Here is a 57,671-nt window from a genome sequence, read left to right on the forward strand (position 1 = left end):
CCGGCAGCTTCGTGGTGACCTGTTCGGCGAGCGGCACCCGGCCCCGGGCGGTCAGCTTCTCGAACACGGTCGCGAACCACACCGTCACGATCCGCCAGATGTCCTTGGCGAAGAACAACAACACCGCCGCCTCGGTACCGAGCTGGGTGACCGCGGTGAACGACGCGCCCGCGTCCTCACCGAAGAACACCGAGGACACGATTCGTAAGTGCCCCGACGACGAAACCGGCAGGAACTCCGTCAATCCCTGCACCAACCCGAGTACCAACGCCTGCACCCAGGTCATCGACTCGCCGATCACACATCCTCCTGAATCACGCCGAAAACCCCGCTCTTCCTTCACTCGACCGCGCCGCGGCCGCTGCACGATCCCCGGCGATCGACCGCAGCGACCCTACAGTGCCCTGTCCCGGGCGCGCGCGGCGACCGGCGACCGGCCGGGGCGATATCGGCGGCGGCAAAGTCGATACCACCGGCGGCGGACACGCCGCGCCCACCGTTCACCGCGAACGGTCACCGGCCGGTCACGCTCTAGGCTGGGCGCCGTGAGGAAACGTCGAACCGTGCTGTGTCTTCTGCGCATGAGCGAGAGCCCTACTCGGTTACGCTGCGCTACCGCTTCCGGGCCCGACCCGCGCGTACTGCCTCATCCGGGCCCGGAGACCCGGTGATGGAGCAGCGCACCGTCGGACGCAGCGGGCTGCGGGTCTCCCGTATCGGGCTGGCCACCCACACCTGGGGTAGCCGCACCGATACCGAGACCGCCGCAGCGCAACTGATCGCGTTCACCGAAGCGGGCGGCACCCTCGTCGACACCTCCCCCTCCTACAGTGGCGGCGCCGCCCAGCGGATTCTCGCCGACCTCCTCGGCGACCTGGTGTCACGCGACGAACTCGTACTGTGCGTGGGGGCCGGTCAGGTGCCCTACCTACCGGCCGTCCCCGCCGGAGGCGAACCGCCGATGCCCGAGCAGGCGCGGGTCACCGTCGACTGCTCACGCCGCACCCTGCTGCGCCAACTCGACCGCACTCTGCTCGAACTGGGCACCGACCACCTCGATCTGTGGCAGGTCACCGCCTGGGATACCGCCACACCTCTCGACGAGATCGCCGAAACCCTGCAGTACGCGATCCGTTCCGGGCGCGTTCGCTACGCGGGGGTCCGCGGGTTCACTGCCTGGCAGCTGGCGAGCCTGGCCGCCCGCACCCCCGTCACCGCCGTGCAGACGCCGTACTCGCTGCTCAGCCGCGGCGCCGAAGACGATACGGTCCCGGCCGCCACCCACCACGGGGCGGGAATCGTCGCCACCGCTCCACTGGCCGCCGGAATACTCACGGGCAAGTACCGCGACGGCGTACCAGCGGACTCCCGCGCCGCCGACGAAGCCACCGCCGCCGAGATCCGCGGCCGCCTCGACGACGATCGCGCCACCGCCGTGGTCGATGCCCTCGTCACCGCCGCCGACGGGCTGGCGACCTCACCGCTGGCGGTCGCGCTGGCCTGGGTACGCGACCGGCCCGGAGTGGCGAGCATGTTCGTAGGCGCCCGCGATATGGGCCAGCTCACCGGGGTGCTGGCCGCCGAGACACTGGAACTGCCGCGCGCGATCGCCGCCGCCCTCGACGATGTGAGCTCCACCCCGTAGCCGGGGCGGGGGCGATCACCACACCGCGGTACGGATTAGCCTTGCCTACATGAGCGAGTCGGGTCCGGAGGCGGCAGCGGAACGTAACCACGGAGGGACCGCGCTCGTGCGCAGCAGACACCGTTCGGGCGCGCCGCGGCCCCGTACGCGGCGGGCACGGGCGTTGCTGGCCGGAATCGCTGCCGGTCTGCTCGCGCTCACGGCCGCCTGCGGTGGTACCGAACCGGCTGCCGCGCCCGGTCAGCGGGGGCCTGCCACCGCGGTCCTGGACAACCTGGATCCGGTAGCGCTCACCCCGCCCCCTGCGCCGGCGTTACCCGCGACCGTCCGGTCCTTCGACGGCGCCGAGGTCACGGTCACCGACGCGAGCCGGATCGTCGCCGCCGACCGGTACGGCACTCTCGCTCAGATCGTGTACGGGCTCGGGCTCGGCGACAACCTGGTCGGCCGCAGCACCTCCGCCTCGTTTCCCGCCGTGGCGGATCTGCCGAATGTCACCGGCGGTAACGGTTCGTTGAATGTGGAGTCGATTCTCGCGTTGCGGCCCAGCGTTTTCCTCACCGATACCACCAGCGCTTCGCCGGCCGTGCGCGAACAGTTGCGGGCGACCGGGGTCACCGTCGTCTACTTCGACCCTGAACGCACCTTGGAGGGCGTTGTCCCGCAGATCGAGGCCGTTGCCGGTGCTCTCGGCGTCCCGCAACGCGGGCAGCAGCTGGCGCAGCGGACCCAGGACGAGATCGCGGCCGCGTCGGCCGCGGTGCCCGCCCAGGATCCGCCGCTGCGGATCGCGTTCCTTTACCTGCGCTCCAGTGCCATCACGATGCTCGCCGGCCCCGGGTCCGGCGCGGACGCGCTCATCACTGCACTCGGTGCCCGCGACGCCGGAGTCGAATCCGGGGTGAGCGAACCGTTCACCGCGATCACCAGCGAGGCGATGATCGCCGCGGCGCCCGATGTGCTGTTGGTCATGACCGACGGGATGAAATCGCTCGGCGGCGTGGACGGTATCTCGCAGATACCCGGTATCTCGCAGACACCCGCGGGCCGAAACAAGCGGATCGTCGATATGTCGGATTCGGTGCTGCTGTCCTTCGGTCCGAACACCGGCCGCGTGATCACCGCCCTGTCCGACGCAATCTATGGTCATCCCGCCGCATGAGCGCACCGGGCCGGGTGGCAATGACATGACCGTAGATCTGGACAAATCACCGCAGTCCGTCACCCCGGACCTCGGTCGCCGCCATCGAAGGCGGGCGGTGCTCGCATTCACCGTCGCCGTTCTCGCGCTGCTCGCACTCGCGCTCGCCTCCGCCGCCATCGGCCAGGTCCCCACCGGCCCCGCGGAGGTGGCGGGCAGTATTGCCCACCGGATCGGGCTGGACTGGGGGCCGTTACCCGCCCACCCGGCCGGTGAGGTCACTCTGTGGGAGGTGCGCTTCCCACGGGTGTTGCTCGCGATCCTGGTCGGTGCCGCCCTCGCCACCGCCGGTGCGCTGCTCCAGGGTGTTTTCGCCAACCCACTCGCCGAACCGGGGGTGATCGGAGTGTCGTCCGGGGCCGCGGTCGGTGCGGGCGCGGTGATCGTGTTCGGCGGTGCTTTCGTCGCCGCCTGGTCGGTAGCGGCTGCGGCGTTCGTCGCCGGATTGATCACCACCATGCTGGTATATGTGCTGTCCCGGTCGGGGGGTCGCACCGAAGTGGTGACCCTTGTCCTCACCGGTGTCGCGATCAACGCATTCGCCGGCGGGCTCATCGCCTTCCTGCTGTTCGTCGCCTCCCCCGCCGCCCGCGACCAGATCGTGTTCTGGCAGCTGGGCAGCCTCAACGGCGCCACCTGGGATGCGGTCGCGGTGGTCGCGGTACTCACCGCGATCGGGATCACGGCGGCGGTCTTCGTGGCGTCCCGGCTGGATTTGCTGGCACTCGGCGAATCCGCTGCCCGCCACCTCGGTGTGGATGTGGAAAGGTTGCGGCGCACAGTGATCGTCATCGTCGCCGTACTCACCACCGCCGGGGTCGCGTTCACCGGGATCATCCTGTTCGTCGGGCTGATCGTTCCGCATGTCGTGCGCATGATCGTCGGGCCGGGACATCGCGCCCTGATCCCGGTCAGTGCCGTCACCGGCGCCGTCGTCCTGCTCGCCGCCGATGTCGCCGCCCGCTCGCTGGTCGACAACGCCGACCTCCCGCTCGGCATGCTCACCTCGCTGATCGGCGGGCCGTTCTTCTTCTGGCTGTTGCGGCGCACCCGCGCCCGCGCGGGAGGGTGGGCATGAACGAGCCGCCGCGTCGCCGCACCACCGGATTGCTTCAGCGAACGCACCGGGTACCCGGGCCCACCGAACCGGGCACCGTCACCCTGCGCGCCCGCGGTGTCACTCTGGACCGGCACGGCGGCGGTGGCGGTACCCGCCGCGTCCTCGACGACGTCGACCTGGATGTCTGCGCCGGGCAGGTACTGGCCCTGGTCGGGCCGAACGGCGCCGGTAAATCGACCCTCCTCGCCGTCCTGGCCGGGGAACTCGTCCCGGCGCAGGGCAAGGTCGAGCTCGACGGCCGACCACTCGATCACTGGACCACGATCGATATGGCCCGCCGCCGCGCCGTTCTCCCGCAATCCCACACCGTCGGGTTTCCGTTCACCGCGGCCGAGGTGATCGCCATGGGCCGCGCGCCCTGGCAGCGCACTCCCCGCGCCGACCGGAACGACGCGGTGATCACCGACGCCATGATCGCGACCGATTGTGCGCATCTGGCCGGGCGCTCGTTTCCGAGCCTCTCCGGCGGTGAACGAGCCCGGGTCGCCCTGGCCCGGGTGCTGGCCCAGGACACCGCCACGCTGCTGCTCGACGAACCCACGGCGGCCCTCGACCTCGGCCATCAGGAGGCCGTGCTGACCTTGGCGGCCGAGCGGGCCGCCGCCGGTGCCGCGGTGGTCGTGGTACTCCATGACCTGGCTTCCGCCGCCGCCTACGCCGACCGCATCGCCGTCCTCGACAACGGGCAGCTCGCCGCCACCGGTACACCGCGTGAAGTCCTCACCGGGGAACTGCTCAGCCGCGTCTACCGCTATCCGATCGAGGTCCTCGACCATCCGGAGACCGGCGCGCAACTGGTGCTGCCGGCCCGGCCGAACCGCGCCTCCGGTCTGTCGGCGCATCGCCGAATATGAACACGCCGACCAGGTGCCGGCCGTCGAACGCTGCCAGGCGATGGCCGGGGCCGGCGCCGAGACCGATTTCGGCCACCGGGAGGCCCCGAGACCGACAGATCCGACGATCGGTCGGCTACGCCTTCTCGGCTGTCTGCGCCACGGAGACCGCGGTGTCCGGCTCCGCGACGACACCGGATGTTGCGCGCGGCGATTTCGGCCGCCAGATCAGTTTCAGCACCGCGGGGGTGAGCAGCATCCGGATCACCGTGGCGTCCAGGACAAGCGCGGCGATCATGCCGTAGGCGATGTATTTCATCATCACCAGTTCCGAGAACCCGAACGCACCGGTCACCACGATCAGGATCGCCGCCGCCGAGGTGATCACCCCGCCGGTGTGCGCGAGACCGTGCCGGATCGCTTCCGGCGGGTCGGCACCGTTCGCGCGCGCCTCGGCGACCCGGGACAGCAGGAACACCTCGTAGTCGGTGGACAGCCCGAACAACACGGTCACGATCAGCACCAGTACCGCGAACATCAGCGGCCCGGGTGTGAAATCGAACAGCTCCGCGCCGTGGCCCTCCACGAAGATCCAGGTGAGTATGCCGAGGGTGGCGCCGAGACTCAGCGCCGACATCGCGACCGCCTTCACCGCCAGGATCAGCGACCGGAATGCCGCGTACATCAATGCCACCGCGGCCGCCACCAGCAGCAGCGCCAGCAGTGGCAACCCCTCCAGCAGCCCATGGATACTGTCACGTTCCAGCGCCGGCACCCCGGCCACCATCACCCGCACACCGTCCGGTTCCTCGATACCGCGCAACACCGCGATCGCGGTATCGACGGCCCGATCGTCCACCAGACCGGCTTCCAGCACATTGATCCCGTCCCGGGTGGGTGCCGCCGGTTCGAACGGGCCTGTCAGACCGGGGGTCACATTCGCCTGCACACGGATATCGCTCAACTGTGCCGCGTCCGCACCCGTCACCACCAGCCGCAGCGGTTCGGTGCGGAAACCGGGGAACAGGGCGTCGAATTTCTCTTGTGCCACCCGCGCCGGATTGTCCTGCGCCAGGTATTTTTCGCTCAACCCACCGAATTCGATATGCCGGAACGGCACCATCAGTAACAGCAGTCCCAACACCACCGGCACGATCACCACCCACGGCCGCGCCATCGACCGGACCGCCAGCCGGGAGAAGATCCCGCGATCGATTTCGGCCTCGGTACCGGCGCGGGCGAATCGGCGCCACCGCCACAGATCGATTCGCTGCCCCACGATCGCCAGCATGGCCGGCAGCGCGGTCACCGACAGCACCGCGGCCAGCAGCACCGAACTGATCCCGCCGTAGGGCACCGACCGCAGCACACCGTTCGGGTAGATGAACAGCGCTCCCAGGCTCACCGCGATGATCGCCGCCGAGAACACCACCGTGCGACCCGCCGTCGCCACCGTCCGCGATACCGCGTCCTCCACGCTGCGGCCTGCCGCGAGCTCCTCCCGGAACCGGGTCACGGTGAACAGGCCGTAGTCGATGGCCAGCCCCAGACTCACCAGGGTCACCACTGCGCTGGCGAACACGTTCACCTCGATATGGCCGGTGATCAGCCGCATCATGCCCTGGGTGCCCAGGATCGTCATACCGCCGACGAGCACCGGTAGCAGCGCCGCCACCACGCCGCCGAAAACGAAATACAGCAGCAGCGCCACCAGCGGTAGCGCAATCATCTCCGCGCGCTGGATATCGTCCTGCATCCCGGTGTTGATGCCCTCCACCACCGGCTGCAACCCGGCCAGCTCCACGGTCGTCCCGGCCGGGCCCGCGCCGGGAGCGCCGGCATCCAGATCGCCGGTGATCGCCAGGTAGTTGTCGACGGTCGCCGACCCTTCCCCGTGCAACCCGATACTTGCGAACGCGTACGTCCGGGAATCATCGGCGAACTGTCCCGACAGGGCGCTGTCCCAATAGCTGTCGATGCGCAGTACCCGGTCCGGATGGTCGTGCAGCAGACCCGCCAGCTGCGCGGTCACCGCCGCCCGCACCTGTGGATCGTCCACCGTCTTCCCCGCCGGCGCGGTATAGAGAGCGATCACGTCGCTGTCGGTATCGCGGCCGAAGGTGGTATCGGCCAGTTTCGAGGCCGCCACCGACTCACTGGATTCGTCGAACCAGCCCTCCTGGGTGAGCCGATCCGCCAGATCCCGGCCGTACAGTCCGGACAGCGCGACCACGAGCAGCGAAATCGCCAGGACCGCGACCCGGTGCCGGTAAACGAAGCGACCCCACCGTTGGGTTCCTGCCGTCGACATTGCGCCGGCCCGTTACTAACCGCAGGCGGGCGTGCGGTAGTCCGCCGACCGCAGGATCCCGCACAGATCGGTCCGCGAGAGCTTCCACGCGCCGTCCAGATAGATGAAATGCACCACCGTCGTCCGGACCGCCTTGCCCGAACCATCTTTGTCCAGTCGCAGCGTCGCCGTCACAGTGCCGTCGTGATTGTCGAACACCGGGTCGGTGACCCCGTAGACGGCCCGCGGATTGTCCTGCAACGCCTTGTACATATCCGGAATCGCGTCCCGGAACGCTTCCCCGTCCTCGATCAGCTCCGTACGTTCCGAATCGGGCAGCGCCGGATCCAGCGCCCGCTTGATCCGGTTGTCCAGCTCCGCCGCGGTCGGCAGCGTACGCGATGCCAGCTCCCGCGAGGTCGCCACCGCCGAGGACGACAACGCCGCCTTCGCCGACGACCGGGCCGCCGCCACCGAATCCTCGTCGACACCGGTTCCGCAGCCGGTGAGCAGCACCATCGCGGCCGTAGCCGCCACGGCGACGCACGCACGCACCACGCGCATCGACCGGGAAACAGCTGTGTACCGCATCACGTCCTGCATATCACTCTCACTGCCTGCCTTCGATCACCGAGCCGATACGCGCCAGCAGGGCCCGTACTGTCGGAACAGTACGGGCCCCAGGAGGGGAAGTCGCCCGCGGCAGCAGATCCCGCACCAAGGCGATCACGCTGCGAGTGTCGTCGAGATCGATATCGGTCACCCGGGCTTCGGCCACGGCCACCACATCCTCCGGACCCGGCACCTCCGAATCCAGGTCCGGACGGTAGATCTCCACCTGCAGTGTCGCCCGGACCGTGCGGAACGCGAACGTCCGCCCGTCCCCGGTACAGCCGAACCCGTGCGCGAACGGGCCCGTCGTCACTTCCTCGGCGGAAAACCCCGGCACCTCGTGCATCGTCGACTCCTGAACTCCGCACTGTCTGATCCGTACGTTAACGCGCCCCGCGGACGACCGGCCGCCGACACCCCACACCCCGCCGATACAGGTGATCACCCGGTCGTGATCAGATAATCCCATGCAGTATCGGTCGTTTCCGGGCACAGCGAGACGAGCGCGACACCGGCAACCCCGCGGTACCGTCGTTGTCGTGCTACTCGCCGCTGCCCTGCTGGTGGGTTGCTCCGGCGATTCCGATTCCGGTGCGGGCGATGCACCCACCCGGGAACCCGCGGTCCCGGCGGTATCGCCACCGGTGGCCGCTGCCCCGGCCGGGGCCGTGTACCCGGCGCCCGCTCCACTCACTGCCCTCGCCGCCGATCCCGGTAGCGGTTTCCTCGCCGGCCTCGATCCGGCAGGCACCGGTCTGGTGGTGTTCGATCCAGCAACCACGCCACCCACCAGCCATGAAGTACGTCTGCCCACCCCGGCCCGCGGTCTCGCCGCCGGTACCCCGGGCGAATTCCTCGCCGCGGGCGACGGTGTGATCCTGCGGATCGACGCCGCCGCTCGTACGGTCACCGAGGTTGCGGTCGACGGCGATCTGCAGACTGTCCGCGCCCGCCCGGACGGCACCCTGATCGCCGGGACCGCCGACGGCCGCGTCCTCGTCGTGGACGGCACGGGCAAGGTCGCGCACACCATCACCGGACTGGCCTCTGCCGATGGAATCGCGCTCACCGGCGATACCCTCGCCGTCCTCGACCGTCGCCAGACACTGCTCACCGAGATCGAACCCGGCGACGAGAGTTTGGGACTGGCGCTGCGCGCGGGAACCGGCGCCGCGAATTTGATCGAAGCCCCCGACAACCGGGTCGTCGTCACCGACCCCGACAGCGGTCAGTTGCTGGTGTTCACCACCGAACCACTCGTCCTCCGGCAGCGCTACCCGGTAGGATCGTCGCCTTACGCACTCTCCTATGACCGGGGTTCTGACACCGTATGGGTGACGTGCACGCAGAGCAACGAGATCGTCGGCTACGACCTGTCGGCGGGAGCACCGCGAGAGGTGGGCCGCTACCCCACCGTCCGGCAGCCGAACGCGGTGACCGTCGACGCCGATACCGGCGACCTCTACATCGGCTCGGCCACCGAACCGGGTCTGCAACAGATATCCGCGGACCAGCGCGAGAGAGGGCAGTGATGGGATCCACTCACCGTGGCGCGGCGACGCGGGCAAAACTCCCCGCCGAGTGGGAGACCACCGGCGACGACTACGAATACGTCCCCCTGCGGCTTCCACCGGACGTCACCCGCGTGACCGCATCGATGCGGCTGGCTATCCAGGCCGAATTCGGCGGCTGGGAACTGTCCCGGGTCCGCGCCTACACCGACGGCAGCCGCCGCGTTCTGCTGCGCCGCCGCAAAACCGCGCTCTCCAGCCCGGCGGGGCATACCGCGGAGCTATGAGCGTGCTGTACCGATTACTGCTCCGCCTGATGTTCCTGGTACCGCCGGAACGGATCCACCGGCTCGTGTTCGGGGTGATGCGCGCGGCCACCGCGTTCGCGCCCACCCGCGCCGCGCTGTACCGCCTCTTCGCCGTGCCCGATCCCATCCTGCGCACCCGCGTGTTCGGGGTCGATTTCCCGGCGCCGCTCGGGCTGGCCGCCGGTTTCGACAAGGACGCCACCGGAGTGAACGCCTGGGGTGCGCTCGGCTTCGGCTTCGCCGAGGTCGGCACCGTCACCGCCGCCGCGCAGCCGGGTAATCCGCAACCCCGGTTGTTCCGGCTGCCCGCCGATCGTGCATTGATCAACCGGATGGGTTTCAACAACCACGGTGCGGCCGCCGCGGCCGCCCGGCTGCACGGTCGGGTGCCGTCGGTGCCCATCGGCGCCAATATCGGCAAAACCAAGGCCGTGGCCGCCGAGCGCGCCGCCGACGATTACGCGACCAGCGCACGCCTGCTCGGACCGCATGCCGATTTCGTGGTAGTCAACGTCAGTTCCCCGAACACTCCCGGTCTCCGGGACCTGCAGGCGGTCGAGTCGTTGCGCCCCGTCCTGACCGCGGTACTCGACAGTGTGCGGGTGCCGGTACTGGTGAAGATCGCACCGGATCTGTCCGACGAGGATGTGGACGCGGTGGCCGACCTTGCCGTGGAACTAGGCCTGGCCGGAATCGTCGCCACCAACACCACCATCGGGCGCGACGGACTGAACAGCGATCCCGCCGCGGTCGAAGCCATCGGTGCCGGTGGGTTGTCCGGTCCGCCGGTGGCCGACCGCTCGCTGGATGTCCTGCGACGGCTGTACGCCCGCGTGGGCGGGCAGCTCGTGCTGATCTCGGTGGGCGGTATCGAAACCCCCGACCAGGCGTGGGAACGGGTCCTGGCGGGGGCGTCCCTGCTTCAGGGGTACACCGGTTTCATCTACGGCGGTCCGTTGTGGACGCGGCGGATACACCGCGGGATCGCCGACCGGCTCCGCGCCGGCGGATACCGCAGCCTGGCCGACGCCGTAGGCGCCGGCCACACCGCAAACCGCTGACCGAGCGGGGTCAGGCGGCCGAACCGCTACGGATTGCGCCGGGGTCGGCTCGATATCCGGTGGGCAGGGTCACCAGTTCGTCCTGCATGATCTGCGCCTCCGCCAGTCTGGCTTCGACACGAGTGGCGAGCAGGACCACGACCTGGTCGAACACCAGCCCGAGCAGCTCCGCCTGGTGCCGGGCCCAGGCCAGCGCAGCGTCGTCGTACACCAGCTCGGGATCGGACAGAATTTCGTCGAGCTCCATTGCCGCATAAGCATGTTCGAACGACAGGGCCCGGCCCGGCAACCAGCTCAACAGCCACGACGATCCGTGACGGGTCTGCACGCGCTCGGCGAATTCGAGGGAAATACCGCTGGTCATCAACCAGTCGGTGATATGGATGCTCACAGCTGCCTCCTCAGGGGCTCGGCACCGATACCGGGCCGGAACCACAGCCGGCGCGGCATCGCTGCCGTCGGATAAGGGCGGACTACCGGGCGCGCTCAGCGCGCCGTCGCGGAGGGTGCCTCCGGATCCGTCCCGGCGCAGGCGGCGGGCCGACATTCGGCCGGATAACGGTGTCCACGGAACCGGGCTGTCGTCATTGTCATCACCAGGCCCTCCCGTACCTCTGATCGAGGGAAACGCTTCTTCCAGTGTGTCATTTGACTGGCCCGCGGGTCAATGTTTATGTCAAACGCCGTCCTGCATTATGGTTATTGCCAGATGTGACCGGGTCGAAACCCCTCGGCGACGGCGAAATACGAGAAAGGCCCGCGGTATGTCCCCCACCGACGACACCGCAATCGTCGCTATCCGCAACATCCTGACCCGGCTCTGCAAACGCTCCGGACTCAGCCCCGACCGCCTGGCGACCACCGAAATCGATACCAGTCCCCTCCTCGACCTCCCGGTCATCCGGCGATACGCCGCCACCCACGGCATCACCCGCACCGCCGCCGTACTCCCCGTCGTCCGCGAACACGCCCGCCGCCTCCCGCCGACCCACCGCGTCATCACCGACGCCGAACTGTCCCTCGGCCTGCTACGCGAAACCGAAACCGCCGGAATCGACCCTGACGACCTCTACTCGCAGGACCTCGGCGACCGCCGCGAATACCTCTCGGCACACTGGAGCCGGCTGCACGAGATCGCCGACGCCGAGGCAATCCCCCCGGCGCCCACCGTGCGCTCGCTGCGTGCCACCCCCGAACGGCGCGCCTTCACCGCACTGGCCGCGCTGCTGGTCACCGGGAACGTCTACACCGACGCCCAGCCCCTCCACAGCGTCGCCCGCCACGGCAACGCCGGCCGTATCGGCACGCTCACCGTCGTGGGCGACGCCGTGATCGACCACATCTACCGAGTCGACGCAATACCCGATGCGCGCGGGTTCGCCCGCGGCCGTTTCAGCGACAACCCGGGCGGTAAAGGACTCGATCGCGCCGTCGCCGCCGCCCGCCTCGGTATCGATGTCCGGCTGATCAGCGCGGTCGGCGACGACGAGGCCGGGCGCCGGATCCTCGACTACCTCGGTTCCGAGAATGTCGATACATCGCTGGTCAGGGTCGTTCCCGACGCCACCACCCCGATCACCGCACTCATCGTCGGCAAGACGGGCATCGCCGGCACCATCTTCTGCGAGGACGATCGCATCCGGCTCACCACTGCCGAGCTCACCGGACCGGCAGTCCGCGCCGCACTCACCGAAACCGACGCCGTCCTGGTCACGCTCGAACCACCGCTACCGGTGATCGAACGGGTCCTGGCGATACTGCAGAAACTTCCGGAACGGCCCACCCTGGTGCTCACCGCGGCCGATGTCGAAACCCCCCAGGTGCTGTACCGCTACTTGTCCACCGTCGACTATCTGATCGGGTCCACCCAGGAGCTCGACAGTATGGTTCCCGAGATACCCGCCCAGTCCGGGGCCCATATCGCTCAGCAGCTCCAGATGCTGGGCACCCGCGTTGTCTGCGTCGTCGAGGATTTCGGCTGTACCGTCCGCTCCGACCGGCTCGCCCTCGATATCCCGCGCTTCCAGGCCGCGGCACTCACCGACGTACCGGGTTCGCGCGGCGCATTCTCCGCGGCACTGGTGTACCGGCTGCTGTCGCGTCCCGCGGTCGCCGACGCCGAGGGCGGGCCCGTCCGCCGGGTGGCCGACGAACATGACTACACCTGGGCGACCGCCGCCATGGTGGCGACCCAGTCGTTCGCCGGTGACGTACCCGGCGCCATGCCCACCGCCGACGAGGTGGACCGCATCCTCCGGCTCACCGCCGAAAGGCACTGACCGGCGCCCGGTCCGCGCGCTCCCGGCCCGGCCACCGTCCCCACCGCCGCGCCGCGCACCGAGTACGTATTTTGTAACGGCAGGCGTCAAGTCACGTATCGGCCCGCCATCGCACGGGAACCGTGTCCCCGATCGGCGGGCCGATCGCTGCGGTAGCCCGGCCTCATCCATACTTTGCGGTACCGAATATTCATCGAAGGAGTATCGACCTTGACCGCAGCCGCGGAGCCCTCCGCTGTCGCCACCACCGAGCACCGGTTCACCCGCAACGGCCACGAATCCCCGCTGCAGGTATTACCCGTGGTCGACGGCGAACCCCAGTTCGGTCATGTGCTGGTCTTCGGCCGGCCCGTCGACGATTGCCTGGTGCGGATCCACTCCCGATGCCTATACGGCGAAGCGCTCGACTCCCAGGACTGCGATTGCGGGCCGGAACTGCGCACATCCCTCGATCTCATCCAAGAAGCCGGCCACGGAGTACTGGTCTATCTGGAACAGGAAGGGCGTGGCCTCGGGCTCATCGCGAAAGCTCAGGGCTATGGGGTGGCCGACCGCACCGGCGCGGATACCTTCGCCGCGTACCGCAGCCTCGGCTTCCCCGAAGACAGTCGCGACTACGCGCACGCCGCGAACAGCCTGCGCAATCTCGGGCTCACCCGGGTCCGGCTGCTCACCAACAGTCCCGACAAGGTCGAGGCCGTCCGCGCGGCCGGTATCGACGTCATGATCGAGGCGCTGTGGACACCGCCGCTCAGCGAACGAGCGGCTGCCTACCTGGAAGCCAAACGTCGTCGGCGCGGGCACTGGATTCCGGCGAGCGAACCGGGACCGGAGCGTCCGGTGGACGAGCCGATCGCCGCCGTTCGCTGACCCAGACAGAACGCGCCCATCGGCGCCGTTCCCCGGCTACCATTGGTGATCCGCGTCACTCGCCGGTCGCCGACTGCTCCTACAGCCTCTGGCGGTAACCACGGCGAGTGTTCCGGAACCCCAGCACCTCGGGAACGGACCCATGACCACAGATATCGTCTACACTCACCGCACCGGCGTCACTGCCCGCACAGTGCCCGCGGCCTTCCAGCAGACCCTCACTCTCCGCCCCGGCGCGGTCGCCCTGCGCACCGTCGGCGGCACCCAGGAAATCACCTGGCGGGACTACGGGCAACGCGTCCGCGTCCTCGCCGCGGGTCTGGCCGCCCTCGGCCTCACCCGCGGCGACACGGTGGGCATCATGCTCACCAACCGGCCGGAGTTCAACCTCCTCGACACCGCCGCCCTGCATGTGGGCGCCACCCCGTTCTCCGTCTACAACACCTGCTCACCCGAGCAGATCGCACATGTCTTCGGCAACGCCGGCAACAAGATAGTCGTCACCGAGCAGCAGTTCCTGGACACCATCCGCGCCGCAGGCGTACCTATCGACCACCTCATCGTCGTCGACGGGCCGGCCGAGGGCGCGACCACACTCGCCGACCTCGAGGCGAATCCCGATCCGGATTTCGATTTCGACGCCGCCTGGCAGGCCGTGGAACCCGGTGATCTCGCCACCCTGATCTACACCTCCGGCACCACCGGGCCCTCCAAGGGCGTCGAACTCACCCACCGCAATGTGCTGGCCCAGATCCTCGCCCTCACCAGCGGTCCGCTCGATGTGGGTCTCGAGGACCGCGCATTGTCCTACCTGCCCGCCGCCCATGTCGCGGACCGGATTTCCGGCCATGCCATCAACCTGGTCACCGGTATCCAGATCACCACCGTTCCCGATCCCCGCGAGATCGCCGCGGCACTCCCCGACGCCCGGCCGACCGTCTTCTTCGGTGTCCCGCGTGTCTGGCAGAAGATCAAAGGCGGTGTCGAGGCCAAACTGGCCGCCGAAACCGGGGCGAAGAAAGCCATCGCCGATTGGGCGGTCAGCACCGGAATCGCGGCCGCCAAAGCCGATCTGGCCGGCACCGGTCGCGGACCGCTGCTGAGTATGCAGCACCGGATCGCCGAGAAGCTGCTGCTGTCCAAAGTACGGGCGGCACTCGGTCTGGGTGAACTCCGGGTCGCCTCCTCCGGTGCGGCACCGATCCCCGCGGAAACTCTCGAATTCTTCCTGGGGCTCGGTTTCTGCGTCTCCGAGGTGTGGGGTATGTCGGAAACCAGCGGCGTGGCCACCTACACCGAACTCGACAAACCTCGGCCGGGAACCGTCGGCCGCGCCGTCGACGGACTCGAACTACGATTGGCCGACGACGGTGAAGTACTGGTCCGTGGTCCGATCATCACCCACGGCTACCGCGCCATGCCCGAGAAAACCGCCGAGGCGCTGGACGCCGACGGCTGGTTGCACACCGGCGATGTCGGCACTCTCGATACCGATGGCTACCTGCGGATCATCGACCGCAAGAAAGAGCTCATCATCAACGAAGGGGGAAAGAACATCGCCCCGAGCAATATCGAGAACGCCGTCAAGGCCGCCTCCTCGCTCGTCGGGCAGGCCGTGGCGCTCGGCGACGCCAAACCCTATATCACCGCGCTCATCGTGCTCGACCCTGATATGGCGGCCATCCGCGCCAAGGAAATCGATGCCACCGACGCCGATATCGCCACACTGGCCCGGCACCCCGGCATCATCGAAGATATCCGCGCCGCGATCCAGGCCGGGAATGCAAAATTGGCCCGGGTCGAACAGATCAAACGGTTTACAGTCGTCGATACCGTCTGGGAACCCGGCGGCGACGAACTCACCCCGAAGATGTCGCTCAAACGCGCGCCGATCGCCGAAAAGTACGCCGAGCAGATCACCGCGCTCTATGCCGACGAGAAACCCGGGACCGTGATCGACGTACGCGGCTGAGCCGAACCCGGCTCCGACAGGACTGTGGCCCCGGTGAGCCCGGGGCCACAGTGCTGTTCACGATTCACTTCTGTTCGTAGGTACCCACCAGCGTCGCCCGCGCCAGCGTATGCGAGAACAGGTTGAAGCCGAGGAAGGCCGGGGTGGCTTCCGGTGGTACACCCAGCGATTCGACATCCACCGCGTGCACCACGATGAAGTACCGGTGCGGACCGTGCCCGGCCGGCGGGGCCGCGCCCACGTATCCGGCGAAACCGCCGTCGTTGCGCAGCATCACCGCGCCCGCGGGCAGTGTGCCGCCCTCACTGCCCGCTCCGGACGCCAGCTCGGTGACCGACGCGGGGATATCGGCCACCGCCCAATGCCAGAAACCGGAAGCGGTCGGCGCGTCCGGATCGTACACCGTCACTGCGAAACTCTTCGTCTCCGCCGGGAAACCCGACCAGCCGAGCTGCGGCGACACATCCTTACCGCCGGCGCCGAACACACCGCTGACCTGATCGTTGCCGAGCGGCGCACCGTCGGACACATCGGCGGACGTCACGGTGAACGATGGCACCGAGGGCAGGGCGTCATAAGGGTTGTAGGTCATGGAAACCTCTCTCGAATCGGATCAGCTGTGCAACAGAAAGTGTTCCAGGACATCGGTGCCGAATTCGAGGGCGTCGACAGGCACCCGTTCGTCGACGCCGTGGAACAGCGCCGCGAAATCCAATTCCGGTGGCAACCGCAGCGGGGCGAAGCCGAAGCACCGGATCCCCAGATCAGCGAACGCCTTCGCATCGGTACCGCCGGACAACATGTACGGCACCGTCCGCCCGTGCGGGTCATGCGCCAGGATCGCCTCGTTCATCGCGTCCACCAGATGGCCGTCGAAAGTTGTTTCGTAGGAATCGAGTTTGGTGACCCATTCGCGTTCCACGTCGGGTCCGATCAGCTCGTCCACTTCGCGTTCGAACTCCGCCAGGCGGCCGGGCACCACCCGGCAGTCCACCACGGCCTCCGCGGTCTGCGGGATCACATTCGCCTTGTACCCGGCGTTCAGCATGGTCGGATTCGCCGTATCACGCAGGGTGGCGCCGATGATCCGGGAAATCGACCCCAGCTTCGCCAGCGTGCCCTCGATGTCCTTACTGCCCGGGTCGAACGCGAGCCCGGTTTCCTCCGATACCGCCGCGAGGAACTCGGCCACGGAGTCGGAGACGACGAGCGGGAAAGTATGTGTCCCCAGCCGGGCCACCGCAGCCGCCAGGATGGTCACCGCGTTGTCCTCGTGCAGGAACGACCCGTGCCCGGCGCGAGCCTTCGCCCGCAACCGCATCCAGCCCAGACCTTTTTCCGCTGTCTCCACCAGATAGAGCCGCCGTTCGCCACCGTCGGGGCGGGGCACGGTCAGTGAGAAACCGCCTACCTCCCCCACCGCCTCGGTGATTCCGGCGAAAAGATCAGGCCGGTTCTCGACCAGCCATTGCGACCCCCATTTCCCGCCGTTCTCCTCGTCGGCCAGGAATGCGAACACCAGGTCGCGGGGCGGTACGGTGCCCTCGATCTTGAACTGGCGGGCCACCGCCAGCATCATTCCGACCATATCCTTCATATCGATGGCGCCACGGCCCCAGACGTAGCCGTCCTGCACGGCACCGGAGAAGGGGTGCACACTCCAATCGGCCGCCTCGGCCGGCACCACATCGAGATGCCCGTGCAGCAACAGCGCACCGCGACTCGAATCGGCGCCCGGCAGCCGCGCGAAAACATTTCCCCGGCCCGGTAGGCCGGATTCCACATATTCCGTGGTGTAACCCGCGTCTTCCAGCTGCCGCGCAACCCACTCGGCGCATTCGCGTTCGCCCTTGGTGGTCGCCGGGTCGCCGGTATTCGAGGTGTCGAATCGGATCAGCGAACTGACCAGGTCCACCACCTCCGATACAGCACGGGAACGAGCGGAGCCAGAGTTATCACCTGTCGCGGCCACGCACTCTTCCTACCATCACGGGCCTCATTGACTTCTTTTGGTGTTGCCGATGCTCGTGCCCTGGAACGCAGGCGCTATTTCGCATAGTTAAATGCGCATATCCACGTATGCCCATCGTTCTAGTCTCTGATAGATGCAAAGCCTCTGAAACCTTGCAGCCCAGCACTTTCGGATTCTCCCCATCAGGGCCGGCTCACCCGCCGGCGTAGCGGGACCTCGACTACTTGTCGGGCAGTTCGCCGAGCACCCGGCGCAGATGGTCGCGACTCTCCCCCGGGGTCGGTGCAATGACGCTGAGCTTGTTCATCACCGTCATGTACACCTCTACCTCATGCTTCTTCTCGAGGTAATGCGAGGTGGTCAGCTGTTCCATGTAGACCATGTCCGGCAACTCGGGCTCCGGGAAGCGCAGGATGCTGAACGAACCGCCCGCGGCGGGGTGCCCACCGACGTCGTAGGGCAGTACCTGGATCTTCACGTTCGGCCGGTCGGACACGGCAATCAGATGCTCGATCTGGCCGCGTAGTACCGGATAACCACCGACCGGGCGGCGGAGCGCGTTCTCGTCCACCACCGCCCACAGCGTCGGGGCCGACGCGCGGCTGAGGATCTCCTGGCGGCGCATCCGCACCCCCACCCGGCGTTCGGTGTCCTCCTCGTTGAACAGTTTGATCACCGAACGCGCATAGGCTTCGGTCTGCAGCAGACCGGGGACGAACTGCGCCTCATAGGTGCGAATCGTGGTCGCGGCTTGTTCGAGGCCGATATAGGTTTCGAACCACGGCGGCAGCAGATCGTTGAACGGTTGCCACCAGCCCGGATCGTTGGCCTTTTTCATCAACTCCAGGTAGACCGAAAGCTCCTCCGGATCGTCGACACCGTAGAGCTTCAGCAGATCCATCAGATCGCGTTCCCGGAACCGGGTGCGGCCCAATTCGAGGCGGCTGATCTTGGCGTGCGAACCGCGGATATGCTCCCCGGCGTCCTCGCGGCTGATACCGCACGCCTCGCGCAGCTGCCGCAGCCGGCTACCGAGCGATATACGCAATACGGTGGGCCCGCGGTCGGCTTCTGCCTTATCCGGGAGATCGGAATCGTCCTGCTCGTTAGTCATGATCGCCTCTGGCCAGTTCGTGCTGTGCTGCATCGTACGGCGCCCGCCACCGACGAACCGCACCGGTCGGCAGGCGATCTTACCCTCAAGTAGGCACCGAATATCGGAAACGCGCCCACACCGGGGGGACCCGGCATCCGCACGGCAACCCACTGCCGCGCACCTCGGCTCGAATTCTACAGCGCCGCATAACCGTAGCTTCTCGTACGTTTGCGCGCACGATAGGCATTGATTGCGTAAACTCCCCCACGACACGACGATCCGGCCTCGCAACCGCGAAGACCTGGGGAGATGACACCGATGAGGGCACGGGGAGCAGGTGCGGGTACTGCGGAAGCCGCACCCAGCATACCGCCTGCTCGCCCGAATCGCGACAACCGACCGGCCGGTCCGGGAGCGTGTCGCCCCGGTGAGCCCACAGGGCAGGGAGCGACGTCCACCGGGAACGGTTACCTGCACTCGACATCCCCGATCTGCACCCACCCCGGCTATCCCACGGAAAACTCGGCGAGCATCCGTAAGGAATTGGGCAGCAACCACTTCCCGTCGCTTCCTCGTCTATCCCGGACCGGTCCGCGCCGGCGCGGACCGCTAGGCTCGCGCGCAACCATCCGGCCCGGATCCGCTGGGAACCCAGCGGCATTCCGAGAACGAATCACCACCTTGCACACCGAGAAAACTGGAGGGCCCATGTCCGACGAAGTCACCGCCATCGAGATCCGCAAGAAACTGACCGAGGTCCTCACCCATTCCAGTATCGACCTCGCAACCTCCGAAGACGGAGTCAACTGGGCCACCAGCGCGTTCTTCGCCAATCTCGACGAAGACCTGTTCCGTCTCACACTGATCCTCGAGAACCGCGGCCGCACGCTCGGTCAGCTGAAGGCCAATCCCAACGTCGGGGTGAAAGTGGTGCCGGGCGGTATCGCCGACCCGTTCGCCCAGGGACTCGGCACGGTGACACTGCGCGACGACAGCGAGCGCGACGAGACCTTCCAGGCGTTGCTGCGCAAGGAACCACAGGTCGAACCATTCTTCGCGTCTCCCGTCACCGCGGTCGTCATCGATATCGACTGGTGGCGAGTCACCCACCTGGGCGGCGGCTGGCTGCCGGGCAAGGTACTCGAACGCGGCAACGGAGCCTGAACGCACGCCTGCTGCGGAGCGGTCCTACCATCACGCTGTTCGATCGATAATGCAGAGAGAGGTTTTCATGGCGGAACCGGCTCCTCGGACAGGGGTTCGCGCACCGGTCGGGGTGGATACCACCCGGCCGAGCATCGCCCGCGTCTACGACTACAGCCTCGGCGGCAAGGACAACTACGACGTCGACCGGGTGGCCTTCGAGCAGGTCCTGGAATTCGCACCGCGGCAGGGCGATGTCTCCCGGATGAATCGGCGCTGGCTGCACCGGGTCGTCAGATACCTTGCCGGACCGGCCGGCATCGACCAGTTCCTGGACATCGGCGCCGGTCTGCCGACCGTGGGCAACACCCATCAGATCGCGCAGCAGGAGAATCCGGAAGCCAAGGTCGTCTACGTCGACAACGATCCGGTGTGCAACGCGCACGGCCGAGTCCTGCTCGAGCAGAACGAGAACACCCATTTCGTCTCCGGCGACGTCCTCGAAGAGCGCACGCTGCTGGAGAACAAGAATGTTCTGCAATACCTCGACCCGGACCGGCCGATGGCGATCATCCTCTGCGGGCTGCTGCATCACCTCGACGACGAGCTCGACCCACCGGGAGTGATGCGTGAATACATATCCCGGCTACCGGCCGGATCGTATGTCGCGATCACCAATTTCTGGGATCCGGCCGACGAGGCCCCCGAACTCCACGCACTCGCGAAAGAACTCGAGCGGGCTTTCACCGAAATGGGCCTGGGCTCGGGGTGGTACCGAACCCGGGAACAACAGCTCGAATATTTCGAGGGACTGGAGCTCATTGCGCCGGGCCTCAGCGAGCTCGAGGACTGGTGGCCGTCCGGGCCGCCCACCCGGCCGCGACTTCCGGAGGAGCGGGTCGTGATCGCCGGTGTCGGGTACAAACCGGGCCCTCCCACGGCGGCGCGACTGCACAGTATCGACGGAGACGGGTAACCCGGATCCGGGGAACGGCCCAGGCCACTGCGGTAGCGTGCCTATCGAATCGGGTTACGTCACATGGTTTTCCGCCAACCGTCGGGGCGCGTGCCGCAGTACAGCACCCGGTCCGCCGCGCGGCGATTCGAAGTATGTTGCCGCGCACGGTGATCACGATATTGCTCACCTCGCGGCAACGTTCTACGCTGAGTGATTCGGTTCACAGTTCCTTCGTCTTGTTCATTTCGTGCAGAGAGAGGTCGATATGGCCGAGCCGGCTTCCCGGATTCGCCCCCGCAAACCCGTCGGGGTGGATACCACCCGCGCCAGCATCGCCCGCGTCTACGACTACAGCCTCGGCGGCAAGGACAACTACGACATCGACCGGTCCGCCTACCAGCAGATCCTGGAGGTGGCCCCGCGACAGGGCGATGTCTCCATCATGAACCGCCGCTGGTTGCATCGTGTGATCCGGTATCTGGCCGGAACTTCGGGGATCGACCAATTCCTCGATATCGGCGCCGGTCTGCCCACGGTCGCCAATACGCACGAGATCGCACAGCAACTCAACTCCGACGCCCACGTGGTCTACGTGGACAACGACCCGGTGTGCAATGCACACGGCCGAGTCCTGCTCGAGCAGAACGAGAACACGCATTTCATCTCCGCAGACGTCCTCGAAGAAGGCACGCTGCTGGGCAACTCCGATATCACCAAATTTCTGGATCTGGACCGGCCCCTCGGGCTCGTCCTGTGCGGATTGCTGCACCATATCGACGAGCAGTTCGACCCTGTAGGCATGATGCGCGAGTATGTCGAACTGCTGCCCTCGGGCTCCTACCTGGCGATCAGCCATTTCCACGACCCAGGCTCACTCGATCCCGAACTCCACGCACTCGCGAAAGAACTCGAACGGCGCTTCACCGAAAAAGGGCTGGGCTCGGGGTGGTATCGCACCAGTGCGGAAATCCTCGAATACTTCGGCGGGCTCGAACTCGTCGCGCCGGGTCTCGTTCAGCTCGACGATTGGTGGCCCGCCGGTCCGCCGCTGCGAGAACGGTTTCCGGAGGAGAAGGTCATGGTCGGCGGTATCGCCTACAAACCCTGAGGCGCCGCCGACGATTGTTACCGAGGCAGCTGTCGCCGATCGGGCCACCGCGGGGGCAGCGCCGAGGGGCGGCGCGACCCCGGCCGCGGATTACACACGACCGGGGTTGAAACGCATTCTGTTCAGTCGTTCTCGGCCCGAACTCAGCCGTTCACGGCCTGGAAAGCGGCGAGCACTCCAGCCGGGATACGGCCGCGCGCCGATACCTCGTGCCCGTTGCGCTGAGCCCATTCCCGGACCACCCTCGCCGAGGCCGACCGGCCTGGCCGCTCCCGTTTGGTCCGCCCGGCCCGTCCGGCCCTGCGGGCGAACGGGGTCCATTTTCCGAAGACTGCGCGCAATTCGCCCGCGTTACCTTCGGTCAGGTCGATCTCGTACGTCACTCCCTCGAGTGCGAACACCACCGTTTCGGCTGCGGGTGATTCGCCGTCGAGGTCATCGATCAAGCTGATGACGACCTTGCGCGCCATGGGCCTACTCCTCCGATCCCCGAATACTTTGCCACCTATGACATCAACAACCCCGTGGCCGCGCGAAATCCGAGCCTGCCCGCAGCACCGGCACCGCCATCTCTCCCGGGGGATGTGAGCATACCGCCCAGGGCGAATGCCCCGACGCCGGGGCGGAATACGGGCCGGCGGGCTACCGTGACGGGCAAACCAGAGAGGACCGGCCGGATGAACACACACCGCGGGGACGAGCCCGAGACCCTGGAGTTCGGACTCCCCCACCTGGCGATGACCGCTCTCGCCTGGGGCGCGCCGGACGGGCGGCTCGCGCTGTGCCTACACGGTTTCCCGGACAGTGCCTGGACCTGGCGCCGGCTCGGTCCCGCGCTCGCCGACCGCGGTTTCCGGGTGATCGCGCCGTTTACCCGGGGGTACGCCCCGACGGCGGTACCGGCCGATGGGGTCTATCACCTCGGCGCTCTCGCCTACGACGCTCTCGCGATCCATCACGCCTTCGGCGCCCCGGACGATGCCGTGCTGATCGGCCACGACTGGGGAGCACTGACCGCCAATACGATTGCCGCCGATCCCGGCTGCCCTTTCCGGCGGGTGGTTTCGCTCGCGGTGCCGCCGGTCCCCGGGATGCGGCCGCAGCGAGCGGAGACCGCCCGGTCGGCGGGGGCGTATCTACGTCAGCTGCGGTACAGCTGGTACATCCTGTTCAACCAGCTGCCCGGGGTCGCCGAACGCGCGATCGACCGGCTTGTTCCCCGGCTGTGGCAGGACTGGTCCCCGGGTTACCCTGCGGCGGAAGATATCGCCCATGCGCTCGACGCCCTGCCCCCGGGCGCCCACCGGACCGCTGCGCTGTCCTATTACCGCGCGTTCGTGCGGGTGACCGCGAAAGTTCCCGAGCCGTATGCCGGACCACACCGGTTCTGGGATCAGGCGCCTCGGGTGCCGATGTTGTATCTGCACGGTTCGGCGGATACGACATTGCATCCGGCGTTCACGGCCGGTGTCGCCGAGGTCCTGGCCCCGGCGGGCGGGGCCGTCGATATGGTTCCGGGAGCCGGGCACTTCCTGCACCTGGAGCAGCCCGCTGTGGTCGCCGGACTGATCGGCGATTTCCTCACCGACGGCTCCGCGCCGCGGAGCTGATCGGTTCCGGCGCTCGGGTTGTCGGCACCGGACCTCGCTTCGACCGGTATCCGCGCGCGACGCATCGCCGGTAATACGGACACGAGCCAGGTTATGTTTCCCATCACACGCGCGATAATCCCGCTTCCGCAACTATCACGGCTACCCATATCATCGCGCGGTGGCAAGTGAGGCGGAAACGGGCACACTGATCGAGCACTTCGTGCTCGCGGTCTGCGATCCAGGACGGTGGGAAGGGGTGGACCGGCTCGCAGAGCTGGATCTGACCCTGGCCCAGGCGCGAGTGCTGTTCAGCGTCGTCCGGCGCAGCGAGCCGCAACCGATCCACACAATCGCGGGTGAACTCGGCCTGTCGATGACCGCGGCCGGCCGCAATGTCGACCGGCTGGTGCGTCTGGGTCTACTCACCCGAGAGGAAAGCCCCACCGACCGGCGGGTCAAATTGGTCGGCCCCACCGAAGACGGGCGTCAGCTCGCCTGGGACCAGATTGCCATCCACCGCGCGACCATCGACCAGGTGGTGCACCGCCTGCCCGGCCCACTGCGCGCCGACCTCTGCCGGGTCCTCACCGCTGCCCTCGAATCCGGGGCCATACACAAAGCCGTGGCATGCCCCCCAGCATCTTCAGGAGATAATTCGTGAACGCAAGTCCAGCCCCCGCGCCCGCCGCGGGGGCCCCGGAGAAGATCGACGCATCCGTGCTGAAACTGGCCGGTGTCGTCGTTCTCGGATCCATCATGTCCATTCTGGACATCACGGTGGTGAATGTCGCCATGCCGACATTCCAGTCCGAATTCGACGTCGCCAACTACTCGACGGTCGCGTGGACGGTCACCGCCTACACCCTCGCACTGGCCACCGTGATCCCACTGACCGGCTGGGCGGCCGACCGCTTCGGCACCAAACGCCTCTACATGATGGCACTGCTGCTGTTCACCGCCGGATCGGTGCTGTGCGCACTGTCCTGGAACATCGGCGCGCTCATCGGCTTCCGGGTGATCCAGGGCCTCGGCGGCGGGATGCTCATGCCGCTCGGTATGACCATCTTGACCAAAGCCGCCGGCCCCGAGCGGATGGGCCGTTTGATGGCCATCCTCGGTGTGCCGATGCTGCTGGGCCCGATTCTCGGACCGATCCTCGGCGGCTGGCTGATCGAGGACGCGTCCTGGCACTGGATCTTCCTGATCAATCTGCCGCTCGGCGCGATTGCCATCGTCTACGCCTGGTTCGCCTTGCCCAAGGACGAGGCCCGGCCCACCGAGAAGTTCGATTTCGTGGGCATGCTGATGCTGTCGCCGGGTCTGGCGCTGTTCCTGTACGGCATCTCCTCCATCCCGGAGGAAGGCACCGTCGCCACGCCGAAGGTGTGGGCGACCATGCTGGTCGGCGGAGCGCTCGTGGCCGCGTTCATCGTGTACTCGTTCAAACCGAAGAATCCGCTACTGGATCTGCGGCTGTTCAAGAACCGTGATCTGACCGTCGCCACCGTCACCATGTTCCTGTTCTCGGCGTCGTTCTTCGGCGGCCTGCTGCTGATCCCGACCTACTTCCAACAGGTGCGTGGTGAGAGTGCACTGATGGCGGGTTTGCTCGTGGCCCCGCAGGGCCTCGGATCGCTGCTCACCATGCCGATCGCGGGCATGCTGGTAGACAAGGTCCCGGTGGGCCGGGTCGTCCCGGTCGGCCTGGCTATTCTCACAGCGACCATGTTCGGCCTGACTCAGATCGGCGCCGATAGTTCCTACTTCTACGTCCTCGGTGTGCTGTTCGTCATGGGCCTCGGTATGGGCCTGACGATGATGCCGCTGATGACCGCCGCACTGCGCACTCTGAAGGAGGCGCAGGTGGCGCGCGGGTCCACACTGCTCAATATCATCCAGCAGATCGCCAGCTCGGTCGGTGTCGCGGTGATCTCGGTGGTGCTCACCAACCGGATGCAGAACTCGGAGGCGGTCTCGGCCGGGCAGGCGATGATGGAGGCGCAGAAGACCGGTGCCCAGCCGGATCCCTCGGTGTTGCAGTACCTGGCGAGCCTCGGCGACAAGTTCGAGCAGATCATGCTCGGCGAAATGGCGGATGCCTATGCGACCAGCTTCTGGGTGGCCTTCGTCCTGTGCGTGGTGACCGTCGTCTTCTCGCTGCTGCTGCCGCGCAAGGCGAGTCCGGTGCCGGAGACCGGCGAGAACGCTCCGGCGCCGGTGCTGATGCACTGATTCCGCCGGTACGCAGCGCACCGCCCGCCCGAACCCAGCCGGTTCAGGCGGGCGGTGTCGTATTCCGGAACCATTCGAGGATCTGCGGGAGCGCCACACGTACGGTGCCGCCGTGGTCGGAATCGCCGAGTTCGATCAGCTCGGCATCAGCGCCGAGTTCGGATTTCATACAGCGCTGCGAATTCTCGAACGGCACACTGCGATCGCCGGGGGCGGCGTACAACCGGACCGGAACGCCGGACCGCCAGTCGCACACCGCATCGCTGTCGGTCATGGCACGCAGGGCGGCACCGGTGGGGTCGAGTGCCAGTGCCCGAAATTCCGGGGTGAGCAGTTCCTGCGGGGTCCGTGGGAGGCCCGCACTGATCCTCAGCAGATCGTGGCGGCCGTCGAACAGTTCCTCGACGCGCTGCGCGTACGGCTGCCGGAACGCTTCGGTGGACTGGTCGTACAGGTGGTAGATACGGTTCATCGCGGTGATCCAGTAGGCGAGGTAGACAACCGCCTGGCGCGGATCCACCCGGCCGTCCAACGCCGCCGGCGCTTGGACCTCCTGCACAGCGTACGGTCCGCTCACGGCGGCCACCGCCCGGAGACCGAAACCATCCACCTCGCCCTCGCGCAGATCCCGGGCGAGGGCGAGGGCGGCCTGCCCGCCCTGTGAGAAGCCGGTGACCAGGACCTCGGGGTGGAGGTCACGATCCTGCCGGGCGAGCAACTCGCGGGCCGCGAGCAAGAGGTCCGCGGACGCGGTGCCCTCCGACGGCGCGTGCGCATAGGGATGTGGTCCCGGCCCGGTGCCCAGCCCGAGGTAGTCCGGTGCCACGGCGAGGTAGCCGGCAGCGGCGAACAAGGTCGCCCTGGCTCGGTCGGTTTCCCCCGCGGCGGTCGGCGCCTCGTCACGGCGCACGATCGTGCCATGTGCGTAGGACACCGCCCGCAGGCGCGGATTCTCGCTATCGGGCACCACAACCAATCCGCTGGCGGTGGTGGGCGCGCCGTCGGCGGCGACAGTCCGGTATTCGACGCTGTATCGGCGGACACCGCCTGCCTGCGGCAGCGGGTATTTCCACTTGTCGAGATAGGCGCTGGTTTCCGGGCCGTTCATCGCGGGCATCGGGGTCACCGACACGATCTCCCCGCGGTCCACCGGAGCTGTCGCCTGCCGGTGGTCAGGCGAACCGCAGGCGGCGACCGGCACCATGAGCACAGCAGCCAGCAGCGTCAGCAGCACCCGGCCTGCGTACACCGTTTTACCTCCCGGCGGGTAGATCGACAATGATGTGGACGCTACCGAAGCGATACAGGACCGGATGAGCCGGTGCCGCGAGGGGCGGCGATCATCGTCCGGTACGTCCGGACCCGAACCGGGCTCTTCCGGCCCGGCGTATTCGGCGAACTGCCCGCGCCGCGAAACGACTTCCGCGCCCGGGGCGATGACATCATCGTGGATGCAGAAGTCATACCGACGACCGAGCGGCGAGATATGGTGCGGCGCTTGCTCGCACTGTGTCATACCGCCGACGACCTGGTCACTGCCGCCTCGGCGGAGCCGGCCGGCGACAACGGATCTCCGGCCCTTCTCCTCGCGCATGCGCAACACATCCGGGCCGTGCTACGCGATACCGTGGTCGATCTGGTGGCCAACGGACACGCGCACAGATCGGATGCAGCGTAGCGCCGAAACCTCTGAATCGGAGCGCTTTCCATCGTCTATTCCCAGCACTGGGCGCAGAAATACACTGGGGTGATGGCCAAACCGACCCCGTGGGGCCGCAGCGCCGGTCGGGGCGCCGAAGCGGGCAGCGCGGTGCGCTCCTCGTTCGGCGGTACCCCGGATAGTGCGGCGGCCGGTGACCGGATGCAGCGGTGGAACGAACACAGGGCTACGGCCGCCGAACTACTGCGGCGGGCGCGCGGACGCGCGGACGATGTCCGTACGTCACCACGGCTGATCGGCAAGTGGGGCTACGTATTCAGTGCGGTCGCGGGCGTTGTCGCATTCCTCTTGATGTTCCGGCACTGGATGGTGGCGGAGGGGCCGGACGGTATTGCCGCGGCCACGGCGTTCGGGCGGATCGATTCCACCACACGGTACCTGGCCGTGTGGTCGTCTCAGGGTCCGCCCGCCTCCGCGAACCTGACAGGTTCGTGGGCCGTTGTCGCCAGCACCGCCATCGCGGTCACCGTCGTCGCGGTCGTGATCTACATCGTCACGAATTCGCCACGTTTCGCACGGGTCGCGACCGGCGCGTCCGTACTGGCAGCCGTGCTGATCGTGGTGAATCTGCTGTATCTGACGGCCCGGCAGAAGGACCTGAAGAGTATGACGGTGCGCCGCTGGGATCTCGGTGGCCAAATCGGTTCCTGGGTGGATTGGGCCTTCAACGACGGTACGAAACCGGTGGCCGGTTTGAATCAGCTGGAATACGTGGCCTCGGGTACGGTTACCACCGCCGCGATTGCCGCCGTGATCATCGCGGTGGCCGGCGCAGTGGTGGGCGTCGCGATGATGCCGCGCCGCACAAACGGGTCGTCCTGGATTCCCTGGCGGATCAGCGTATCCCGGGCCACGACGAGCAATTACATGGCAGCGGGTAGCGATCGGCCACCGGATCCGGCGCCGGCAGCGGATTCCCCAAAAGCGGAACCGGAAGGGGGACCGGTCGTGGACAACGATCCGCCGGACGACGACCGGCACGCGGCGGCACCCGGGACGCCACAACGTTAGACGCAAACCGCAGCGCGTCATCCGCGCGATGCCGGCAGAGGCCCGATCGTCGCGGACGCCGCCACGTGCCGGCCAGGCCGTGTAGTGTCGCGCGCGTGCCGGATCAGTTGCGGCACAGGCACGGTTCCGAAATACCTACCAGCGGCCCTGTCGGCTCGAGCGATCGCGAGGCATATGTTCCCGAATCAGATGTCCACCGACTACCCTGTCGCACCCATCCCGGACGAAGCCTACGGCCGGGGCGCGCCGCTACCGGCTCCCCGCGAACCCGATCTGGTGATCACCGCACTGCTGTGGTTCCTGCTCGCCACGCTGGCCATTGTCTCGGTGGTCATCTCCCCGTGGTTCCTACTGGCGATGGGCGTCTGCGAAGGGCGTACCGGGTGCAGTACCGATCCGAGTACCGGGAACTGGATCATCGTGCTGGGTGGCTGCTTCGGCTTCTTGATCGGCGCCGCCACCTCGGTGAACGCGGCACGTAGCGGGCGTGCGCTGTATCCGGGCGCGCTGATCGGGGTGGTGCTGGTGCTGGCCGCCTGGTTGGCGGGCTCGCTACTGATGGGCTGACCGGGACGGACCGCGCAGCCCGCCCCGGTCACACTCAGGGCTGCGCGGGGGCGAACCGGTGGTCGGTGTAGCGGCGAAGGTTGGCCAGGAACCGACGGAACGCCATATTCATGAACGGTGTCGCCACGAACGCCGTGAAACGCGCAGGACCGGCCAGGCTCTGCGCGAGCGTCCAGGTGAGCCGGCATCCCTCGGGGGTCGGTATGATCCGGTAATCCTCAGCGAAGGCCCTCAGCGCGCCGGTGGAAGAACTGTTGAACCGGAACGCCATCCGGGTATTCGGTTCCCAGACCAGGAACTCCTCGTCACCGACCAGCCCGCCACGCATATGGACCACCCGGGTCGTCCCGACGCCACGGGGTTCCGGGCTGGTCCAGGTGACCTTGGTGATCACGCTCGCCCACTGCGGCCAGGAATCGGCATCGGCCAGCACCTCGAACAACTGCTCGGGGGTGACCGCAAGATCTACGCTGTTACTGCATCGCACCGGCGCGTTTTCGAGGAATTCGAGCCCGACCCGTTCGCACGGCCGCATGGTGCTCATCGCCGGCCACCGCCGATCTCGTGCTCCGGTCCCCGATTCGCACGCATTTCCATGCGCCTGTTCCTCTCGTCGCTCGGCACAGCCACGGAAAACCGGCTGCGCACCGATGGTGACACCTGTCCAGTTGTATGTCCACATCTCCCCCGGGTCCCCGCCGGCCGGTCCGGCTCATCGACAACGGTGCCCCGGTTTACGTGGCACCCGGAGCAGTACGCCCGCCACGCGTTACTCGCGTTGCGGGCGGGCGAACATCTCGAGGTGACCACAGCGCACGCACCGGTAGGTGTCGACCGCGCGCCGCAGCCTGCCGATGCGTTTGGCGGCGCCGAAAATCCCACGCTCCAGCGCACCTTCGATCCACCGCACATGCCCGCCGGATCCCTGCCCGCGCCCCTCGAGGAAACCCGGCTCCAGTTCCGTTCCGGCGCAGTATGTGCACCTCAATTCCCTCATTCGACAATCATCGCCGATCTGCGCGGGCTCGGCCCGTGTCGTTGCGCCACGCAACGGACACAGGGAGCACGCGGCCAATCCTGCCGTATCGGCCGACGGTGTCATCGCCGGCGAGCCGGCCCACGATGGGCAGTACACGGCAGCAATTCACACCGGCTCGGAATACAGGTCGCGCCATCACGTGAACCGTCCCAGCGCTCACGCGCCCATGGCTCGCGCAAGATGAGGCCAGGAATCGTGCAGGTCGTATTCGAACTGGCCCCATGTGTGCGCACCAGCCGGCCGGTCCATGTGCACAGCAGCCACTCCGAGTTGGCCGAGTCGCCCGGCGAAAGCCGAGGTACAGGCACTGGCGATGGCCTCGACTGGCGGAAAACCCCAGCCGCGGTCGATGGTGCCCGGAATCCCCGAGGCGGCGGACAGATACACCGTCGTGCCCGCGAGCCGCGCAGCGTGCCGGAAGGCGTCGTGCGCCTGCCAGCCGGGCCCACCGGGCGGACCCCACATATTGCCGGGGTTACCGCCGCCGCGGAGCACCTGCGCGGCGACCATCGCGACCCCGGCCGCGTCAGCGGACCAGGGGCAGCCGCTGTAGGAAGCGACCGCCTGGTACCGGCCGGGTGCCTGGATCGCAAGGTCCACTGCCGAGCCGCCACTCATGGACACACCGGCTATCGCATTGCGGCCGGTGGTGGCGAACCGGTCGTCCACCACGGCGGGGAGCTCGGCGGTGAGGTAGGTCTGCCAGCGGGCGCGCCCGAGCGCCGGATCGTCGGTATGCCAATCGGTGTACAGGGTGTACGCGCCGCCGATCGGCATCACCACGTTCACATTCTTGTCGGCGAAGAACTGCCGGACATCGGTATCGTCCCACCAGGAGATGCCGTCGGTCCCACCACCGATACCGGTGAGCAGGTAGATCGTCGGAGCGGGCCCGCCTCCGGCCGCCGGGATGACCCGGTTGGTGATCACCGTGTTCATCGCCGGGGAGAACACATCCAGCTGGACGGCGCGCCCGCCGAGTGGCCGTTCCGCATCCACCCGTGGGCTCGGCGCGGCCGCCGCCGGAGCCGGGACGAACAGTGATACGGCGGCGACGAGCGCCGCACTCGATACCGCGAACAGATATTTCCACCGCACCTCTCCCTTGTACCCGTTCTCGCGATGCCGCAACGTCCGGCGGCGTGCCGGTCGCTTCCACCAGTCCCCGTGCGCGGGAACCGAGCCCGGCACGGACAGCGGGTGCCGGGCCGGATCCGATTACCTGCCGATGCCGGCCCACCCGCCCCGATCGGCCACACGGGCAGGGCGCCGGGACGGCATCGGCGGGTCCGCGCGCGCGGGCCGCGAGCGACCCGGTAGAAAAGAACAGAGGCAGTCAGCCGTGCTCGCGAGCGAACCGCACCTGTTCGCGGACGCGGTGCGACCGGCCGGAATGGTACAACTGTCGAACGAAAGAGCAGGTTCATGGCGTCCTCCACAGCGCGTGCCCAGATCGGGGTCACCGGCCTGGCGGTGATGGGCAGCAATATCGCCCGTAACTTCGCCAAGCACGGCTACACCGTGGCCCTGCACAATCGCAGCGTCACCAAGACCGACGCACTACTGGCCGCACACGGCGGCGACGGTGATTTCGTCCGCACCGAAACCGTCGCCGAGTTCGTCGCGGCGCTCGAGAAGCCGCGCCGCGTGCTCATCATGGTGAAGGCCGGGGATGCCACCGACGCGGTGATCGAAGAGCTCGCCGGCGCCATGGAGCCCGGCGATATCATCATCGACGGCGGTAACGCCCTCTACACCGACACCATCCGCCGGGAAGCGGCGTTGCGCGAACGCGGCCTGAACTTCGTCGGCGCCGGTATCTCCGGTGGCGAGGAGGGCGCACTCAACGGCCCTTCCATCATGCCCGGCGGGCCGGCCGAATCCTATGAATCGCTGGGCCCGCTGCTGGAGTCGATCGCCGCGCAGGTCGACGGTACCCCGTGCTGCACCCATATCGGTCCCGACGGTTCGGGCCATTTCGTGAAGATGGTGCACAACGGTATCGAGTACGCGGATATGCAGCTGATCGGCGAGGCCTATCATCTGTTCCGCGCCGCCCTGGACCTGGATCCGAAACAGATCGCCGATATTTTCACCCAGTGGAATTCCGGCGATCTGGAAAGCTATCTGGTGGAGATCACCGCCGAGGTCCTCGGACAGGTGGATGCGAAAACCGGTAAGCCACTGGTCGACGTGATCGTCGACGCCGCGGAGCAGAAGGGCACCGGGCGCTGGACGGTGAAATCGGCGCTCGATCTCGGAATCCCGGTGACCGGTATCGCCGAGGCGGTGTTCGCGCGGGCGCTGTCGGGGTCGCGGGCCCAGCGCGCCGCCGCCAAGGGCCTGGCCGCGGGCGAGCTCGCCGCCAAACCGACCGATATCGCGCAGTTCACCGAGGATATCCGCCAAGCCCTGTACGCCTCCAAGGTTGTCGCCTACGCCCAGGGCTTCGATCAGATCGCCGCGGGGAGCGCGGAGTACGGCTGGGATCTGAAGCCCGGCGATCTGGCCACCATCTGGCGTGGCGGCTGCATCATCCGCGCCCGCTTCCTGAACCGGATCAAGGAGGCCTACGAAACCGATCCGGCCCTGCCGAGCCTGATCCTGGACCCGTATTTCCGCAGCGCGATCGAAACCGCGATCGACAGCTGGCGCCGCGTGGTCGCGACCGCGACCCTGCTGGGTATTCCGGTACCGGCGTTCGCCTCGTCGCTGTCGTACTACGACGCCTTGCGCGCGCAGCGGCTGCCGGCGGCGCTCACGCAGGCCCAGCGCGATTTCTTCGGCGCGCATACCTATGAGCGGGTGGATGCCGAGGGTAAGTACCACACGCTGTGGAGCGAGGACCGGTCCGAGGTCCGGAGCAGCTGAGTATCCGGCGCCGGGCGGATCGGTCCGCCCGGCGCCGCGCACCCCTGGGCTCCGGTCAGGTGACCAGTTGCAATGGGGTGTGACGTCGGCGCAACGCGATCCTGTGGGGGCGCCGGCGCATCCTGCAAGGCCACCTCGCCGCGCAGGCGGGCCTGCCGGGGATCCCGCTCGAGCGCGCGGTGGCATCGCCTCACCGGTGAGCTCGCCGACTGGCATGACATCGACGCCGGACACCGCGGGCGGGCGATCGCGCCGATCGGGTGATCGTGAATCCGGCCGGGCTCGACGATTCGCTCGACGCCTACGCGGAGAGCCCGGTCGCCAGTACGGGAATATGCCGCGGATGGTCGACCGCAACGATGCGGCAGTCACCGCTGTCTATGTCGGTGGCCGTTTCCGTTTTCGGAGGGGTAACCACCGACCCGGTGCTCGGGGACTGCGCGCACGGGCCGGTTCCTGCGGGCCGGCCGCCGCTGATCCCGGGGGCAGCTGTCGCGGCGCCGGTCCGTTTCAGCGCCTGTCCTCGGGGACTGCGAAGGAATCCAGGCCGAAGCTGCGCAGGGTCCCGACCAGTTTCTCGTACTGGAACCGGTTGTATGCCAACGGCTGAAGCAGCAGGCGGTCGGGCAGGTTCCGCCAGGCCCATTGCAGCAGGCGGACGTATAGTGCGAACTCCTGGTCGTGGCGCGGTTTCAGTTCGAAACCGGTCAGCTGCTGCACTCGCGGATGCATCACCTTGGACGAGCACACCTGGATCACATGCCCCGCCACCGGCCGCACCAGCAGCCACATCGGAGTGAGCGCTCGCCGGGCCGGGGACGGCAGGCCCAAGGTGGGCAGCGGAAGGACTTTTCGGCGGTGCGTACCGTTGCGTTTTTCGAAGACACCACCATGGTCCGGATCGCCGAAACCGCCGGCGTCGGCGTCGGCGTCGCCACGGTATACCGGCGGTTCGGCACCAAATCGGCGATCCTGCGCTACGCGCTGATGGCCGAATCGCAGCGGGTCTCGACGATTGTGGCGGATGCGATGCACCGATCGGCCGGCCCGGTGGGCGCACTGGCGGATATGTTCGCCGCGTTCGTCAGCGAGGCCGCCGCCCCCTGCTGCTCACTCGCAGTCTGCGGTCCTCGGGCGGCGCCGGGCAGCTCACCGATTTCCTGACCGGCGACGAAGCGGTCACACAGGGGCGCGACCTGGTGGCGCGTTTCCTGACCTACTGGCAGCAGCGTGGGGAGCTCGGCAGTTTCGATCCGGATGTGGTGGCCGAGCTGTTCGTCCGGCTCACCATTTCGTTCATCGCCAACCCGCACGGTGTGCTCCCACTCGGTGACACCGAGGCAGCGCGAGACTTCGCTCGCCGCTACCTGGCACCGCTGATGTACCCACAGTCCGGCAGCGACTGAACCCGGACCGGTCAGACCGGCGACAAGGAGACGGGTATGCCGTTGAACACCGCGTTGCCCGAAGGTATATCGAGTACCGAATCATCGGTCAGCGTATTCGCGTTCACGCCGGGGTTCGCGGCCGCCACCTGTTGCGCGCTGCCGGCGTGACCCCAGCCGTGCGGCAGGCTCACCACCCCGGGCATGATCGTCTCGGTGGGTTCCAGCGGGACGGTCAGCGAACCGGCAGCCGATTTCACGATGGCGTGATCACCGAGCCCGAGGCGAGCGATATCGTCGGGATGGATCTGCAGCGTGCAGCGGTTCGTACCGCCGACCAGCCGGTCCATATTGTGCATCCAGCTGTTGTTCGAGCGCAGATGACGCCGGCCGATGAGCACCAGATCCGCCGGTGCCGCCGCCGAACCGGCGCGCAGTCGCCCGATGTCGGCCAGTAATACTTCGGGTGCGAGTTCGACCTTTCCGGAGGCGGTCCGCAGGATTCCGGGAAGGCGGGGCCGCAGCGGGCCGAGGTCGATACCGTGCGGATTGTCCAGCAGGGTCTGCAAACTCAGCTCGCCACCGTTCCAGGCACCGTAGGGACCCAGGCGGAGCATCAGGTCCAGGCGCTGTTCGGTGGTGGTGGTGCCGAGCAGATCCGGCCGGCGCTGGACGAAGCCGGCGCGCTGCAGCGTATCGGCGATGACGAATTCGTCGAAGGCGGCGAGCGGATCGAAGTCCGCGGTGGGGTTGTGCGGTTGCCCGCTCACCGCCGCGCCGAGCCTCACATACACGGCGGCCTCGGAGGGCTGGGCACCGAGCTGTACCAGTGGCGGCGAATACCGGGCGTAGTTGCGCACCGCGAACTGCAACAGCGCGAAATCGTAGTGCGGGGACTGCACCGGGCGGGGCGGGGGCAGGATCACATCGGCATGCCGGGTGGTCTCGTTGAGGTAGCGGTCGACGCTCACCATGAATTCCAGCCCGGCGAAGGCTTTGTCCAGCCGGGGGCCGCTCGGCGCGGACAACACCGGATTGCCCGCCACAGTGATCAGGGCACGGACCTGCCCCTCACCCGGTGTCGTGATTTCGTCGACGAGGGTGGCGACCGGCAGTTCCCCCATCGCCTCCGGCAGCTGCCGGACCCGGCTGCGCCAGCGTCCCGGCCGGAAAGGTTTGGTGCGGACGATCCCGCGTGCGGCGGCGGTCGCGAACATGACCCCACCGGGACGGTCGAGGTTGCCGGTCAAAGCGTTGAGTACATCCACCAGCCATTGCGTCAGAGTGCCGAATTCCGCTGTGCACGTGCCGATCCGGGCATACACCGCGGCGGTGGGCGCGGCGGCCAGCTCACGCGCCAGGCGGCGCACGGTATCGGCCGGGACACCGGTGCGCTCGGCGACCAGGTCCGGCGGGAAATCTGCCGCCGCGGCCCGCACCTGGTCCACACCGTTCGCCGCTACAGCGATATCGGTGAGCCCCTCGGCAAACAGGGTGTGCACGATTCCGAAGAGGAGATAGGCATCTGCACCGGGCCTGATGAACAGATGCTCATCCGCGACGGCCGCGGTCCGGGTGCGGCGCGGATCCACCACCACCAGCCGGCCGCCGCGTTCACGTAACGCACGCAAGCGACCGGGGAAATCCGGTGCGGTGCATACCGATCCGTTGGACTCGAGCGGGTTGGCGCCCAGCATCAGCAGGTAGCCGGTGCGGTCGAGATCCGGTACCGGCACAGCCAGCGGGTCACCGAAGAGCAGACCGCAGGCCAGCTGTTTGGGCATCTGGTCCGCGGTACTGGCGGAGAACAGATTCTTCGTACCGAGCGCGCGGATCACCGCCGGGGCGTACAGAGTGCCCGCGACGGTATGGGCATTGGGATTGCCCAGATACAGCGCGACCGCCTGGTTGCCGTGCGCGGATTTGATCGCGGGAATACGTTCGGCGATGAGATCGAAGGCTTCGTCCCAGCTCGCGGTGCGCCAGGTGTCGCTCCCTCGATCCCGGATCATCGGCGCGGTGAGGCGATCGGGGTCGCTGTCGAGGCGGCCGAAGCTCGCCCCTTTCGGGCAGAGGAAACCGGTACTGAACGGGTCCTGTTTATCGCCGCGGACCGCGGTCACCCGGTCGTCGGCGTCCAGGGTGAGTTCGAGACCGCAGACCGCCTCACACAGCGGGCAGGTGCGCAGCAGATTCCGCGAACCGATCGCGGAATCGATAGGAGACGTAGGTCGGGCCATGACTCCATCATGGCCCGGCGACCCGGTGCTCGACCAGTGTTCTGCCGATTCCGCGGGTAGAACTGCGGCGGCCCGCCTTCAGTCGATATCGCCTGATCATCCGAGGACGCCGACTCGGCCGGCCATCGCGCGGTGGAGCGTCCCGGGTCAGAGATGCACCACACTGCCCGAATCGGCCGATTCCCGGGCACCCTCCAGGATTCGCAGACCGGCCAGAGCGTCCCGTGGGTCGACCGGAACCGGTGCGCCGTCGAGTATCGCATCGGCCAGGGCCCGATAGAAGGCGAGATAGTCGCCGGGCAGGGTCGGAAACACCGCCCCCTCCGGATCGGCGCCGAGGATTCCGTACCGTTCGGATTCCACAGTTCCCCAAGGCTTTCCGTCATCGGGGCGCCGGCCGCTGCGCAGTGCGGCCTCCTGCGGATCCATCCCGTAGACTTCGTAACCGGCCTTCTCGCCCAATACCCGGAAACGCGGGCCCGGCCGCGGCGCGACCGCGCTGGCCCACAGATGGGAGCGGACTCCACCGGTGTGGGTCAGCGCCAGGAAGATATCGTCGTCGGTACTCACCCCGGGGCGCCGGGAGTCGAGCTCACAGTAGACCGCGCCGACCGGACCGAACAGAGTCAGCGCCTGGTCGACGAGATGGCTACCCAGGTCGTAGAGAGTCCCGGCGGCGTCGGCGGCGGTACCGGTCTCCCGCCAACTCCCCTTGGGCACCGGCCGCCAGCGCTCGAAACGGGATTCGAAACGGCGCACCAGCCCCAGCCGGCCGGATCCGGCCAGTTCGCCGACAGTCCGGAAATCACCGTCCCACCGGCGGTTCTGGAACACCGTCAGCACGCTGCCGGATTCCTCGGCATATCGGACCACCTCGGCGGCCTCGGCAGCGGATACCGCGAACGGCTTGTCCACCACTACGGCGCTACCGGCGGCGAGCGCCCGCAGTGCCAGTGCGGCGTGAGTGCGGTTGGGTGCAGCGACGACCACCACATCGACCCCGGACAGATCCGCGAACAATGCATCGGCATCCGGCAGGACCCGGACACCCGGATGCTCGCGCCGGGCCTGCTCACCCCGCTCCCGCGAGCCTGTCACCACCGCGGCAACCCGCAGCCGCGGTTCAGCAGCGATCAGCGGTGCGTGGAATACCGACCCGGCCAAGCCATACCCGATGATCGCGACGCCGAGACTGCTCATACCCGCGACGTTACCCGGCGCCGGTGCTCACCCCCCGGAGGGCAAGAACGACAGCCGCACCTGACGATCGGGGTTGTCGACGTTCACATCGACCAGAGCGATGGACTGCCAGGTTCCGAGCGCGAGTTCCCCGTCGAGCACTGGAACTGTCGCATACGGCGCAATGAGCGCCGGCAGGATATGGGAGCGCCCGTGCCCGCGCGACCCGTGTGCATGTCGCCAGCGGTCGTCGGCCGGCAACAGATCCCGCAGCGCGGCCAGTAGATCGTCGTCACTGTGGGCGCCCAATTCGATGATCGCGACACCTGCGGTGGCGTGCGGGACGAACACATGCAACAGTCCGTCACCACCCGCGAGTCGCACGAATTCCGAGCATTCGCCGGTGATGTCCCGGACCGTCTCGGTGTTCCCGGTGCGTACCGCGATCAGTGTGCTCCGCATATCCGCAGCGTACGCGCGGCAGATAAGCTCCCGGCCGCGGCGGCGGTGGGCACATATGAGCCGATTCGGCGATAAGCCATGCAGGTATGCCGCGGCGATCACAATGCGCCGGGTGGCGCCGTGTTCCGGCGGTCGGCGAATCGATCGGCAAGCCGGGCCAGGATCGGCGAGCAGCCGGCGTCCAGCCGGCGCGCGGCCAGCCCGTCGCTGCGGGTGGGGCCACGGTTGACGATCAGTACCGTGCCGCCGCGGCGGGCGACGCGGTGGACGAAGCGCCGGCCGGACCACACCGTCAAACTCGAGCCCGCGACGAGGATCACCTCGGCCGTATCGACCAGTTCATAGGCGGCCGCCAGCCGCTCCGGCGGCACATTCTCGCCGAAGTAGACGATGTCCGGCTTCAGCAGTCCGCCGCAGCGTGCGCAGTCCACCATGCGGAAACCGGCGATATCCTCGACCACCGCGTCCGCGTCCGGTGCGACCTCCAGGCCGGTCACCGAGGCGACCGCAAATCCGGGATTGACGCGTTCCAGCCGTTCGGCGAGCGCCATCCGGGAGATCCGGGCACCGCAGGCCAGGCACCGGACCTGTGCATAACTGCCGTGGAGGTCGATCACCCGCCGGCTTCCTGCTTTGGTGTGGAGCAGGTCGACATTCTGAGTGATCACACCGGCCACCACATTGCGGCGTTCGAGTGCGGCCAGCGCGCGATGCCCGTCGTTCGGCCGGGCCGCGTCCATATAACGCCAGCCCACGTGATTACGGGCCCAATACCGCCGGCGGAACTCCATGTCGCCCACGAACTGCTGGTAGGTCATCGGGTTGCGCGGCGGTGAGCCAGGCCCCCGATAATCCGGGATACCGCTGTCGGTGGAGATTCCGGCGCCGGTGAGTACGACCATGCGCCGGTCTCCGATCAGCGCGACCAGAGCATCGACTCCCTCCACGTCGCCTATCGTGCGATAGTCACTGAGCAGCGCCGCGTCGGACATGCTTCCGAGAGTACGGATGTCCGGCCCGGCACCGTCACATCGCCCTTCCGGCAGCAGGGTGCTGCGTTCCAGCGGCGGGTCGGCGTGCGGGCCGGGCGGGCGTCAGGTCTGGAGACCGGCGAGTTTTCCTGCCTCCGCGTCGAGTCCGAGCATGGCCAGAAGGTTCTGGCAGTCGGCGGCATCGGTCGAGTGTCCGGCGACGATCCGGGCGGCGACGGCGCTGCGACGGGCGACCTCCGCCCGCTCGGCGCTGCGGATCTCGGCGAATTCGGCCAGTTCGGCCTCGGGTAGCTCGTGATCGACAGGGGTAGGGCGGCTGGATGTGCCAGGCATGGATCTCCTTCGAGGTTGATCGAAGCCTACGCTGCCTGCGGGGGCGGCACAGCTCAACCGGTAAACATCCGGCGCCACGCAGTGGGCGGTATTCCCAGGACCCGGGCTACCGCAGCGGCCCGGGCGGAACTTCCTCGAGAGCTGATATGGGAGTACGGTGCGGCGATACCCGGCGCCTCCACCGCGAAATTGCCGATTCCGGCGAGTGCCGATCGATTGCCGGATTCACCGCGGGAACCCGAAGCGGGGCGTGGAGGATTGCCGCCGGCGTCGTTCTGAAACCGGATTGTCTCCAGTACGCCTTTGTCGCTTCTGGGGCCCTTGTTTTATACGACATATCTCCTCTAAATTCACCCCCTGCATGTTCACCGTTCTGGAATGCCCACGTTCCGCAGTCACGCGGTCGGGATTCCGTCCAGCGAGGAGGTCCCCGGTGGAAATCGACCACTTCAGCCATGGCTGGCTCACCCCCGTGGTCGCATACGTCATGTCGTTCACCGGGTCATTGCTAGGGCTACGGTGCATGAGCCGGGTGCGCAGCGGTTCGATTTTCGACGGCTGGCTCATCGCCGCCGCCGTCGCCATCGGCGGCACCGGAATCTGGGTTATGCATTTCATCGCCATGCTGGGATTCCGGATCGGCGGCTCGGCCATCAAATACGACGTCCCTGTCACGCTGGCCAGTGCACTGATAGCAATGGTCGTCGTCTGGCTCGGGCTGTGCCTGGCCCAGCAGCGCAGCCTGGGCACCCGGGGTCTGCTGATCGGCGGTGTGGTGACCGGTCTCGGCGTGGGTGCCATGCACTACGCCGGTATGTACGCCATGAAAACCGATGTGGAGATCGGATACGACTGGCCCACCGTAGCCCTGTCGATGATCATTGCGGTCCTCGCCGCGACCGCCGCACTGTGGTTCACCCTCAATGTGCGCGGCACCCTCGCCACCATCGGTGCCGCCCTGGCCATGGGTATGGCCGTGGCCGGAATGCACTACACCGGGATGTTCGCCATGCATATCGGCGATCAGCAGCACCATATGCCGCCGTCCGGCGCCGGGGCCGCCCAGCTGCTCACACCGCTCATCGTGAGTGTCAGCCTGGTGACCGTCGGCATGCTCTTCCATTTGGGGCTCACCGAGGTCGGCGGCACGACATCCCTCACCCGACGGCCGGCCACCGAGAACTACTGGCCCACCCGGGACTGAGACTCCGCCGGTGGCCGAAGTGCGTCCCCGCGACGCCCACTAGGCTCGGGGCGTGCGGCAGCGGATCATCATGGATGTGGACACCGGCGTGGACGATTCCCTCGCCCTGCTGTATCTGCTCGCCAGCCCCGACGCCGAAATCGCCGGCATCGCCGCCACCGCCGGAAACGTGCCCGCCGGCCGAGTCGCGATCAACAACCTGGCCTGGCTGGATCTGGCCGGCGCCCCGGATATCGAGGTGGCCCTCGGCGCGACCGACCCGCTCGAGATACCGCTGCGCACCACCGAGGACACCCACGGACCGCAGGGCGTCGGCTATGCCGAACTCCCCGCCCCCACCCGGCAGATCTCCGATCGCAGCGCAGCGCAGATGTGGGTCGATCTGGCGCGAGCGCACCCCGGGGAACTACTCGGCCTGTGCACGGGACCGCTCACCAACCTCGCCCTCGCGCTCCGCATCGAACCCGAGCTCCCGCGGCTACTGCGCCGCCTGGTGATCATGGGCGGGGCGTTCAACCATCCGGGCAACACCACCCCCACCAACGAGTGGAATATCCACGTCGATCCCGAAGCCGCGAAAATCGTCTTCGACGCTTTCGCCGCCGCGCCGGCGCACCGGCGTCCCGTAGTGTGCGCTCTCGACATCACCGAAACCATCGAGATGCGGCCCGCGCATCTCACCCGGTTGGCGAGCCGGGCCGCAAGCTTCCCGATCGAAACGGTATCGCCGGAAGATCCGCCCTCGGCGCGGTCGGCCGCGAGCAATCCGCTCATCCGCCACATCACCGACGCTGTCCGCTTCTATTTCGATTTCCACCACGGCTACGACCTCGGCTATCTGGCCCATATGCACGATCCGTTCGCGGCTGCCGTGGCCCTGGACCCCGGCCTCGCCCGGACCCGGCCCGCGACGGTGGACGTGGAGCTCGCCGGCACCCTCACCCGCGCCACCACCGTCGCCGACTGGGCGGGAATGTGGGGGCGCCCGCCCAACGCCGATATCGTCGTCGCCACCGACCCCGACCGCTTTTTCGACCGGCTCATCACCCGGATCGGCGACTACGCTCGCGCGCGGTACCCCGCAACCGCCGGCGAACAAACACTCACCGCCGAATCGAGCTGACCCGGCCCACACGAAAGCACCCACCCCGACCTGAGGAGAACCAGCCAGTGACCACACCCGGTGGCTCCGAGATCCCGGAGGACGCGGCGTATCTGGCGCAGTTCCGGCAGCGACTCGACCTGCCCGGACTGATCGATGTGCACACCCATTTCATGCCGCACCGGGTGATGCGCAAGGTCTGGGCCTATTTCGATTCGGCCGGGCCACTTATCGGACGCCCGTGGCCGATCACCTACCGGGACGAGGAACCTGTCCGGCTCGAAGCACTACGCCGATTCGGGATCCGGGCGTTCACGGCCCTGGTGTACCCGCACCGCCCGGATATGGCGGCCTGGCTCAACGACTGGACGGCGAAATTCGCCGCCGAGGTCCCGGAATGCCTCCATACGGCGACGTTCTATCCCGAACCGGCCGCAGCCGAATACGTGCCGGCCGCACTGGAACAGGGCGCGCAGGTCTTCAAGGCACATATCCAGGTCGGTGCCTACGACCCCCGCGACCCCATGCTGGAACCGGTGTGGGGGGCACTCAGCGATGCGCAGGTACCGACGGTCATCCATTGCGGTTCAGGACCCGCACCCGGTACGTTCACCGGCCCCGAACCGATCACCGAGGTACTGCACCGTTTCCCGCGGTTACCGCTGATCGTGGCACATATGGGTATGCCGGAATATCGCGAGTTCCTCGATCTGGCCGACCGCTATTCCGGTGTCCACCTCGATACCACCATGGCCTTCACCGATTTCGCGGAGGACGGTAGCCCGTTCCCGCCGGACGCCCGGAAGCGGCTGGCCGATTACGGCGACCGGATCATGTTCGGCAGCGATTTCCCGAATATCCCCTACCCGTACCGCCACGCCGTGCAGGCACTGGAGCGGCTCGACCTCGGCGACGACTGGCTGCGCGCAGTCTGCTACCGCACGGCCACAAAGCTTTTCGCGCTGTGAGGTCGGGCCGGAGGAATTCCGGCAGTACTATGCACCGCCGGAGTCCCCGGTCAGCTGTCGAACGCGTCCAGTAGCCGTTCCGCGGCGAGCGCCGCGGTGAGCGCGCCCGTGCGCACCTGCGATTCCACGTCCCCGCGGATCGATTTCACATTCGGGTTGTCGGCCAGCCGGCGCATCAGTTGATCGTGCACCATGGTCCAGGTCCAGTCGACCTGCTGCCGGCGCCGTTTCTCGGCGAATTCCCCCGCCTCGGTGAGCACCCGGCGATGGTCCAGCACGGTCTGCCAGAACGTGTCCAGCCCCGTGCCCTCCAGGCCGCTCATGGTGAGTACCGGTGGTTTCCACAGCGCATCGTGCGGATGGATGAGCCGCAGCGCACCGGACAGTTCCCGGGCCGCGCCCTTGGCTTCGAGCTCGTGTTTACCGTCGGCCTTGTTCACCGCGACCAGATCGGCCAGCTCCAGCACACCCTTCTTGATGCCCTGCAACTGGTCACCGGTACGTGCCAGGGTGAGGAAGCAGAACACGTCGACCATATTCGCCACCGTCACCTCGGACTGGCCGACACCGACGGTTTCCACCAGGATCACGTCGTAACCGGCCGCCTCGAGCAGCGCAATGGTCTCCCGGGTGGCCTTGGCGACCCCGCCGAGTGTCCCAGCGGTCGGCGAGGGCCGGATAAAGGCGTTCGCCTCCAGCGACAGCCGCGCCATCCGAGTCTTGTCACCCAGGATCGACCCGCCGGTACGGGTGGACGAGGGATCCACCGCGAGCACCGCGACCCGGTGGCCCTGCTGGATCAGGCTCATCCCCAGCCCATCGATGAAGGTGGACTTGCCCACCCCGGGCACGCCGGTGATCCCGACTCGGTTCGACAGGGCCGCACCGGGTTCCGGGGTCAGTTTCAGCAGGAGCTGCTGGGCCTGCTCCCGATGGTCGGTCCGGGTGGATTCGACCAGGGTGATCGCCCGGGCGAGGGCGGCCCGCTCACCGGAGCGGACCGCCTGCGCGAGCACGTCGATGTCGATGGCGCGCGCGTTCATTCTTGCGTATTCGCCTCGATATCGGTTGTGCCGGAACCGAGCTCGTGTCCGAGTGCGGCGCCGAGCTTACGCAGCAGGTCGATCGCGGCGTCCGCGATCACCGTGCCCGGCGGGAAGATCGCCGCGGCGCCCGCCTCGTAGAGCTCGTCGAAGTCACCGGGCGGGATGACCCCGCCGACGATGACCATGATGTCGGGCCGGCCGGCATCCGCCAGCGCGTGGCGCAGGGCAGGAACCAGCGTGAGGTGGCCGGCCGCCAGCGAGGACACGCCGACGACGTGCACATCGTTGTCCGCGGCCTGGCGGGCCACCTCTTCGGGGGTCTGGAACAGCGGGCCCACATCGACGTCGAAGCCGAGATCGGCGAAGGCAGTGGCGATCACCTTCTGGCCGCGATCGTGACCGTCCTGGCCCATCTTCGCGACCAGGATCCGGGGACGCCGCCCCTCGGCCTCGGCGAATTCCTCCACCAGTTCCCCGGCGGTGCTGATGTTGGTGACCTTGCCGGCTTCGTCGCGGTACACACCGGACAGGGTACGGATCTCGGCCTGATGCCGGCCGTAGACCTTTTCCAGCGCGTCGGAGATCTCGCCGACGGTCGCCTTCGCCCGCGCGGCGTCGATGGCCAGTGCCAGCAGGTTGTTCTCCATCCCGCCTTCGGACGACGCGGCGGCCCTGGACAATTCGGCCAGCGCCCGCTCCACCGCCGCCTGGTCGCGATCGGCGCGCAAGTGCCGGAGCTTCTCGAGCTGTTCGGCCCGCACCCGCGAGTTCTCGACCTTGAGGACCTCGACCTCGTGGTCCTCGGCGACCTGGTACTTGTTGACACCGATCACCGGCTGCTGGCCGGTATCGATGCGGGCCTGGGTCCGGGCCGCGGCTTCCTCGATCCGCAGCTTCGGAATGCCCTCACCGATGGCCTGCGCCATCCCGCCGTGCGCCTCCACCTCGGCGATATGCGCGCGAGCGCGGTCGGCCAGCTGATGGGTCAGCCATTCGACGTAGTAGGAGCCACCCCACGGGTCGATCGGGCGGGTGGTGTTGGACTCCTGCTGGATGAGCAGCTGGGTGTTGCGGGCGATACGGGCCGAGAAATCGGTCGGCAGCGCAAGCGCCTCATCGAGGGCGTTGGTGTGCAACGACTGGGTGTGGCCCTGGGTCGCCGCCATCGCCTCGATACAGGTCCGCGCGACATTGTTGTAGGCGTCCTGCGCGGTCAGCGACCAGCCCGAGGTCTGCGAATGGGTGCGCAGCGACAGCGATTTCGGGTTCTTCGGATCGAACTTCGCGACGAGTTCGCTCCACAACAGCCGGCCCGCGCGCAGCTTGGCGACCTCCATGAAGAAATTCATGCCGATGGCCCAGAAGAATGACAGCCGGGGCGCGAATTTGTCGATCTCCATTCCCGCGTCGATACCTGCCCGCAGGTATTCCACACCGTCGGCGAGGGTATAGGCGAGCTCGAGATCGGCGGTCGCGCCGGCTTCCTGGATGTGGTAGCCGGAAATGGAGATGGAATTGAACTTCGGCATCTTCGCGCTGGTGTAGGCGAAGATATCGGAGATGATCCGCATCGACGGTTTCGGCGGGTAGATATAGGTGTTGCGGACCATGAACTCTTTCAGAATATCGTTCTGAATCGTTCCGGCCAGCTGTTCGGGCGCTACCCCCTGTTCCTCGGCCGCCACCACGTACAGCGCCAGGATCGGCAACACCGCGCCGTTCATCGTCATCGAGACGCTGACCTGGTCGAGCGGGATCTGGTCGAAGAGCTGGCGCATATCGAGGATGGAATCGATGGCCACGCCCGCCATGCCGACATCGCCCTGCACCCGCGGATGGTCGGAGTCGTACCCCCGGTGGGTGGCCAGGTCGAATGCCACCGACAGACCCTTCTGACCGGACTGCAGGTTACGGCGGTAGAAGGCGTTGGAATCGGCCGCGGTGGAGAAACCCGCGTACTGGCGGACGGTCCACGGCTGATTCACGTACATCGTGGGATACGGTCCGCGCACGAACGGTGCAATACCGGGAACGCTGTCGAGCGGGAAACCCGCCGCGGCGACAGCGTCCCGGTCGGCCTTGGTGAACACCGGTGGCACATCGATCCCTTCGGGGGTCGACCACACCAGTTGTTCGGGGGCATAGTTGTTCGCCGTGGCCGACTCCTGGACGAAGGCATCACGTGCGCTCTCGTCGGCCGCGGCAGGGGTCACCCCCGGCTCGGTGAGCGGTACATCGGCGAAACTGCCGACCACCTGCTCGATTCGCTGAGTCGTCATCAGGCTCCCACCTTCTCCAGCAGGGCAGTCAGGGCGGTGACCGCGTCGATCCGGGCAGCCAGGAACCCGTCCGGACGGCGGGCCTGCTCGATACCGGCCACGGCCTTCTCCGGCCCGGCCAGCAGTACGGTTTCGACACCGGCGCCGCGTAGTTGTTCCACCGCGCCCGCGGCATCCGTGCCGTACCGCGCGTCGGTGCCGCAGAGCACCGCGATCTTCGCGCCGGATTCCTGTGCCGCCGCGGCAATCTCACCGTCGGCCAGGGGACCCGGGTTGACGGATTCGATCCCACCGGAAGCCAGCAGGTTGGCGATGAAGGTGACCCGCACATTGTGCTCGGCCACTGTGCCCAGCGGCACCAGCAGCGCCTGCGGGCGGGTGCCGTGCGCCGCCAGGTAGGTATCCGAACGATCGCGCAGCGTTTCGAACGCGGCGCCGTAGCGCTGTCCCGGTCCGGCCGTCAGAGCGGCCTCCGACAGCGGAGCCTCGGCCAGGTTCGGGAATTCGTTGACGCCGGTGACGGCGGTCCGGCGATGGGCTATATCGCTTTCCCGCCGTGTTCTCGTCGCACCGATCCGATCGCCGAGCAGGCCGGAATCCAGCGCGGCACGATAGCCACCGGCGGCCTCGAGCTCCTGCATGAATCCCCAGGCGGCAGCGGCCAGGTCGGCGGTGTACTGCTCGACGTACCACGAACCCGCACCGGGGTCGTGCACATGCCCGAGATGGGATTCCTCGAGCAGGAGCAGCTGGGTGTTGCGCGCCATTCGCTCCGAGAACGAGGCCGAGACCCGGAGTTCACCGGCAGGCAGCGCGGAATCGAACGGCAGCACGGTGACGGCATCGGCGCCGCCCACGCCGGCACCGAAGGCGGCCAGGGTGGTGCGCAGCAGATTCACCCAGGGGTCCCGTCGGCTCATCATCGCCGCGGAGGTCACCGCATGCTGGGGAGCCGCGCCTTCCGACGGTGCGCCGAGGGCGTGGGCGACCCGCGCCCACAGGCGGCGCGCGGCCCGGAACTTGGCGATGGTGGCGAACTGGTCGTCGGTGGCGGCGAACCGGAACTCCACCTGGCGCAGCGCCTCGGCAACCGGCATTTCCCCGGACAGCACGCGCAGGTATTCGAGTCCGGCGGCGACCGCGGCACCCAGCTCCTGGGCGTCGGAGGCGCCGGCATCATGGAAGACGGTGCCGTCCACGGTGATCGCGCGGACGGTTTCGGGCCGGCGGCCGGCGGCAGCCGCCAGGGCTGCGGTCTCGGCGAGGCCGAGTGCCTCGGTTCCGGCGAACGCGGCGGTGAGCGGTGCCGCGCCGAGCGAGATCCGGATCGCGGCGCGGTCGGGCGCCGGATACCGGTCGACCACCTGGTAGACGGCCGCGGCCGCTTCTGCGGTCTCGGTGCCGGCGCGCAATGCCAGCGGCGCCAGCTCGAACAGCAGACCGTCGAGCGCGGCGGCCAGATCCCCCACCGGTACACCGTGCGCCCCGAGGCCTATTTCGACGGCGCTCGCGCCGTTCTCCAGGCCTGCGGTCAGCTCCCGGTTCGCGGTCGCCGCGTCGGTGGCGGCAATGCGGATGTTGACGAACCAGCCGCGATGGACATCCCGAGTTCCGTCGCCGCCACGGACGAACGGGTAGGTACCGGGGAGCGGCTGCTCGGCGAGTTCGTCCCGGCGTGTGTACAGCGGCGCGATATCCAGCCCGTCATAGGTGGACTGGTTCAGCAGTTTTTCGGGTTCCGCACCGAGTTCGGCCGCATCGACCTTGCGGGTCTTGGCCAGGACACCCGCCACACCCTTGCGCCAGGCGGGATATTCGGGCACCGCGGACGAGGACGGATCAGCCCCGGCCGCGGGCTCTGCAGCAATCGGCATACCCTGTTCCCTCTTGTCGTTCCAGTACAAGCGCACCAAACCACGTGCGCGGGTACCTTGGCATCCGCCCAGCTCAGCGAACACTTTGGTTAACGGGCATTCAGCCCGCCCCCTCCGATGCTAGCCGGGGCGCCCCTATCGAGCGCCCGGGGCCACCGCTACCAACGAGTAACCTGATCCGGCCGAGGCAGCCCGCAGGCCGGTCCGCTATCGTTCTCCGCCGCTTCCGCCGCTTCCGCCGCTTCCGCCGCTTCCGCCGATCGCACAACCGCCGGCACCGTGCCCGGCCACAGCGCCGGCACCGACTGCCGCACAGCGGACACCACTCGGTAATCTCGCCCGGTGTCCCGCATCTTCCGCGACCGCCGGCTGGTCCTCGCGCTGTGCCTCGCCGCGGTCGTCTGCGCGGCGGCGCTGCTCACACCATTACCCGCCCCCCGCCAGATCCAGGAATGGGCCGAGGACGCCGGCCCGTGGTTTCCGGTGCTGTTCTTCGCGGCACACACGCTGATCATCATCGCGCCGGTTCCCCGCACCGTGTTCACAGTGGCATCAGGGCTACTTTTCGGTCCCGTCCTCGGCCTCGGCGTGGCGGTCACCGCCTCGCTGCTCAGCGCCGCGGCGGCCTTCCTGCTCGTCCGCGCATTCGGCCGCGACCGGGTCGCGCCCTATCTCGAGCACCCCACGGTGCAGATCATCGACGACCGCCTGCGCCGCCGCGGCTGGCTCGCGGTCGGCGCGCTACGCCTGATCGCCTTCGCACCGTTCTCGGTGGTGAACTATTCGTGCGCACTGTCCTCGATCCGTTTCTGGCCCTACCTGGGCGCAACGGTCGTGGGAATCCTGCCCGGCACGGCCGCCACGGTGGTACTCGCCGACGCGCTGACCGGCGGTACACATCCGGTCATGGTCGGGGTGTCGATCGCCTGTATCGCCGCCGGCTTCCTCGGCCTGCTCATCGATCAACGCTGGAAACCGGTCCCCCGGGATCCGGACTCGACCGAACCCGCTCCGGCGCCGGTCGCCACACCCAATGGTGTTGCCAACCGATAACCAGAAGTTCTCCGGTTACTATTCATCCGACCTGAGTTACTGCGCGCATGTGGAAGTTCATGGGAATCTCCCGGTCCTGCCACTGAATAGCTGAGGGGTCGGCCCATGCGGATACTCGTACGGATGCTGTGCACCTACGGGGCCGCACTCGCGTTGATGGCACTACCGGTCCCGACCGCGACCACTCAGCCACCCGAGGCCACGCCGGGTACATCGGCTACATCGGCGGAATTCTCTGTCCGCGATCTCGGCCTGGGCGAGCCGATCACGCTGCGCGGTGACGACGACGAAGTGGAACTGGCGATCCCGGTTCCGCCCGGGACCACCCCTGCCGAACTCGTCATGGCGGTCGACCTGCCGGCCGATCTCGCGCGCGGAACCATCGATGTCGAATCCCGGGATCGCTTCATCGCTCACGCCGACCTCCCGGCAGGCCCCGCGACCCGGGTGCCGGTTTCCCTGCCGTTGGCCGAGGCCACGGTCGAGGACCAGACCGCGACACTCACATTGCACGTCAACCTCTTCCCGGACGAGGGCCGCTGCCCGGACGACTTGAACGCCACACCGGCCGCCCCGCGCTGGTGGAATCGCCGGGACCGGCCGTTCGCAGCTCGTTTCGGGCACCACCCTCGTCATTGCGGGATGTGGTTCGGCTACCGGTCGACAACATCCAGCCGAGCATCGCCGGCTTCCCCGGCGCGTAACGGCCGCCGGTCGAAATGCGGCGCAAGTGTGCCCGCCCGCCGCGCCGCGGCTTCGTCCATCCAGTCCTGGGCACATCGGTACACGTCCTCGGTGATCGGTGGCGGATCGTCCCCGAGCACCAGGTCTGCGTGCTCGGGCACAACGCGCAGCGCCGAGCCCATATGGTGCAGACAACCGGCGATGCCACGGTCATCGGCCAGGTCGTCGTACAGCGTCAGTGCCCGCTGCCAATGACGCAGTGCGCCGCGGGGTTCGCCGCGCGCCCAGCACACCGCACCGTTCAGTTCGTGTACGAGAGCGCGGCCCGCGTCGTCCTCCTCGCCGGCGGCGCGCACCGCGGCCAGCTCGAGCCGATCCGCCGCAGCATCCAGCCGGCCCTGTTCGATATGCGCGACAGCGAGATTCGTGAGCACACGCACCTGATTGCCCACATCCTCCCGTGGTAACCGCCACCATGCCGCCCGTAGGAGCTGTACTGCGGCCTCCAGATCGCCCGGTGTTCCGGCTGCATTCAGTCGTTCCAGCGCCGCGCGGTGTTTCCACCGTGCGGCGAGACCCGTTGCCCGGCGTCGTATTCCGCAGGGAGGGTCGGCGGGTTCCGGGGGGACCTGCCGGCGGGCCTGCCCCGGGTACGCCGGCCCTCCGGGAGTCTGTACCCGCTGTTCCCGAGCCCCGGTTCCGGCCCGCACCGGATGCCGGCCACTTCGGGGGTCATGGGGTCGCGGCTGCCGTAACTCCATCGAACGCGAGTACCAGGTCATCTCCGTCTGCACGGTGAGCCGGCCGAGGTTCTCCGCCACTACAGCTGTCTTGTCGTCCCGGATCCGGACCTGATGCGCGTACCAGGTATCCAATGCGTCGGCGATCCGAACCAGTTGCACGACCGTGGCCGGCGGGATTTCCGGGCCGGGGTGGCCAACAGGCGTTCGACCTTGCGTGGCGGCCGGTGGGGAGCACCAGACCACCAGCTCCCTCAGGTAGTTCTCCTCCATCGTGAACCAGCGCCGAGCACCCGGCGCGAATGGCACCGTTGTCAACGCGACCGCCCAGCGCGATGCCTGGTCGGCGCAATGCGACAGCAGCGCGAACAACGCCGCCTGCCATAGCTCTCCCGCCCGGACCTCGTCTTTCTCCGGCGCTTCGGGTACTTCCACAAGCAGGTGGTGGTCACCTTGCCGCTTCAGGATGCGGCCGTATTCCAGCCATTCGCGGAGGCCGGGACCGGTGTGCGGGTCGCCCAGCGGTTGTGCGGGACGGGGATCCTCCGGGGAGGTTTCCCGGGTGCCGGTCGCCGGGGCCGGCAGCGGACCCGGTGATGCGCCGTGGGCGGCCGCCACCGCGCCGAGGACAGCGTGCAAGGTCGCGGTGTCGTAGTTCCAGACCGGTAGCTCGCGCAGCGCAGCGACCACCTCATTGCGCCATCCCGGGTTCATTGCCTCCGCCGTGGGCGGCGCGACAACTCTCACGTCGACGGGCCCGAACGGGCAGGCACCGTCCAGCGCCGCGAGCGCATTCCGGCGCCGAGCACGTCTCGTCCGGGATCGCCGATCCATCGTGAAGCGGTAACCGGCATACAGCACGGCGAGCACCACGAGCAGCACCGCCAGCCACCGCAACCCCGTGGAGAGCAGCCGGACCCCGTCGCTTTCCCCGAACGAATTCAGCACCAGAGTGCGACCCAGTTCCAGCAGCAAGGTGGTGGCGATGACGGACAGACCACCCAGCACGCCCGGCACCAGTGCGGAACGCGGCAGTGGTTCGCTCATCGCAGTACCCCTCCGGTCAGGCCGGGAACGATCCAACGCCGCCAGGTCGCCAGTACCAGCGCGACAGGTAGCACAGCCGAGATCAGCGATCCGGCCGCGAGTTGCGCAGCGTTCTCCCCGAACCGGCGCGCCTCGCCCCACAGCAGCAGCGACCACGGTGACGCCCCCGCGCCGCTGATCAGCAGGCCGACCACGAAATCGTTCCAGACCTGGACGAATTCCAGAACCGCGACCGCGACCAGGGCGGGTCCGGCCGCGGTGAACAACCGTTGCGCGATGGTGCCCGGGGCGGCCATCCCGCGGAGCGCGTCCGCGGCGCCGCTGCCCGGTGGCGCCGCGACAGCGCCGCGCAGAATCAGTACCGCGATCGGCAGGCCGGCGGCCACATGGACCAGCACCAGCGGAATCCGGGTACCGGACAGGCCGTGCTCGTCGATGAATGTATCGAGCGGCCCGAGATAGGCCTGCGCGGGCAGGACGGCGAGTACCACCAGCATGGTGACCGTGCCCCGCGCCCACCGGCCCTCCGGGGCGACGGCGAGCCGATACGCCAGCGGCGCCGCGGCGGCCACCACGACGACCGTCGCGAGGAAAGCCACCCAGAGGGTCGCCTGGATGGATTTCCGCAGCGCCGGGTCCGTCCACATATCGGTGAATGCGCGCAATGACCAGCCCGCGGGGCCCTGCAACGCCACGACCAGCAACGCGATCACCGGCAGCGCGGCCGCGAGCACCACCAGCCCGATTCCGGCCGTCCGGGCGTACCCGGCGAACCCGCCACCGGAATCGGCACGCCCCGAATACGGCACCGCCGGCACGGCGGACAGGCCGGGCGGACGGTCGCGGAGATCGCTCTGCAACGCCCACGCCGCCACCGCGACGAGAACGGTGAGCGGCAGGGCGTACGCAGCGGCCTCGCCCGCGGTGGCCGGGTCGCCGGCCAGCCGCCACCAGTGCACTGTGGCACTGTCGAGCCGGTACTGCATCGATCCCGGCACGCCGATCAGCACCACATCGAAGACTCGGGCGGCCGCAATACCCACGACCAGTCCGGCCACCAGCACCACCGGCCGCTGTAGTGCGAAAAGCCGCCGATACAGGGCACAACCCGACTCGTTCGCGACCCGGCTCCATCGCACCGGATCGGCGGTGAGCGCGCGAATGCTCGCCCGGAACAGCGCGATGAGGAAACCCAGCCACGTCCACAGGAACGCCGAACCGAGCATCACCACGAACCACGCGCGGTACCCGGGAAACCCGTCGAAACCGATCTGTACGCCCGAGTACTGGAAGATGAGCCGGAACGCCACACCGGCGACGAACGCGGAGATCCCGAACGGCACGATCAGCGGCAGCAGCCACAGACCCCGGGTATTGCGACTCCACCAGGCGAGCACCATCGCCGCGACCAGCAGCACCGCCGCGAAACCCATCCAGTACAGACTGCGGGCATAGGGCGGACCGATCAGATACAACGCGATCACCGCCACCAACGCGATCGACACCGGCGCCGCCCACCGGCGTACCCGGCCCGCCGCCGTATCGCTGCCGTCACGGGCGCCGTGATCACCCCTCCGGGCGTACAGCACCGCCGACACGAATGCCGCGGCCAGGATCGCGCAGCCCACCACCAGCCACAACCGGGTCCGTACTGCCGACACCACGGTGATCCCGGCCGGTATCAGCAACACCGCCGTCAAAAGCACCGCGGGTGTACAGGCGATTCCGGTGATACCCCGGGGCGGCGGGCTGCCGGCGACGAGCGGGCCGCGCAACCGCGCGAGCGGCAGTTCCAGATCCACCCCGTGCGCCCGATGGATTCGCGACAACCGGTCCTGCGGGCGCCGCTGGGCCGTCGTGCGGCGCACCGGCGATCCCGCTCCGCGCACGTCGGAGTCCTCCGGGTCTCCGACGGCTGTTCCCGGTACCGCCGGGCCAGGTGTGTCCACGACCGGCACCACCTCTCCCGGCGCCGCCCGGTCCGTCACGGCCGTGCCCGCGACCGCGCGTTCGGACGCCGGCGACCCGGGCGCCGATCGCACCGGCCCCTCCGCGACCGACGCCATCGGTCCTCCAGAACCGGCTCCCGCCGCCGTCTGCTCCGAGCCCCCGGCTCCCGTAGCGGTGGGCCTTTCCGCAGCCGTTCCCTGAGCCGTCGCCCTTGTTGCCTCCGTGTGCGACGCCGGTACCGACGAATCCTGTGCGCCCGGCTCCGGCGATATCATCGCCACCCCCGTTCGAACCGGGTCAGCGTCGCCACCGCAGTATCGGTCGCGGCACGCACATCACCGCCTGCGTCACCCACAGTGATCAGGAACTCGGTGAGTACCCGCCATAATCCGTCGCGGCTGCCGACGGCACCGATCCGATCGGACAGGTCGAAGGCGGGCCAGGAGTGTGACGAGGCGGCCGGATCCGTGGTCCAGGACGAGTACCTGGCACGAGTCCGCATATTCGGACCGAGGAACCCGCCGATACCTTCGATCCACGGCAGCGGCGCCTGAGGGTCGGCCAACGCGCGTACCACGGCATCGGCGCGCTCGCCCGCAGCGCTGGTGAGCACCATGACGTCGCCGCCGACGATCCGCGGTCCGTCCCGGTCCGCGGCCACCGCGGGGAAGGGCACCACACCCGCTGCGGATTCGGGGCGCCCCGCTCGGCGGAGCGCGTCGCGCACCACCGGTTCGGCGAAATCCGGTGCCGCCACCGCCAGCGCACGCCGATGCTCGAAGACATCACGCACCGCGTCGGCGAACTGCCGTACCAGTGCCGTGGCGACCCCGCCGGCCAGTCCCTCCCGCACACCCCACAGATCACCGAGTCGCGCGAACGTATCGCGGACCGCCGGGGTATCCCAGGCCCGGTCCCCTGACGCCAGCGATTCGTACACCTCGGCTGATTCGGCCAGCAGCAGATTCTCGAACAGATCCGTCAGGACCCAGCCGTCGGCCGCGCCGAGGGACAGGAAACGCCGGCCGGTCCCCGCGAATCGCTGTACCCCTGCCGACCAGTCACCCAGCGTCCAGTCCGCCGGGTCGCCGGCCCGGAGTCCGGCAACGGCTTCCCGGTCGTACCAGACCAGCGATTTGGCGCTCGCCTTGAACGGCACACCGTAGGAGCGGCCGTCGTGATGACACAGACGGCGCCAATGGTCGGCGTACCGCGGACCCTGCGCATCGACCCAGAGATCCTCCGGCACCGGACGTAACCGGCCGGCGGTGACCAGATCGTGGACAAGCCCGGCCTGCGGGAGCATGACGATATCCGGTGCGGACCGGCCGCGCGCGGTGAGCGCGGTGTCGATCTCGTCGCCCAGCGGTATTATCTCCACCGGTTCCGGTAGCCGCGTGCTTGCGAGCACTGCCCGGAACGCAGACAATTCCTGACCGCTCCACGACACCGCGATCCGCACCGCCCCCGGGGCACCGAGCAGCACATCCGGCGAGCAGGCCGCCAGCAACGGCAGTACCGCCGCGGTTCGGAGCACGGTACGACGCGTCCTCACGGTTCCCCCGATACCCATGTCCAGCAGAGGGTTTCGATTATTCCCCAACCGGCCGCGGGGTGGTGCGGTTTCGCCGGATGACCGGCCCGGTCATCCGGCGGACCGGAGCACGCGGGTTACTGCTGGTGCGGTGGCCGCGGCTGCTGGTGTTGGTACTGCTGCGGTGGCGTGCCCGGCTGCTGCGGCTGCACGCCGTACGAGGGACCGGGCTGCGGCGGCATAACCGCCTGCGGAGGCTGCTGACGCGGCGGGGCCTGCGGATCCGCTTTGGCGGTGTTCACCGGTGCTGCCGTGTCCACAGGTGTACGCGCCACGGACTCGGCGGCCCGTACCGCGCGCTCGACGGCCGGATCGGTACTGGTGTCGAACCAATCCGCGACCTCGTCGGCATCGTCATCCAGCTTGCCCGCGGGCTCGTCCTCGGCCGGGGGCTCGTACCGGAAGACACCGTCTTCGCCTTTGGTGGCGAAATTCTTCGCGAAACCCTCCAGGGCCTTCCCGAAATCACTCGGTACCAGCCATACCTTGTTCGCATCGCCCCGGGCGACCATGGGCAGCGTCTGCATGTACTGGTAGGCCAGCAGCTCGGGGGTGGGTTTGCCCGATTTGATCGCGGCGAAGACCTTTTCGATCGCCTTGGCCTGTCCCTGCGCCTGCAGGTAGGAGGCGGCGCGCTCACCCTGGGCCCGCAGGATACGGCTCTGCCGCTCACCCTCCGCGGACAGGATCGCCGACTGCTTGGCACCCTCGGCGGACAGAATCTGTGCCTGCTTCGCACCCTCGGCAGTTTTGATCTGCGATTCCCGGTTGCCTTCGGCAGTGAGGATCATGGCCCGCTTCTCGCGGTCCGCCTTCATCTGCTTCTCCATCGATTCCTGGATCGATGGCGGCGGATCGATGGCCTTGAGTTCCACCCGGGCCACTCGCAGGCCCCAGCGGCCGGTGGCTTCGTCGAGGACCCCGCGCAGCTGACTGTTGATCTGGTCGCGGGAGGTCAGCGTCTCCTCCAGGGTCATTCCGCCGACCACATTGCGCAGCGTGGTCACAGTGAGCTGTTCGACCGCCGCGATGTAGTTGGAGATCTCGTAGACGGCCGCCTGCGGCTGCATGACCTGGAAGTACACCACCGAGTCGATCTGCAGCGTCAGATTGTCCTGGGTGATCACCGGTTGTGGCGGGAAGGAAACCACCCGCTCGCGCAGATCGACTTTGGCGCGGATCCGGTCGACGAACGGCACCAGGAATGTCAGCTGCCCCGACGCCGTCCGCGAATACCGGCCGAGCCGTTCGATCACCGCAGCTTCGGCCTGCGGCACCAGCGCGATCGACTTGAAAACCACCACCGCCGCCAGCACCACCAGTGCGGCAACGAGTATCAAAACAGCCATTATGGGCCCTTCCAGACGACCGCGGTCGCCCCGTCGATCTTCATCACGTATACGGTCGCACCCTCCGGGTACTCCTCCCCCGGGTCCAGGGACCGGGCGCTCCACACTTCGCCACTCAGTTTCACCCGGCCGTCGTGTTCACCGACCGGTTCCAGCACCAACGCGGTTTTACCGGTCAGGGCGTCCACATTGGTCGGTGTCGGCGGTGGGGTTCCGAAGCGCCGCAACAGCGTCGGCCGGACACCGAGCATCAGCACCACCGCCGAGATCGCGAAGACCACCGCGTCCACGACGACGGGGGCGTCGGTCAGGAAACTCACCCCGGCGGTCAGCAACGCGGCGGAACCGAGCATCAGCAGCGTCAGTTCACCGACGAACATCTCGGCAGCCGCCAGCAGCACGCCGGCGACCAGCCAGACAATAGCGGCCACGCCGTCCAGCCTAGTGGGATATTTCCCCGTACGGGGGCCGGACGGCGACACCCCGGCCCCGGCAGCCGCCGCCGAACCCGCCGATACGCTACTTTCGGGCCGGTGAGCGATCGATACGGCGATATCTTTTCCGGCCATCCACACACCGCGAAACGCACCGTTTCCCAGGTCGTGGCGGAACCCGAACTTGTGGTGGAGGACGCGGCCAGCGGTTTCTGCGGCGCAGTGGTGGGGTTCGACCGCAGCTACGACGGCGATTTCGTGAAATTGGCGGACGCCCGCGGCGCGGTACGCCTTTTCGCATTACGCGAAGCGGCCTTCCTCATCGACGGTAAACCCGTGACATTGGTGCGGCCGGCGAAATCGGCGCCCGGGAAACCCGCCCGTTCGGCGTCCGGTTCGACCCGGGTCGAGGGAGTGCGTGCGAAAGTCGCCGCGCCCAGCCGGATCTGGGTGGAAGGCGTCCACGACGCCGCCTTGGTGGAGCGGGTCTGGGGTCACGACCTGCGGGTCGAGGGCGTGGTGGTGGAGCATCTGGAAGGACTGGACAATCTGGCTGCCCGCCTGGCCGAATTCGGCCCTGGGCCCGGTAGACGGGTCGGCGTGCTCGTAGATCATCTGGTGACCGGATCCAAGGAAACGCATCTCACCGCCGGGCTCGGTGAATTCGTTCTCGTCACCGGCCATCCTTTCGTAGATGTCTGGCAGGCGGTGAAACCGGCGGCCGTCGGAATTCCGGAATGGCCGC

The 57,671-nt window shown here is 67.9% G+C and carries 53 protein-coding genes (2 of these 53 running past the window's edge); 26 read left to right on the forward strand and 27 right to left on the reverse strand.

Going from position 1 to position 57,671, the window contains the following annotated elements:
- Positions 1 to 298: the 5' portion of an undecaprenyl-diphosphate phosphatase gene (locus NS6_RS02460; RefSeq protein ID WP_245669107.1), read on the reverse strand. Its footprint begins 644 nt before the window's first position; only the first 298 of its 942 coding nucleotides appear in the window; its start codon is at positions 296 to 298; its stop codon lies beyond the left edge, outside the window.
- 372 nt (positions 299 to 670) lie between these two features.
- Here NS6_RS02460 and NS6_RS02465 point away from each other — a divergent pair, with 372 nt between their 5' ends.
- Genes NS6_RS02465 through NS6_RS02480 form a run of 4 tightly spaced genes read left to right on the forward strand, consistent with a single transcriptional unit; the run spans position 671 to position 4,820 of the window.
- Positions 671 to 1,645, forward strand: a complete 975-nt coding sequence (locus NS6_RS02465; RefSeq protein ID WP_068035782.1) for an aldo/keto reductase — start codon at positions 671 to 673, stop codon at positions 1,643 to 1,645.
- Between the two features lie 49 nt (positions 1,646 to 1,694).
- Positions 1,695 to 2,807: a heme/hemin ABC transporter substrate-binding protein gene (locus tag NS6_RS02470; RefSeq protein WP_084470539.1), complete on the forward strand. Its 1,113-nt coding sequence runs from the start codon at positions 1,695 to 1,697 to the stop codon at positions 2,805 to 2,807.
- Between the two features lie 25 nt (positions 2,808 to 2,832).
- A complete protein-coding gene (locus NS6_RS02475) occupies positions 2,833 to 3,924 on the forward strand; it encodes a FecCD family ABC transporter permease (protein WP_068036109.1) in 1,092 nt (363 codons plus the stop codon).
- Entirely contained in the window at positions 3,921 to 4,820 is a 900-nt protein-coding gene (locus NS6_RS02480) for a heme ABC transporter ATP-binding protein (RefSeq protein WP_068035784.1), read from the forward strand. Before NS6_RS02475 ends, NS6_RS02480 begins: the two co-directional genes overlap by 4 nt.
- Before the next feature lie 115 nt (positions 4,821 to 4,935).
- On the opposite strand, the gene NS6_RS02485 is transcribed toward NS6_RS02480, so the two are convergent.
- Genes NS6_RS02485 through NS6_RS02495 form a run of 3 tightly spaced genes read right to left on the reverse strand, consistent with a single transcriptional unit; the run spans position 4,936 to position 8,047 of the window.
- Positions 4,936 to 7,110 carry an MMPL family transporter gene (locus NS6_RS02485; protein ID WP_068035791.1) on the reverse strand — a complete coding sequence of 725 codons (2,175 nt, stop codon included), beginning with the start codon at positions 7,108 to 7,110 and terminating at the stop codon, positions 4,936 to 4,938.
- Between the two features lie 15 nt (positions 7,111 to 7,125).
- Positions 7,126 to 7,680 carry a WKL family lipoprotein gene (locus tag NS6_RS02490; protein ID WP_068036111.1) on the reverse strand — a complete coding sequence of 185 codons (555 nt, stop codon included), beginning with the start codon at positions 7,678 to 7,680 and terminating at the stop codon, positions 7,126 to 7,128.
- A 19-nt stretch (positions 7,681 to 7,699) separates the two neighbouring features.
- Entirely contained in the window at positions 7,700 to 8,047 is a 348-nt protein-coding gene (locus NS6_RS02495; protein WP_068036114.1) for a hypothetical protein, read from the reverse strand.
- Positions 8,048 to 8,240: 193 nt separating this feature from the next.
- Here NS6_RS02495 and NS6_RS02500 point away from each other — a divergent pair, with 193 nt between their 5' ends.
- From NS6_RS02500 to NS6_RS02510, 3 genes are read left to right on the forward strand one after another with little or no spacing between them, the layout of a single operon-like run.
- Complete coding sequence (locus NS6_RS02500; protein WP_068035794.1) at positions 8,241 to 9,233, forward strand: YncE family protein; 993 nt, start codon at positions 8,241 to 8,243, stop codon at positions 9,231 to 9,233.
- The gene (locus NS6_RS02505; RefSeq protein ID WP_068035796.1) at positions 9,233 to 9,499 is read left to right on the forward strand and encodes a DUF5703 family protein; all 267 of its coding nucleotides are present in this window, start codon (positions 9,233 to 9,235) and stop codon (positions 9,497 to 9,499) included. Before NS6_RS02500 ends, NS6_RS02505 begins: the two co-directional genes overlap by 1 nt.
- Before the next feature lie 5 nt (positions 9,500 to 9,504).
- Complete coding sequence (locus NS6_RS02510) at positions 9,505 to 10,581, forward strand: quinone-dependent dihydroorotate dehydrogenase (protein WP_068036115.1); 1,077 nt, start codon at positions 9,505 to 9,507, stop codon at positions 10,579 to 10,581.
- Positions 10,582 to 10,591: 10 nt separating this feature from the next.
- Here the strand turns inward: NS6_RS02510 and NS6_RS02515 are convergent, their stop codons facing one another.
- Positions 10,592 to 10,972, reverse strand: a complete 381-nt coding sequence (locus tag NS6_RS02515; protein WP_068035798.1) for a hypothetical protein — start codon at positions 10,970 to 10,972, stop codon at positions 10,592 to 10,594.
- 373 nt (positions 10,973 to 11,345) lie between these two features.
- Here NS6_RS02515 and NS6_RS02520 point away from each other — a divergent pair, with 373 nt between their 5' ends.
- The 3 genes from NS6_RS02520 (at position 11,346) to NS6_RS02530 (ending at position 15,702) form a co-directional block, all read left to right on the forward strand.
- On the forward strand, positions 11,346 to 12,860 hold the full coding sequence (locus NS6_RS02520; RefSeq protein ID WP_068035800.1) for a carbohydrate kinase family protein: 1,515 nt from the start codon (positions 11,346 to 11,348) through the stop codon (positions 12,858 to 12,860).
- A 210-nt stretch (positions 12,861 to 13,070) separates the two neighbouring features.
- Positions 13,071 to 13,730 (forward strand): GTP cyclohydrolase II, encoded by a 660-nt coding sequence (locus NS6_RS02525; RefSeq protein ID WP_068035802.1) that lies wholly within the window; start codon positions 13,071 to 13,073, stop codon positions 13,728 to 13,730.
- A 142-nt stretch (positions 13,731 to 13,872) separates the two neighbouring features.
- On the forward strand, positions 13,873 to 15,702 hold the full coding sequence (locus NS6_RS02530; RefSeq protein WP_068035804.1) for an AMP-dependent synthetase/ligase: 1,830 nt from the start codon (positions 13,873 to 13,875) through the stop codon (positions 15,700 to 15,702).
- Positions 15,703 to 15,766: 64 nt separating this feature from the next.
- On the opposite strand, the gene NS6_RS02535 is transcribed toward NS6_RS02530, so the two are convergent.
- The 3 genes from NS6_RS02535 to NS6_RS02545 form a co-directional block, all read right to left on the reverse strand.
- Positions 15,767 to 16,294, reverse strand: a complete 528-nt coding sequence (locus tag NS6_RS02535; RefSeq protein ID WP_068035806.1) for a YbhB/YbcL family Raf kinase inhibitor-like protein — start codon at positions 16,292 to 16,294, stop codon at positions 15,767 to 15,769.
- A 21-nt stretch (positions 16,295 to 16,315) separates the two neighbouring features.
- Positions 16,316 to 17,674 (reverse strand): M20/M25/M40 family metallo-hydrolase, encoded by a 1,359-nt coding sequence (locus tag NS6_RS02540; protein WP_084470540.1) that lies wholly within the window; start codon positions 17,672 to 17,674, stop codon positions 16,316 to 16,318.
- 220 nt (positions 17,675 to 17,894) lie between these two features.
- Positions 17,895 to 18,788: a Sco1979 family transcriptional regulator gene (locus NS6_RS02545; RefSeq protein ID WP_068036119.1), complete on the reverse strand. Its 894-nt coding sequence runs from the start codon at positions 18,786 to 18,788 to the stop codon at positions 17,895 to 17,897.
- Positions 18,789 to 19,478: 690 nt separating this feature from the next.
- Between NS6_RS02545 and NS6_RS02550 the strand changes: the two genes are divergently transcribed.
- From NS6_RS02550 to NS6_RS02560, 3 genes are all read left to right on the forward strand, one after another.
- Complete coding sequence (locus NS6_RS02550) at positions 19,479 to 19,934, forward strand: beta/alpha barrel domain-containing protein (protein WP_068035808.1); 456 nt, start codon at positions 19,479 to 19,481, stop codon at positions 19,932 to 19,934.
- A gap of 67 nt (positions 19,935 to 20,001) precedes the next feature.
- Positions 20,002 to 20,889: an SAM-dependent methyltransferase gene (locus tag NS6_RS02555; protein WP_068035810.1), complete on the forward strand. Its 888-nt coding sequence runs from the start codon at positions 20,002 to 20,004 to the stop codon at positions 20,887 to 20,889.
- Between the two features lie 247 nt (positions 20,890 to 21,136).
- Entirely contained in the window at positions 21,137 to 21,979 is an 843-nt protein-coding gene (locus tag NS6_RS02560; protein WP_068035812.1) for an SAM-dependent methyltransferase, read from the forward strand.
- A gap of 143 nt (positions 21,980 to 22,122) precedes the next feature.
- On the opposite strand, the gene NS6_RS02565 is transcribed toward NS6_RS02560, so the two are convergent.
- On the reverse strand, positions 22,123 to 22,449 hold the full coding sequence (locus NS6_RS02565) for a histone-like nucleoid-structuring protein Lsr2 (protein WP_068035814.1): 327 nt from the start codon (positions 22,447 to 22,449) through the stop codon (positions 22,123 to 22,125).
- Positions 22,450 to 22,656: 207 nt separating this feature from the next.
- On the opposite strand from NS6_RS02565, the gene NS6_RS02570 reads away from it, so the two are divergent.
- The 3 genes from NS6_RS02570 (at position 22,657) to NS6_RS02580 (ending at position 25,803) form a co-directional block, all read left to right on the forward strand.
- A complete protein-coding gene (locus tag NS6_RS02570; protein ID WP_068035816.1) occupies positions 22,657 to 23,589 on the forward strand; it encodes an alpha/beta fold hydrolase in 933 nt (310 codons plus the stop codon).
- A gap of 160 nt (positions 23,590 to 23,749) precedes the next feature.
- Entirely contained in the window at positions 23,750 to 24,232 is a 483-nt protein-coding gene (locus NS6_RS02575; protein WP_068035818.1) for a MarR family winged helix-turn-helix transcriptional regulator, read from the forward strand.
- Entirely contained in the window at positions 24,229 to 25,803 is a 1,575-nt protein-coding gene (locus tag NS6_RS02580) for a DHA2 family efflux MFS transporter permease subunit (protein ID WP_068035820.1), read from the forward strand. The genes NS6_RS02575 and NS6_RS02580 overlap by 4 nt, the downstream gene beginning before the upstream one ends.
- 43 nt (positions 25,804 to 25,846) lie before the next feature.
- Here NS6_RS02580 and NS6_RS02585 read toward each other — a convergent pair whose 3' ends face one another.
- Positions 25,847 to 27,397, reverse strand: a complete 1,551-nt coding sequence (locus NS6_RS02585; protein ID WP_157112588.1) for an alpha/beta hydrolase — start codon at positions 27,395 to 27,397, stop codon at positions 25,847 to 25,849.
- 156 nt (positions 27,398 to 27,553) lie between these two features.
- Between NS6_RS02585 and NS6_RS02595 the strand changes: the two genes are divergently transcribed.
- Positions 27,554 to 28,534 (forward strand): hypothetical protein, encoded by a 981-nt coding sequence (locus tag NS6_RS02595; RefSeq protein ID WP_157112589.1) that lies wholly within the window; start codon positions 27,554 to 27,556, stop codon positions 28,532 to 28,534.
- Between the two features lie 189 nt (positions 28,535 to 28,723).
- Positions 28,724 to 29,101 (forward strand): hypothetical protein, encoded by a 378-nt coding sequence (locus NS6_RS02600; protein WP_157112590.1) that lies wholly within the window; start codon positions 28,724 to 28,726, stop codon positions 29,099 to 29,101.
- A 34-nt stretch (positions 29,102 to 29,135) separates the two neighbouring features.
- Here NS6_RS02600 and NS6_RS02605 read toward each other — a convergent pair whose 3' ends face one another.
- From NS6_RS02605 to NS6_RS02615, 3 genes are all read right to left on the reverse strand, one after another.
- The gene (locus tag NS6_RS02605; protein WP_068036121.1) at positions 29,136 to 29,636 is read right to left on the reverse strand and encodes an SRPBCC family protein; all 501 of its coding nucleotides are present in this window, start codon (positions 29,634 to 29,636) and stop codon (positions 29,136 to 29,138) included.
- 234 nt (positions 29,637 to 29,870) lie between these two features.
- Complete coding sequence (locus tag NS6_RS02610) at positions 29,871 to 30,098, reverse strand: hypothetical protein (protein WP_068035831.1); 228 nt, start codon at positions 30,096 to 30,098, stop codon at positions 29,871 to 29,873.
- Between the two features lie 198 nt (positions 30,099 to 30,296).
- Positions 30,297 to 31,238 carry an alpha/beta hydrolase gene (locus NS6_RS02615; protein ID WP_084470570.1) on the reverse strand — a complete coding sequence of 314 codons (942 nt, stop codon included), beginning with the start codon at positions 31,236 to 31,238 and terminating at the stop codon, positions 30,297 to 30,299.
- A 327-nt stretch (positions 31,239 to 31,565) separates the two neighbouring features.
- On the opposite strand from NS6_RS02615, the gene gnd reads away from it, so the two are divergent.
- Positions 31,566 to 33,011, forward strand: coding sequence for an NADP-dependent phosphogluconate dehydrogenase (gnd, locus tag NS6_RS02620; RefSeq protein ID WP_068035833.1), 1,446 nt, complete (start codon positions 31,566 to 31,568; stop codon positions 33,009 to 33,011).
- A 510-nt stretch (positions 33,012 to 33,521) separates the two neighbouring features.
- Here the strand turns inward: gnd and NS6_RS02625 are convergent.
- The gene (locus tag NS6_RS02625) at positions 33,522 to 33,842 is read right to left on the reverse strand and encodes an oxygenase MpaB family protein (protein ID WP_174552550.1); all 321 of its coding nucleotides are present in this window, start codon (positions 33,840 to 33,842) and stop codon (positions 33,522 to 33,524) included.
- 27 nt (positions 33,843 to 33,869) lie between these two features.
- Between NS6_RS02625 and NS6_RS02630 the strand changes: the two genes are divergently transcribed.
- On the forward strand, positions 33,870 to 34,175 hold the full coding sequence (locus NS6_RS02630) for a TetR/AcrR family transcriptional regulator (protein ID WP_068035838.1): 306 nt from the start codon (positions 33,870 to 33,872) through the stop codon (positions 34,173 to 34,175).
- Between the two features lie 35 nt (positions 34,176 to 34,210).
- Positions 34,211 to 34,417 carry a hypothetical protein gene (locus tag NS6_RS02635; protein ID WP_068035840.1) on the forward strand — a complete coding sequence of 69 codons (207 nt, stop codon included), beginning with the start codon at positions 34,211 to 34,213 and terminating at the stop codon, positions 34,415 to 34,417.
- Positions 34,418 to 34,428: 11 nt separating this feature from the next.
- On the opposite strand, the gene NS6_RS02640 is transcribed toward NS6_RS02635, so the two are convergent.
- The 5 genes from NS6_RS02640 to NS6_RS02660 form a co-directional block, all read right to left on the reverse strand.
- The gene (locus NS6_RS02640; RefSeq protein WP_068035842.1) at positions 34,429 to 36,636 is read right to left on the reverse strand and encodes a molybdopterin-dependent oxidoreductase; all 2,208 of its coding nucleotides are present in this window, start codon (positions 36,634 to 36,636) and stop codon (positions 34,429 to 34,431) included.
- A 147-nt stretch (positions 36,637 to 36,783) separates the two neighbouring features.
- Positions 36,784 to 37,836, reverse strand: coding sequence for a Gfo/Idh/MocA family oxidoreductase (locus NS6_RS02645; protein ID WP_068035844.1), 1,053 nt, complete (start codon positions 37,834 to 37,836; stop codon positions 36,784 to 36,786).
- Between the two features lie 27 nt (positions 37,837 to 37,863).
- Positions 37,864 to 38,277: a YjbQ family protein gene (locus NS6_RS02650; RefSeq protein WP_068036125.1), complete on the reverse strand. Its 414-nt coding sequence runs from the start codon at positions 38,275 to 38,277 to the stop codon at positions 37,864 to 37,866.
- A 98-nt stretch (positions 38,278 to 38,375) separates the two neighbouring features.
- Positions 38,376 to 39,179 (reverse strand): Sir2 family NAD-dependent protein deacetylase, encoded by an 804-nt coding sequence (locus NS6_RS02655; RefSeq protein ID WP_245669108.1) that lies wholly within the window; start codon positions 39,177 to 39,179, stop codon positions 38,376 to 38,378.
- Positions 39,180 to 39,371: 192 nt separating this feature from the next.
- Positions 39,372 to 39,602 carry a hypothetical protein gene (locus tag NS6_RS02660; protein ID WP_068035847.1) on the reverse strand — a complete coding sequence of 77 codons (231 nt, stop codon included), beginning with the start codon at positions 39,600 to 39,602 and terminating at the stop codon, positions 39,372 to 39,374.
- A gap of 433 nt (positions 39,603 to 40,035) precedes the next feature.
- On the opposite strand from NS6_RS02660, the gene NS6_RS02665 reads away from it, so the two are divergent.
- From NS6_RS02665 to NS6_RS02675, 3 genes are all read left to right on the forward strand, one after another.
- Positions 40,036 to 40,806 (forward strand): MHYT domain-containing protein, encoded by a 771-nt coding sequence (locus tag NS6_RS02665; RefSeq protein ID WP_068035850.1) that lies wholly within the window; start codon positions 40,036 to 40,038, stop codon positions 40,804 to 40,806.
- Positions 40,807 to 40,876: 70 nt separating this feature from the next.
- Positions 40,877 to 41,929 carry a nucleoside hydrolase gene (locus NS6_RS02670; protein ID WP_068036127.1) on the forward strand — a complete coding sequence of 351 codons (1,053 nt, stop codon included), beginning with the start codon at positions 40,877 to 40,879 and terminating at the stop codon, positions 41,927 to 41,929.
- A gap of 47 nt (positions 41,930 to 41,976) precedes the next feature.
- Entirely contained in the window at positions 41,977 to 42,876 is a 900-nt protein-coding gene (locus NS6_RS02675; protein ID WP_245669098.1) for an amidohydrolase family protein, read from the forward strand.
- A gap of 50 nt (positions 42,877 to 42,926) precedes the next feature.
- Here the strand turns inward: NS6_RS02675 and meaB are convergent, their stop codons facing one another.
- Genes meaB through NS6_RS02690 form a run of 3 tightly spaced genes read right to left on the reverse strand, consistent with a single transcriptional unit; the run spans position 42,927 to position 48,075 of the window.
- Complete coding sequence (gene meaB / locus NS6_RS02680) at positions 42,927 to 43,919, reverse strand: methylmalonyl Co-A mutase-associated GTPase MeaB (protein WP_068035851.1); 993 nt, start codon at positions 43,917 to 43,919, stop codon at positions 42,927 to 42,929.
- Positions 43,916 to 46,201, reverse strand: a complete 2,286-nt coding sequence (gene scpA / locus NS6_RS02685; protein WP_068035853.1) for a methylmalonyl-CoA mutase — start codon at positions 46,199 to 46,201, stop codon at positions 43,916 to 43,918. The genes meaB and scpA overlap by 4 nt, the downstream gene beginning before the upstream one ends.
- Positions 46,201 to 48,075, reverse strand: a complete 1,875-nt coding sequence (locus NS6_RS02690) for a methylmalonyl-CoA mutase family protein (RefSeq protein ID WP_084470571.1) — start codon at positions 48,073 to 48,075, stop codon at positions 46,201 to 46,203. The genes scpA and NS6_RS02690 overlap by 1 nt, the downstream gene beginning before the upstream one ends.
- Positions 48,076 to 48,417: 342 nt before the next feature.
- Between NS6_RS02690 and NS6_RS02700 the strand changes: the two genes are divergently transcribed.
- The gene (locus tag NS6_RS02700; protein ID WP_068035858.1) at positions 48,418 to 49,128 is read left to right on the forward strand and encodes a TVP38/TMEM64 family protein; all 711 of its coding nucleotides are present in this window, start codon (positions 48,418 to 48,420) and stop codon (positions 49,126 to 49,128) included.
- 653 nt (positions 49,129 to 49,781) lie between these two features.
- Here NS6_RS02700 and NS6_RS02710 read toward each other — a convergent pair.
- The 5 genes from NS6_RS02710 to NS6_RS02730 form a co-directional block, all read right to left on the reverse strand.
- Positions 49,782 to 51,599 (reverse strand): tetratricopeptide repeat protein, encoded by a 1,818-nt coding sequence (locus NS6_RS02710; RefSeq protein ID WP_068035861.1) that lies wholly within the window; start codon positions 51,597 to 51,599, stop codon positions 49,782 to 49,784.
- The gene (locus NS6_RS02715) at positions 51,596 to 53,665 is read right to left on the reverse strand and encodes an ABC transporter permease family protein (RefSeq protein ID WP_068035863.1); all 2,070 of its coding nucleotides are present in this window, start codon (positions 53,663 to 53,665) and stop codon (positions 51,596 to 51,598) included. Before NS6_RS02715 ends, NS6_RS02710 begins: the two co-directional genes overlap by 4 nt.
- Before the next feature lie 155 nt (positions 53,666 to 53,820).
- Complete coding sequence (locus NS6_RS02720) at positions 53,821 to 55,086, reverse strand: ABC transporter substrate-binding protein (protein WP_245669099.1); 1,266 nt, start codon at positions 55,084 to 55,086, stop codon at positions 53,821 to 53,823.
- Between the two features lie 134 nt (positions 55,087 to 55,220).
- A complete protein-coding gene (locus tag NS6_RS02725; protein WP_068035867.1) occupies positions 55,221 to 56,492 on the reverse strand; it encodes an SPFH domain-containing protein in 1,272 nt (423 codons plus the stop codon).
- Positions 56,492 to 56,923: an NfeD family protein gene (locus NS6_RS02730; RefSeq protein WP_068035869.1), complete on the reverse strand. Its 432-nt coding sequence runs from the start codon at positions 56,921 to 56,923 to the stop codon at positions 56,492 to 56,494. The genes NS6_RS02725 and NS6_RS02730 overlap by 1 nt, the downstream gene beginning before the upstream one ends.
- Before the next feature lie 102 nt (positions 56,924 to 57,025).
- On the opposite strand from NS6_RS02730, the gene NS6_RS02735 reads away from it, so the two are divergent.
- On the forward strand, positions 57,026 to 57,671 hold the 5' portion of the coding sequence (locus NS6_RS02735; RefSeq protein ID WP_068035871.1) for a DUF3097 domain-containing protein. It continues 182 nt past the right edge of the window; the window shows 646 of its 828 coding nt (coding positions 1-646); it begins with the start codon at positions 57,026 to 57,028; its stop codon lies beyond the right edge, outside the window.

Origin of the sequence: Nocardia speluncae NBRC 108251, from assembly GCF_001613245.1 — a bacterium.
Lineage (GTDB): Bacteria > Actinomycetota > Actinomycetes > Mycobacteriales > Mycobacteriaceae > Nocardia > Nocardia speluncae.

Bases quoted from the DNA above. Each gene is read 5' to 3' on its own strand.
- NS6_RS02465 (WP_068035782.1), top strand. From the start codon at position 671: ATGGAGCAGCGCACCGTCGGACGCAGCGGGCTGCGGGTCTCCCGTATC.
- NS6_RS02470 (WP_084470539.1), top strand. From the start codon at position 1,695: ATGAGCGAGTCGGGTCCGGAGGCGGCAGCGGAACGTAACCACGGAGGG.
- NS6_RS02475 (WP_068036109.1), top strand. From the start codon at position 2,833: ATGACCGTAGATCTGGACAAATCACCGCAGTCCGTCACCCCGGACCTC.
- NS6_RS02480 (WP_068035784.1), top strand. From the start codon at position 3,921: ATGAACGAGCCGCCGCGTCGCCGCACCACCGGATTGCTTCAGCGAACG.
- NS6_RS02485 (WP_068035791.1), bottom strand. From the start codon at position 7,110: ATGTCGACGGCAGGAACCCAACGGTGGGGTCGCTTCGTTTACCGGCAC.
- NS6_RS02490 (WP_068036111.1), bottom strand. From the start codon at position 7,680: ATGCGGTACACAGCTGTTTCCCGGTCGATGCGCGTGGTGCGTGCGTGC.
- NS6_RS02495 (WP_068036114.1), bottom strand. From the start codon at position 8,047: ATGCACGAGGTGCCGGGGTTTTCCGCCGAGGAAGTGACGACGGGCCCG.
- NS6_RS02505 (WP_068035796.1), top strand. From the start codon at position 9,233: ATGGGATCCACTCACCGTGGCGCGGCGACGCGGGCAAAACTCCCCGCC.
- NS6_RS02520 (WP_068035800.1), top strand. From the start codon at position 11,346: ATGTCCCCCACCGACGACACCGCAATCGTCGCTATCCGCAACATCCTG.
- NS6_RS02530 (WP_068035804.1), top strand. From the start codon at position 13,873: ATGACCACAGATATCGTCTACACTCACCGCACCGGCGTCACTGCCCGC.
- NS6_RS02535 (WP_068035806.1), bottom strand. From the start codon at position 16,294: ATGACCTACAACCCTTATGACGCCCTGCCCTCGGTGCCATCGTTCACC.
- NS6_RS02545 (WP_068036119.1), bottom strand. From the start codon at position 18,788: ATGACTAACGAGCAGGACGATTCCGATCTCCCGGATAAGGCAGAAGCC.
- NS6_RS02550 (WP_068035808.1), top strand. From the start codon at position 19,479: ATGTCCGACGAAGTCACCGCCATCGAGATCCGCAAGAAACTGACCGAG.
- NS6_RS02555 (WP_068035810.1), top strand. From the start codon at position 20,002: ATGGCGGAACCGGCTCCTCGGACAGGGGTTCGCGCACCGGTCGGGGTG.
- NS6_RS02560 (WP_068035812.1), top strand. From the start codon at position 21,137: ATGGCCGAGCCGGCTTCCCGGATTCGCCCCCGCAAACCCGTCGGGGTG.
- NS6_RS02565 (WP_068035814.1), bottom strand. From the start codon at position 22,449: ATGGCGCGCAAGGTCGTCATCAGCTTGATCGATGACCTCGACGGCGAA.
- NS6_RS02570 (WP_068035816.1), top strand. From the start codon at position 22,657: ATGAACACACACCGCGGGGACGAGCCCGAGACCCTGGAGTTCGGACTC.
- NS6_RS02585 (WP_157112588.1), bottom strand. From the start codon at position 27,397: ATGCGCGAGGAGAAGGGCCGGAGATCCGTTGTCGCCGGCCGGCTCCGC.
- NS6_RS02595 (WP_157112589.1), top strand. From the start codon at position 27,554: ATGGCCAAACCGACCCCGTGGGGCCGCAGCGCCGGTCGGGGCGCCGAA.
- NS6_RS02600 (WP_157112590.1), top strand. From the start codon at position 28,724: ATGTCCACCGACTACCCTGTCGCACCCATCCCGGACGAAGCCTACGGC.
- NS6_RS02605 (WP_068036121.1), bottom strand. From the start codon at position 29,636: ATGCGGCCGTGCGAACGGGTCGGGCTCGAATTCCTCGAAAACGCGCCG.
- NS6_RS02610 (WP_068035831.1), bottom strand. From the start codon at position 30,098: ATGAGGGAATTGAGGTGCACATACTGCGCCGGAACGGAACTGGAGCCG.
- gnd (WP_068035833.1), top strand. From the start codon at position 31,566: ATGGCGTCCTCCACAGCGCGTGCCCAGATCGGGGTCACCGGCCTGGCG.
- NS6_RS02640 (WP_068035842.1), bottom strand. From the start codon at position 36,636: ATGGCCCGACCTACGTCTCCTATCGATTCCGCGATCGGTTCGCGGAAT.
- NS6_RS02645 (WP_068035844.1), bottom strand. From the start codon at position 37,836: ATGAGCAGTCTCGGCGTCGCGATCATCGGGTATGGCTTGGCCGGGTCG.
- NS6_RS02650 (WP_068036125.1), bottom strand. From the start codon at position 38,277: ATGCGGAGCACACTGATCGCGGTACGCACCGGGAACACCGAGACGGTC.
- NS6_RS02655 (WP_245669108.1), bottom strand. From the start codon at position 39,179: ATGGTCGTACTCACCGGCGCCGGAATCTCCACCGACAGCGGTATCCCG.
- NS6_RS02660 (WP_068035847.1), bottom strand. From the start codon at position 39,602: ATGCCTGGCACATCCAGCCGCCCTACCCCTGTCGATCACGAGCTACCC.
- NS6_RS02670 (WP_068036127.1), top strand. From the start codon at position 40,877: ATGGATGTGGACACCGGCGTGGACGATTCCCTCGCCCTGCTGTATCTG.
- meaB (WP_068035851.1), bottom strand. From the start codon at position 43,919: ATGAACGCGCGCGCCATCGACATCGACGTGCTCGCGCAGGCGGTCCGC.
- scpA (WP_068035853.1), bottom strand. From the start codon at position 46,201: ATGACGACTCAGCGAATCGAGCAGGTGGTCGGCAGTTTCGCCGATGTA.
- NS6_RS02690 (WP_084470571.1), bottom strand. From the start codon at position 48,075: ATGCCGATTGCTGCAGAGCCCGCGGCCGGGGCTGATCCGTCCTCGTCC.
- NS6_RS02710 (WP_068035861.1), bottom strand. From the start codon at position 51,599: ATGAGCGAACCACTGCCGCGTTCCGCACTGGTGCCGGGCGTGCTGGGT.
- NS6_RS02715 (WP_068035863.1), bottom strand. From the start codon at position 53,665: ATGGCGTCGGTCGCGGAGGGGCCGGTGCGATCGGCGCCCGGGTCGCCG.
- NS6_RS02725 (WP_068035867.1), bottom strand. From the start codon at position 56,492: ATGGCTGTTTTGATACTCGTTGCCGCACTGGTGGTGCTGGCGGCGGTG.